The sequence below is a fragment of the Citrobacter sp. RHB35-C21 genome (assembly GCF_013816515.1).
In the GTDB taxonomy this organism is placed as follows: Bacteria; Pseudomonadota; Gammaproteobacteria; order Enterobacterales; family Enterobacteriaceae; genus Citrobacter; species Citrobacter braakii.
In genome coordinates this window covers 4999589-5057259 of record NZ_CP057147.1, presented here as the reverse complement: position 1 = coordinate 5057259, position 57671 = coordinate 4999589, and the positions used below count along the sequence as shown (strand labels likewise).

The window sequence follows — 57671 nt, the reverse complement described above, 5'->3', positions numbered from 1 at the left end:
GGCTGCGCGTCTATGAGCGCGGCGCGGGTGAAACGCAGGCCTGCGGCAGCGGTGCGTGCGCCGCTGTTGCGGTTGGTATCCAGCAGGGCCTGCTGGCAGAAGAAGTGAGGGTGGAATTACCGGGCGGTCGACTTGATATCGCCTGGAAAGGTCCGGGTCATCCGCTGTATATGACTGGCCCGGCGGCACATGTCTACGACGGATTTATTCACTTATGAAGCAACCAGGGGAAGAACTACAGGAAACGCTCATGGAGCTGGACGACCGGGCGGTCGTCGATTACCTGCAACGTAATCCTGAGTTTTTTATCCGTAATGCCCAGGCAGTTGAAGCGATGCGTGTTCCACACCCGGTGCGGGGCACGGTCTCTTTAGTGGAATGGCATATGGCGCGGGCACGTAATCATATTAACGTGCTGGAAGAGAATATGGCGTTGTTGATGGAACAAGCCAACGCCAATGAAAGCCTGTTCTATCGTCTGTTAAATCTGCAAGCACGGCTGGTATCGGCCAGCAGTCTTGACGACATGCTGATGCGATTTCATCGCTGGGCGCGTGAGTTAGGGCTGGCTGGGGCGACGGTTCGTCTGTTCCCGGATCGCTGGCGACTTGGTGCGCCATCAAAATTCACTCATCTGGCATTAAGCCGTCAGGCTTTTGAACCGCTGCGTATTCAGCGTCTGGGCCAGTCACTGCACTATCTTGGACCGCTCAATGGCCCGGAACTTCTGGTCATGATGCCCGAGGCGAAAGCGATAGGCTCGGTGGCGATGTCGATGTTGGGGCAAGATGGATCCCTGGGCGTGATGCTGTTCAGTAGTCGCGACGTTAATCATTACCAGCAGGGGCAAGGTACGCAATTACTGCAGGAAATCTCGCTGATGTTGCCGGAGCTGCTGGAGCGCTGGATTGAACGCGTATGACCGATTCACCCCTTTCTCAGGATGTGGCGCGCTTTTTACGCTATCTGGGCGTTGAGCGCCAGCTTAGCCCGATCACATTGCTGAATTATCAGCGTCAGCTTGATGCCATCATTGCGTTAGCCGGAGAGACCGGTCTGCAAAGCTGGCAACAATGTGACGCTTCGATGGTACGCAGTTTTGCCGTGCGCAGCCGTCGTAAAGGGCTGGGGCCGGCGAGCCTGGCGCTGCGTCTCTCCGCATTGCGCAGTTTCTTTGACTGGCTGGTTAATCAGGGCGAGCTGAAAGCCAATCCCGCAAAAAGTGTTTCCGCGCCGAAAGCACCGCGTCATCTACCTAAAAATATCGATGTCGACGACGTTAATCGTCTGCTGGATATCGACCTCAACGATCCCCTCGCCGTGCGCGACCGGGCAATGTTAGAAGTGATGTACGGCGCAGGGCTGCGTTTGTCTGAACTGGTTGGGCTGGATATTAAACATCTCGATCTCGACACCGGCGAAGTATGGGTGATGGGGAAGGGCAGTAAAGAACGTCGCCTGCCAATTGGCCGCAATGCAGTGGCGTGGATTGAGCACTGGCTGGACCTGCGGGGGCTATTTGGCAGCGATGACGATGCGTTATTCCTGTCAAAACTGGGCAAACGCATTTCTGCGCGTAATGTGCAAAAACGCTTTGCGGAATGGGGGATCAAACAGGGGCTGAACAGCCACGTACATCCCCACAAATTGCGCCACTCTTTTGCGACGCATATGCTGGAGTCGAGCGGCGATCTGCGCGGGGTACAGGAGTTATTGGGGCATGCTAATCTCTCCACTACCCAAATCTATACCCATCTTGATTTTCAACACCTGGCTTCAGTGTACGATGCGGCGCATCCACGCGCCAAACGGGGGAAATAATGCGTTTTTACCGGCCTCTGGGGCGCATTTCTGCGCTCACCTTTGACCTTGATGACACCCTTTACGATAACCGTCCCGTTATCACACGCACCGAGCAGGAAGCGCTCGCGTTTGTACAGAATTACCATCCGGCGTTGAATTCGCTGCAAAATAGCGACCTACAGCGCTTACGTCAGGCCGTTCGCGACGCCGAGCCGGAAATCTACCACGACGTTACCCAATGGCGTCACCGCGCCGTAGAGCGCGCTATGCTGGAGGCGGGATTGTCAGAAGCAGAAGCCAGAATGGGGGCAAATGCGGCGATGATGAATTTCGCCAAATGGCGTAGCCGCATTGACGTCCCGCAGGCGACGCATGACACGCTGAAGGCGCTGGCCCGCAAATGGCCGCTGGTGGCGATCACCAACGGTAACGCACAGCCAGAACTGTTCGGCCTGGGCGATTACTTTGAGTTTGTGCTGCGCGCCGGTCCCGACGGGCGATCAAAACCGTTCAGCGACATGTATGCGCTGGCGGCGGATAAACTGAAAATGCCCGTGGCTGAGATTCTGCATGTGGGCGATGACCTGACGACAGACGTGGCGGGGGCCATCCGTTGCGGTATGCAGGCCTGCTGGATCAAACCGGAAAATGCCGACCTGATGCAAACCGCAGACAGCCGTTTGCTGCCGCATATCGAAATTTCACAGTTGGCATCTCTGACCTCGCTGATATAATCACCAGCAGAACTCTGTATATATACCCAGCTTTTTGGCGGATGGCGCTACGCTTATCCGCCTTACCTACTTTTACGCGGCGGTGCCAATGGACGTTTCTTACCTGCTCGACAGCCTTAATGATAAACAGCGTGAAGCGGTGGCCGCGCCACGCAGCAACATGCTGGTTTTGGCCGGCGCGGGGAGTGGTAAAACTCGCGTGCTGGTGCACCGTATCGCCTGGTTACTGACGGTAGAGAACAACTCGCCATACTCCATTATGGCGGTGACCTTTACCAACAAAGCGGCGGCGGAAATGCGCCACCGTATTGGCCAGATCATGGGAACCAGCCAGGGCGGTATGTGGGTGGGTACATTCCACGGTTTGGCGCACCGTCTGCTGCGCGCGCACCATATGGATGCGAACCTGCCGCAGGATTTCCAGATCCTCGACAGCGAAGACCAATTGCGTTTGCTCAAGCGTTTGATCAAGGCGATGAATCTTGATGAGAAGCAGTGGCCGCCGCGTCAGGCGATGTGGTTTATCAATAGCCAGAAAGACGAAGGGCTGCGCCCGCACCATCTGCAGAGCTATGGCAACCCGGTTGAGCAAACCTGGCAGAAGGTGTATCAGGCCTATCAGGAAGCGTGTGACCGCGCGGGGCTGGTGGATTTCGCCGAGCTGTTGCTGCGCGCCCATGAACTGTGGCTCAACAAGCCGCATATCCTGCAGCACTACCGCGAACGCTTTACCAATATCCTGGTGGACGAATTCCAGGATACCAACAACATTCAGTACGCCTGGATCCGCCTGCTGGCGGGCGATACCGGCAAAGTGATGATCGTTGGCGATGATGACCAGTCGATCTACGGCTGGCGCGGGGCGCAGGTGGAAAACATCCAGCGCTTCCTCACGGATTTCCCGGGCGCAGAAACTATTCGCCTGGAGCAGAACTACCGCTCTACCAACAACATCCTCAGCGCGGCCAACGCCCTGATTGAAAACAACAACGGGCGTTTGGGTAAAAAGCTGTGGACCGATGGCATCGACGGCGAACCAATCTCACTGTACTGCGCGTTCAACGAACTCGATGAAGCGCGTTTTGTGGTCAATCGTATCAAAACCTGGCAGGACAACGGCGGTGCGCTGGAACAGTGCGCCATTCTGTATCGCAGCAACGCCCAGTCGCGCGTGCTGGAAGAGGCGTTGTTACAAGCCAGCATGCCATACCGTATCTATGGTGGGATGCGCTTCTTCGAACGCCAGGAAATCAAAGATGCGCTCTCCTACCTGCGCCTTATCGCTAACCGTAATGACGACGCTGCATTCGAACGCGTGGTGAATACGCCAACCCGCGGGATTGGCGATCGTACATTAGATGTCGTGCGTCAGACCTCCCGTGACCGCCAGCTTACGTTGTGGCAGGCCTGTCGTGAGCTGTTGCAGGAAAAAGCCCTCGCGGGTCGCGCCGCCAGCGCCTTACAGCGTTTTATGGAGCTGATCGATGCGCTGGCGCAGGAGACCGCCGATATGCCGCTGCACGTGCAGACTGACCGGGTGATTAAAGACTCCGGCCTGCGCATGATGTACGAGCAGGAAAAAGGCGAGAAGGGTCAGACGCGTATCGAAAACTTAGACGAACTGGTGACGGCAACGCGCCAGTTCAGCTACAACGAAGAAGACGAAGACTTAATGCCGCTACAGGCGTTCCTGTCTCACGCCGCGCTGGAAGCAGGCGAAGGGCAGGCGGATACCTGGCAGGATGCGGTACAACTGATGACGCTGCACTCGGCGAAAGGTCTGGAGTTCCCCCAGGTATTTATCGTGGGTATGGAAGAAGGCATGTTCCCCAGCCAGATGTCGCTGGACGAAGGTGGGCGCCTCGAAGAAGAGCGCCGCCTGGCTTACGTAGGCGTGACTCGCGCGATGCAAAAGCTGACGCTGACCTACGCCGAAACGCGTCGTCTGTACGGCAAAGAGGTTTACCACCGTCCGTCGCGCTTTATCGGCGAACTGCCGGAAGCGTGCGTTGAAGAGGTTCGCCTGCGCGCCACGGTTAGCCGCCCGGTGAGCCATCAGCGGATGGGCACGCCAATGGCGGAAAATGATACCGGCTACAAGCTCGGCCAGCGCGTGCGCCACGCTAAGTTTGGTGAGGGCACCATCGTCAATCTGGAAGGAAGCGGTGAGCACAGTCGTTTGCAGGTCGCGTTCCAGGGGCAAGGGATCAAATGGCTGGTGGCGGCCTACGCCAGACTGGAAACGGTTTGATCGGTTTGGCTTTGCCGGATGGCGACGCTGGTGCGTCTTATCCGGCCTACAGACCGGGTAACATTTTGATTTCCAGGCCGGACAAGGCGAAGCCGCCATCCCGCTATCTGTCGGTTAATATTCTGAAATCATAGATAAATAATTCCCCTCTGCTAACCTTTTTGTATAAGGGGAAATTATTACTTTTTCGCCATCTGTTGCGTGTTGACGTCAAAATTTTGCTGGCGTAACATGCGCGCACGATTACGCTAAGAGGACATTCGCCTTGGACACACCCAGTAGATACTGGCTCATTATCCTGTCATCCAGGATCAACTCCTAAGGCTATCCCTTTTTGCTGATAGCCTTCGCGGTTGTCAGCGACCTTCTGTTTTTTCCCGTCGCGCTGAGTCAGGCTGTTTAATGGTCTGAAACCCAATTTGTTTCTGTGTGCCCTCCGAACTGTCCGATAATTTTTTGCATTGGGAGTCCCGGTCATGCTGAGCGCATTTCAACTGGAAAACAATCGTTTAACTCGCCTTGAGGCAGACGAGATCGAGCACCTGGCCAGTTCGGTTTGGGTCGATTTAGTCGAGCCGGATGACGAAGAACGAAACCGTGTGCAAAAGGACTTGGGCCAGAATCTGGCTACGCGCCCTGAACTGGAAGACATCGAAGCATCTGCGCGTTTTTTTGAAGACGAAGACGGTCTGCACATTCACTCCTTCTTCTTCTATGAAGATGCCGACGATCACGCGGGTAACTCAACCGTCGCATTTACCATTCGCGAAGGTCGCCTGTTTACTCTGCGCGAGCGCGAGCTGCCGGCATTTCGCCTGTACCGCATGCGTGCGCGTAATCAGGCGATGGTGGATGGCAACGCTTACGAGCTGCTGCTCGACCTGTTCGAAACTAAAATTGAACAGTTGGCGGATGAGATCGAAAATATCTACAGCGACCTGGAAAAACTCAGCCGTGTGATCATGGAAGGGCGTCAGGGTGATGAATATGACGAAGCGCTTTCGACGCTGGCGGAACTGGAAGATATCGGCTGGAAGGTCCGCCTGTGTCTGATGGATACCCAGCGCGCACTGAACTTCCTGGTGCGTAAAGCGCGTTTGCCGGGGAGTCAGCTGGAACAGGCGCGCGAGATTCTGCGCGATATCGAATCCCTGCTGCCGCACAACGAATCACTGTTCCAGAAAGTTAACTTCCTGATGCAGGCGGCGATGGGCTTTATCAATATCGAGCAGAACCGCATCATCAAGATCTTCTCGGTGGTCTCTGTGGTGTTCCTGCCGCCGACGCTGGTGGCTTCCAGCTACGGGATGAACTTTGAGTTCATGCCGGAACTGCACTGGAGCTTCGGTTACCCAGGGGCGATTGTCTTTATGATGCTCGCGGGTCTGGCACCGTATCTGTACTTTAAGCGCAAGAACTGGCTGTAATGGCTGTGCCGGATGGCGGTTACGCCTTATCCGGCACTTCTTCAGCTCCGACGTACCCGTCGTTGCGTATAAATCGCATCCATCACGAAAACTGCCAGCGCCACCCAGATAAACGCAAACGTGACCATTTTATCCGCTCCCGGAACTTCACCGTAGAAAGTGACGGCCAGCAGGAACATTAGCGTGGGTCCGATATACTGGAAGAAACCCAGCGTGGACAGACGCAGGCGGGTCGCCGCGCCGGTAAAGCACAGCAGCGGAATGGTGGTCACGACACCTGCAGCAATCAGCAGCAGATTGAGTGACATGGGGTTTTGACCCATATGGCTGGTTGGGCTGTCCGCGATGCCAAACAGATAGATAGCCGCAACAGGTAAAAGCCACAGGGTTTCGATCAGCATGCCGGTTTGTGCTTCGACGGCAATCTTCTTGCGTACCAGACCATAGAAAGCAAAGCTGAACGCCAGGCCCAACGCGATGATTGGCAGCGATCCGAAGGTCCACAGCTGTACCAGTACGCCGCAGGCGGCTAACAGTACCGCCAGCCACTGCATGCGACGAAAGCGCTCGCCGAGGAAAAGCATTCCCAGCACAATATTCACCAGCGGGTTAATAAAATAGCCCAGGCTGGCTTCCAGCATATGATGATTATTGACCGCCCAAATGAACAGCAGCCAGTTTCCACCGATGAGCACTGCAGAGAGCGCCAGCAGGAAGATCTTCTTTGGCGTTTGTAGCAGCGTTTTGATGCCCGACCACTGGCGGCTGATGCTCATCAGTACCACCATAAAGAAAAATGACCAGATGACGCGGTGCGTCAGGATCTCATCCGCCGGGACATAGTAAATCAGCTTGAAGTAGGCAGGAGCGATACCCCAAATAAAATAAGCAGCAAGAGCGAGTAACACGCCCTGCCGCGTTTGTTTAGCATCCATCGGGAAAACTCATTTCAGAAATGTAACAGCAGTTTACCTTTTTTTGAGCACTTACCCCACCATATAAGTGGCGGTTGCGCTGGCAATATAAAGCTGTTCTTCATTATGCAGTTCCACGCGCGCAACGGCGACTTTATTCCCCGCCCGCAGCAGGCTGCTGGTAGCGGTAAAGCGATTTCCTCTCCCCGGGCGCAGGTAATCAACGCGCAAATCGATTGTTCCCATACGTGACATTCGCTGACGCAGTTCGTCCTCGCTGATCGTCTCATGGCGGGTCAGCGTACTGCCAACGCACACCAGCCCGGCGGCAACGTCCAGCGCCGACGCGATCACGCCGCCATGCAGAATGCTTTGCGCCCAGTTGCCGACCATCATCGGTTGATTATTAAAGGCTAATTGAGCAAATTCTTTCTCATAGCGTTCAAGCTCCAGACCCAGCGCCCGGTTAAACGGCATATGATAGACAAACATTTCACCCACTAACTTCAGCGCTTCCTCAGCAGTAAGTACGGCAGACATACGATCCCTACATCTCAATGGTTAATGAAATGTTGATATTATGCTTATTATTTGTTGTTTTCTACTTTAGGACGGGATAACTAACGAGGAACTCGCTAAGTATGTAGAATACTTGCCAGATAATTATACAATTCATCAATATTTTGGTTCAGGAGAACATTACCGATGCGGGCGATTCTGGGATGGTTACTACCAGCAGTCATGCTGCCGTTGACCGCGTATGCGCAGGAAGCGACAGTGAAAGAGATTCATGATGCACCGGCGGTTCGCGGCAGTATCATCGCCAACATGCTGCAGGAGCATGACAACCCTTTCACGCTTTATCCTTATGAGACCAACTATCTCATCTACACCAATACCAGCGACATGAACAAAGAGGCGATAAGCAGCTATAGCTGGTCCGAAAATGCGCGCAAAGATGAGGTTAAGTTTCAGCTAAGCCTGGCGTTTCCGCTCTGGCGCGGAATATTAGGCCCGAACTCGGTACTCGGCGGTTCCTATACCCAGAAGTCCTGGTGGCAGCTTTCGAACAGTGAAGAGTCTGCGCCGTTTCGCGAAACCAACTATGAACCGCAATTGTTCCTCGGTTTCGCCACCGACTATCGTTTTGCCGGTTGGACGCTCCGCGATGTCGAAATGGGCTATAACCATGACTCCAATGGTCGATCCGACCCCACCTCACGTAGCTGGAACCGCCTTTACACCCGGCTGATGGCTGAAAACGGTAACTGGCTGGTGGAAGTTAAGCCGTGGTACGTTATCGGCAGCACTGACGATAACCCTGATATCACCAAATATATGGGCTACTATCAGTTGAAAATGGGTTATCACCTGGGTGACGCGGTGATCAGTGTGAAAGGTCAGTACAACTGGAATACCGGCTACGGCGGCGCAGAGCTGGGGGCCAGTTATCCCATTACCAAGCATGTGCGTCTTTATACCCAGGTCTACAGCGGCTACGGCGAATCACTGATTGACTACAACTTCAATCAGACCCGTGTTGGCGTGGGTGTAATGCTTAACGATATCTTCTGACAGGTATTGAGAGTATTTTAATCATTGCAGTTTCTCTCTCAGGCGCTGAAAATAGCGCCTGTTTTTATTTCAGGCTAATGGGGTTAATGTGGCGCAGGCGGAAGTGTTGAATCTGGAAATGGGCGCTAAACAGGTTTTGCAGGAAACCTTTGGCTACCAACAGTTTCGCCCTGGTCAGGAAGAAATCATTGATACCGTGATCGCTGGTCGCGACTGCCTGGTCGTTATGCCGACCGGTGGCGGAAAATCCCTGTGCTATCAAATTCCCGCATTATTGCTTAACGGGCTCACCGTTGTTGTTTCTCCGCTGATTTCTCTGATGAAAGATCAGGTCGATCAACTGCTTGCCAACGGCGTGGCGGCCGCGTGTCTGAACTCCACCCAAAGTCGTGAGCAGCAGCTTGAGGTGATGGCAGGCTGTCGTAGCGGGCAGATTCGCTTACTGTACATTGCGCCCGAACGCCTGATGCTGGATAACTTCCTTGAAAATCTGGCGCACTGGAACCCGGTACTGCTGGCAGTTGATGAAGCGCACTGTATTTCGCAGTGGGGGCATGATTTCCGCCCGGAATACGCCGCGCTGGGGCAGTTGCGTCAGCGTTTCCCAACTCTGCCGTTTGTCGCGCTGACCGCGACCGCGGACGAGACAACCCGGCTGGATATTGTGCGTCTGCTGGGGCTCAACGACCCGTTAATTCAGATCAGCAGCTTTGATCGCCCGAATATTCGCTACATGTTGATGGAGAAGTTTAAGCCGCTCGATCAACTGATGCGCTACGTGCAAGAGCAGCGCGGTAAGTCCGGTATTATCTACTGTAACAGTCGCGCTAAAGTAGAAGACACCGCCGCGCGTCTGCAAAGCCGAGGCATTAGCGCCGGGGCTTATCATGCCGGGCTGGAAAACGCTGTACGTGCAGAAGTGCAGGAGAAATTCCAGCGTGATGACCTGCAAATCGTCGTAGCGACCGTGGCGTTTGGCATGGGAATCAACAAACCCAACGTACGCTTCGTGGTGCATTTCGATATTCCGCGCAACATCGAGTCCTATTATCAGGAAACCGGCCGCGCCGGGCGTGACGGCCTGCCTGCGGAAGCAATGCTGTTTTACGATCCGGCTGATATGGCATGGCTGCGCCGTTGCCTCGAAGAGAAACCCGCCGGGCAACTGCTGGATATCGAACGGCATAAGCTCAATGCGATGGGGGCGTTTGCCGAGGCGCAAACCTGTCGTCGTCTGGTGCTGTTGAACTATTTTGGCGAGGGGCGTCAGGAGCCGTGTGGTAACTGCGACATCTGTCTCGACCCGCCAAAACAGTACGACGGGCTCATGGATGCGCGCAAAGCGCTGTCGACTATCTACCGTGTTAATCAACGCTTTGGTATGGGTTATGTCGTGGAGGTTCTGCGCGGAGCGAATAACCAGCGAATTCGCGAGCTGGCCCATGACAAGCTGCCTGTCTATGGCATTGGTCGTGAGCAAAGCCATGAACATTGGGTAAGCGTTATCCGCCAGCTTATTCATCTTGGGCTGGTGACGCAGAATATTGCTCATCACTCCGCGTTACAGCTAACCGAAGCCGCGCGTCCGGTACTGCGTGGTGATGTTGCGCTACAGCTTGCGGTACCGCGTATTGTGGCGCTGAAACCGCGAGCGATGCAGAAATCCTTCGGTGGCAATTACGATCGCAAACTGTTCGCCAAATTGCGGAAGCTGCGTAAAGCCATTGCTGATGAAGAAAATATCCCGCCGTATGTAGTGTTCAACGATGCCACGCTGATTGAAATGGCTGAGCAGATGCCGGTTTCACCGAGCGAAATGCTGAGCGTCAATGGCGTGGGGATGCGTAAACTTGAGCGTTTTGGCAAAGAGTTTATGGCGCTTATTCGCGCGCACGTTGATGGTGACGACGAAGAGTAGTCAGCCAGGCAAAAAAGTGCCAGGATGGTGACTCACTGAACTATTTCCCCCGCGAGTCATTTTTATGTTAACGCTATTTTTCACCGTTGCGTTGGTGCATATCGTTGCGCTGATGAGTCCTGGTCCCGACTTTTTCTTTGTTTCTCAAACAGCGGTTAGCCGTTCGCGCAAAGAAGCTATGATGGGTGTGCTGGGTATTACCTGTGGCGTCATGGTCTGGGCTGGTGTAGCGCTGCTCGGCCTACATCTGATTATCGAAAAAATGGCCTGGCTGCACACCATTATTATGGTGGGCGGGGGGCTGTATCTGTGCTGGATGGGATATCAGATGCTACGCGGCGCGTTTAAAAAACAGGATGTTGCGACTCCCACTCCGCAGGTTGAGCTGGCGCAGAGCGGACGCAGCTTTTTGAAGGGGCTGCTGACCAACCTGGCGAACCCTAAAGCCATTATCTATTTTGGCTCCGTGTTCTCATTGTTCGTTGGCGATAACGTGGGAACGGGCGCACGCTGGGGGATCTTTGCCCTGATCATCGTGGAAACGTTGGCGTGGTTTACCGTAGTCGCCAGCCTGTTTGCACTGCCGAAAATGCGTCGTGGCTATCAGCGTCTGGCGAAGTGGATTGATGGTTTTGCCGGTGCGCTGTTTGCGGGCTTCGGTATCCACCTGATTATTTCGCGTTAAGTTTCTTCCGGGCCGGATAAGCGCAAGCGCCTCCGGCACCTTCATCAGGCATGCCGTGCCGAGGCTAACAAGGCGCCTATCAGCATAAACAGCGAGCCAAACACTTTGTTTAACGCTTTCATTTGCTTTGGCCCTTTAATCCAGCCAGCAATGCGCGTGGCCAGCGTCGCGTAACCGATCATCACAATGATATCGACCACGATGGTCGTGACGCCAAGCACCACGTACTGCATTAACTGCGGTTCCTGTGGCAGGATAAACTGCGGGAACAGGGCTGCAAGGAAAACGATGCTCTTGGGGTTGGTCAGATTAACAAAGACTGCGCGTTTGAACAGGCGGCTGCGCGATTGCGTATTCGCCATGGTGTTTAGATCGATAGCACCTGCCGCCCGCCATTGCTGAATACCCAGCCAAATCAGATAGGCCGCCCCCGCCCATTTCAGCACCTCAAATGCGATAACCGAACGTGAAAATAGCGTTCCCAGTCCTACGCCAACCAGAACGATATGAATGCCAAGTCCGGTCTGCAAACCAGCAATCGACGCGCTGGCGCCGCGATAACCGTGACTGATGGCGGTGGTCATGGTGTTGATTGCGCCAGAGCCTGGAGACAAGCTCAAAATAATAGAGGTCAACAGGTAGGCGAACCACCATTCAAAGGTCATGAGAAACTCCCGGATTGTCTATTTTTATGCCACAATACGCTACTGCCGTTAGGTTGTGTCAGCGACGGCGAAAAAAACGATTTTACTTGGTCAGCGAGGCTGGATACCCGATGTTTCAGCAGCAAAAAGACTGGGAAACAAGAGAAAACGCGTTTGCTGCTTTTTCCATGGGGCCACTGACAGATTTCTGGCGTCAGCGGGAAGAAGCGGAATTTACGGGCGTGGATGATATCCCCGTCCATTTTGTGCGTTTTCACGCAGAAAAAAACGATCGCGTCATCGTCGTCTGTCCTGGACGCATTGAAAGCTACGTGAAATACGCTGAACTGGCGTATGACCTGTTTCATTCTGGTTTTGACGTCCTCATTATCGATCACCGTGGCCAGGGGCGTTCCGGGCGTATGCTTTCGGACCCGCATCGCGGTCATGTCGATAACTTTAATGACTATGTCGACGATTTAACCGCCTTCTGGCAGCAGGAAGTGCTACCCGGTCCGTGGAGAAAGCGCTATATACTGGCGCATTCAATGGGCGGAGCGATAGCCACGTTATTCTTGCAGCGCCACCCGAATCAGTGTGATGCCATCGCGCTTTGCGCGCCGATGTTTGGTATTGTGATGCGCTTTCCCGACTGGATGGTACGCCACATTCTGGACTGGGCTGAAGGGCATCCGCGGATCCGCGAAGGTTATGCGATGGGTACCGGGCGCTGGCGGGCGCTGCCATTCGGTATGAATGCGTTAACCCATAGTCGACAGCGCTATCGGCGCAATCTACGCTTCTATGCGGATGAGCCACGGCTGCGCGTTGGCGGCCCCACCTACCACTGGGTACGTGAAGGTATTCTGGCAGGCGAACAGGTTCTGGCTGGAGCAGGAGACGACGCGACGCCGACGCTGCTGATTCAGGCCGAAGAAGAGCGTGTGGTAGATAACCGCATGCACGATCGTTTTTGTGAACTCCGCGCCGCAGCGGGCCATCCCGTAGAAGGGGGGCAGCCGCTGGTCATCAAAGGCGCGTACCATGAGATCCTTTTTGAAAAGGACGCAATGCGCTCAGTCGCGCTTAACGCTATTGTCGAATTTTTCGACAAGCATAACTCATCCAGCGGAACCCGCTTTGCCTAGAGGTTGAATTTTCTTATGTATCAGGTTGTTGCGTCTGATTTAGACGGTACGCTGCTTTCTCCCGACCATACTCTGTCCCCTTATGCCAAAGAGACGCTGAAGTTATTGACCGCTCGTGGCGTTAACTTCGTGTTTGCGACTGGCCGTCATCATGTTGATGTGGGGCAAATTCGCGATAACCTCGGCATTAAAACCTACATGATTACGTCCAACGGCGCGCGTGTGCATGATTCTGACGGGAATCTGGTGTTTTCGCATAACCTGGATCGCGACATTGCCAGCGACCTGTTTGGCGTAGTGAATGCAAACCCGGACATCGTGACCAACGTTTATCGTGATGATGAGTGGTTTATGAACCGCCATCGCCCGGACGAAATGCGCTTCTTCAAAGAAGCAGTGTTTAACTATTCACTGTTTGAACCTGCGCTACTGGAGCCGGAAGGTGTGAGTAAAGTGTTTTTCACCACCGATTCTCACGAAAGGCTGCTGCCGCTGGAGCAGGCGATTAACGCCCGCTGGGGCGACCGCGTCAACGTCAGTTTCTCTACGCTTACCTGCCTGGAAGTCATGGCTGGCGGCGTATCGAAAGGCCATGCGCTGGAAGCGGTGGCGAAAGCTATGGGCTATAGCCTGAAAGATTGTATCGCTTTTGGCGACGGGATGAACGACGCGGAAATGCTCTCCATGGCGGGCAAAGGCTGCATTATGGGCAACGCTCACCAGCGCCTGAAGGATCTGCATCCGGAACTGGAAGTCATTGGTCTTAATGCCGACGATGCCGTGCCGCATTATCTGCGTGAGCTGTTTTTGCAGTAATGTTTTTGTTCGTTAGTTGACCAGATGTCAACTTAAAACTTCGCTACAATGGGCGTACCTTTTGTTAAGAGACATCCATTGTGGCGTTACTCATCATTACCACAATTCTGTGGGCCTTTTCCTTTAGCCTGTTTGGCGAGTACCTTGCCGGTCATGTCGATAGCTATTTTGCGGTGCTGGTGCGCGTTGGGCTGGCGGCGCTGGTGTTCCTGCCGTTTTTACGTACCCGTGGACATAGCGTAAAAACCATCGCGCTGTATATGCTGGTGGGCGCCATGCAGCTTGGCATTATGTATATGCTGAGTTTTCACGCCTATCTGTACCTGACGGTATCAGAACTGCTGCTCTTTACCGTGCTGACGCCGCTCTACATTACGCTGATTTATGACCTGATGAGCGGACGTCGTCTGCGCTGGAGCTACGCCTTCAGTGCGTTGCTGGCGGTGGTTGGTGCGGGGATCATTCGTTACGATCAGGTGACCAGCCACTTCTGGACCGGCCTGCTGCTGGTGCAGTTGTCCAATATCAGCTTTGCTATTGGCATGGTGGGCTACAAGCGTCTGATGGAAACGCGGCCAATGCCGCAGCACAACGCCTTTGCCTGGTTTTACATGGGGGCCTTTATGGTGGCGGTCGTGGCCTGGTTCATGCTGGGGAATGCGCAGAAAATGCCTGCAACCACGCTACAGTGGGGAATTCTGGTCTTTCTTGGCGTGGCAGCGTCCGGCATTGGTTACTTTATGTGGAACTACGGCGCAACCCAGGTGGATGCGGGGACGCTGGGCATCATGAACAATATGCATGTGCCGGCCGGGCTGCTGGTTAACCTGGCTATCTGGCATCAACAGCCTCACTGGCCAAGCTTCATTATTGGTGCGGCTGTGATAGTGGCTTCACTGTGGGTACATCGAAAGTGGGTCGTTCCGCACTCCGTACAAACGGCAGGTGATCGCAGGCGTGATTCCGCGCTGAGCGAATAAACGCTTCCGTGACTGGCTGTCGCTGCTCGCCATCGCGCACGGCGGCGTACAGCCGACTCCACAATCCATCGCCCAGGGTTTTGGTCACCACCAGGCCCTGGCGTTCAAAACTCTCCACCACCCAGTGCGGTAAAGCTGCAATACCCATTCTGGCTGCAACCATCTGAATCAGCAGCAGGGTGTTATCCACGCTCTTCAGCGACGGACTAACGCCCGCAGGCTGCAAGAAATGCCGCCAGACATCCAGTCGACTTCGTTGCACCGGGTAAATAAGCAGCGTCTCACTGGCTAAATCCTCCGGCGTGATCTGCGTCTTGCTGGCCAGCGGATGGTCCGGCGCCAGTACCAGGCGGACTTCAAAATCGAACATCGGCGAGTAGTGCAGTCCGCTACGCGGCAGAATGTCGGATGTCAGCACCAGATCCAGCTCATCCTGTTGTAGCGCTGGTTGCGGATCGAACGTCACGCCGGATTTAAAGTCCATCTCCACCTGCGGCCAGTTGGCACGAAAATTCTCCAGCGCGGGCGTCAGCCATTGAATACAGCTATGGCATTCAATAGCGATCCGCAGCCGGGTTTGCTGCGGTTCGTTGCAGGCCTGCAGCGCACGACCAATTTGCGGCAACACCTGATTTGCTAACTGCAGCAAAATTTCGCCTTGAGGCGTAAAGCGCAGAGGCTGGCTTTTACGGATAAAAAGTCGAAAGCCAAGGCGCTGTTCCAGATCGCTGAACTGGTGAGAGAGGGCGGATTGGGTCTGATGCAACGTCGCCGCTGCGGCCGCCAGCGAACCACTATTCCGCAACGCCTGGAGCGTTTTCAGGTGTTTAATCTCGATCATGAAAGTCCTTCACTTCGGCATGAACAAATTGCGCTTGAGGAATATACAGTAACTGTCAATTATGGATGTGTAAACATCTGGATGGCTAAAATCCTTCGTCTTTTAAATTTATGGTGCGTTGGCTGTGTTTTTCCACCCCGGTCACTTACTTCAGTAAGCTCCTGGGATGAATAAACTTGCCACCTTCCCTAAATTAAAAATCAATAGGGTTTACATATAATTAGAGGAAGAAAAATGACAATACTTAATCACACCCTCGGTTTCCCTCGCGTTGGCCTGCGTCGCGAGCTGAAAAAAGCGCAAGAAAGCTACTGGGCGGGAAATTCTTCCCGTGAAGATTTGCTAACCGTTGGCCGCGAGCTGCGTGCCCGTCACTGGGATCAGCAGAAGCAGGCGGGCGTTGACCTGCTGCCGGTGGGCGATTTTGCCTGGTACGATCACGTGCTGACCACCAGCCTGCTGCTCGGCAACGTTCCGGCTCGTCATCAAAATAAAGACGGCTCGGTCGATATCGATACCTTATTCCGCATTGGCCGTGGCCGCGCACCAACCGGGGAGCCCGCGGCGGCGGCAGAAATGACCAAATGGTTTAACACCAACTATCACTACATGGTGCCAGAGTTCACCAAAGGTCAGCAGTTCAAACTGACCTGGACCCAACTGCTGGATGAAGTGGATGAAGCGTTGGCGCTCGGTCACAAGGTGAAACCTGTGCTGCTGGGACCGGTAACTTACCTTTGGCTGGGGAAAGTAAAGGGCGAACAGTTTGACCGCCTGAGCCTGTTGAACGATATTCTGCCGGTTTACCAGCAGGTGCTGGCTGAGCTGGCGAAACGCGGTATTGAGTGGGTGCAGATTGATGAACCTGCTCTGGTGCTGGAGCTGCCTCAGGTTTGGCTGAACGCCTTCAAACCAGCGTATGACGCGCTGACGGGTCAGGTAAAGCTGCTGCTGACCACCTACTTCGAAGGCGTAACGCCAAACCTGGATACCATTACCGCGCTGCCGGTGCAGGGGCTGCACGTTGACTTCGTGCACGGTAAAGATGATGTGGCCGAGCTGCACAAGCGTCTTCCTGCCGACTGGTTGCTGTCAGCGGGGCTGGTGAACGGTCGCAACGTCTGGCGTGCCGATCTCAGCGAAAAATACGCGCAAATTAAAGATATCGTCGGGAAACGTGACCTGTGGGTAGCTTCTTCCTGCTCCTTGCTGCACAGCCCAATCGATCTCAGCGTGGAAACCCGCCTTGATGCAGAAGTGAAGAGCTGGTTTGCCTTCGCCCTACAAAAATGCGGCGAGCTGGCGCTGCTGCGTGATGCGTTGAACAGCGGTGATACGGCGGCAATTGTGGCGTGGAGCGCACCGATCCAGGCTCGTCGTCACTCTACCCGCGTACACAACACCGCAGTGGAAAAACGTCTGGCGGCGATCACCGCCCAGGACAGCCAACGTACCAACGCTTACCCGGTACGCGCCGAAGCGCAGCGTGCCCGCTTTAATCTGCCGGCATGGCCGACCACCACTATCGGCTCATTCCCGCAAACCACGGAAATTCGCGGCCTGCGTCTGGACTTCAAAAAGGGCAACCTGGATGCAAGTAACTACCGCACCGGTATCGCGGAACATATCAAACAGGCGATTGTTGAACAGGAACGTCTGGGGCTCGACGTGCTGGTGCACGGTGAAGCCGAACGTAACGACATGGTGGAATATTTTGGCGAGCACCTGGACGGATTCGTCTTTACCCAGAATGGTTGGGTGCAGAGCTACGGCTCTCGCTGCGTGAAACCACCGGTGGTTATTGGCGATGTCAGCCGCCCGGAAGCGATCACCGTGGAGTGGGCGAAGTATGCCCAGTCGCTGACCGACAAACCGGTAAAAGGCATGTTGACCGGTCCGGTGACCATTCTCTGCTGGTCATTCCCGCGTGAAGACGTGACGCGTGAAACCATCGCTAAGCAGATTGCGCTGGCGCTGCGTGATGAGGTAGCGGATCTGGAAGCGGCGGGTATTGGCATCATCCAGATTGACGAACCGGCACTGCGCGAAGGTCTGCCACTGCGCCGCAGCGACTGGGCGGCGTATCTGGAGTGGGGCGTGGAAGCCTTCCGCATTAACGCGGCGGTGGCGAAGGATGAAACCCAGATCCACACCCACATGTGTTACTGCGAGTTCAACGACATCATGGACTCCATTGCGGCGCTGGACGCGGACGTGATCACCATTGAGACTTCACGCTCTGATATGGAGTTGCTGGAGTCGTTTGAAGAGTTCGACTATCCGAACGAAATCGGGCCGGGCGTATACGATATTCACTCGCCGAACGTCCCGAGCGTGGAGTGGATAGAAGCCCTGCTGAAGAAAGCCGAGCAGCGTATTCCGGCCGAGCGTCTGTGGGTCAACCCGGACTGCGGCCTGAAAACGCGCGGCTGGCCGGAAACCCGCGCCGCGCTGGCGAACATGGTCAAAGCCGCGCAGAACCTGCGTCAGGCGTAATTCAGAGCCGGTGGTCGGGAAGCGCAAGCGCTTACCCGGCTTACAGGAAATAGCAAGAGTTGTAGGCCCGGTAAGGTGTAGTCGCCGCCGGGCAATTAACGTTTATTTCTTCCCGCCGTATTGTGTGAACCACTCCAGCATTCTCAGCCAGCCATCTTTTGCGGACTCTTCGTGATAGCTCGGACGATAATCGGCGTTAAACGCATGTCCGGCATCGGGATAGACCACGATTTCCGCTTTTGCATTGGCGGCACGCAGCGCCTGACGCATTGTTTCAACGGTATCTTGCGGAATACTGGTGTCCTGGCCGCCATAAAGTCCCAGAACGGGGGCGTTAAGATCGGTCGCGATATCAACAGGATGTTTCGGTGAGTTGAGGGTTTTATCGCCCACCAGTTTGCCATACCACGCTACCGCCGCTTTTAACTGCGGATTATGAGCTGCATACAGCCAGGTGATGCGTCCACCCCAGCAAAATCCGGTGATCATTAACTGGTGGGCATCTCCTCCGTTACGAGAAGCCCAACTGGCGACGTGATCCAGATCGGCCAATACCTGAGAGTCAGGCACTTTGGCGACAAGGCTGCTGAGCAACGTAGGGATATCGGCAAAGTCATTGGGATCGCCTTCACGAAAATAGAGCTCTGGTGCGATAGCCAGATACCCTTCCAGAGCCAGACGGCGGCAAACGTCACGAATGTGTTCATGAATGCCAAAAATCTCCTGCACGACAATGACCACAGGCAGCGGGCCATCGGACTGTTTTGGTCGTGCGTGATACGCTGGCATATCATCGCCTTGTGAAGGTATGGACGTTACACCGGCGATAATGGCGTTATCCGGAGTGTGAACCGTGGTAGACGTCGGTGGAGATACAGCAGGTGCAAAGCCAGATTGTCGTGTTGTCATGGTATTCTCCGTACCCTTAAATATTCAGCCAAAAAGCGCATTGTTAACTATAGACACATGCAACGAACCACATTGCCTTAAACGGTCTATCTTTTGTGCAGGGCTTCCTTACATCGCATCATTTATGTGATTCAAGTCACTATTTTATGGTAATGGAATGCAATTGATTTACATCATAGTGATGACTGTCACGAAAATATGTTCATGCCTTCGGTAAAGTGTGTTTTTGCTTCTTCTGACAAAACCGATTCACAGAGGAGTTTTTATGTCTAAGTCTGATGTTTTTCATCTCGGCCTCACTAAGAACGATTTACAAGGGGCTCAGCTCGCTATCGTCCCTGGCGACCCGGAGCGTGTGGAAAAGATCGCCGCGCTGATGGATAAGCCGGTTAAGCTGGCATCTCATCGCGAGTTCACTACCTGGCGTGCTGAGCTGGATGGTAAAGCCGTGATCGTGTGCTCTACCGGTATCGGCGGTCCGTCAACCTCTATTGCCGTAGAAGAACTGGCACAGCTGGGCATTCGTACCTTCCTGCGTATCGGTACGACTGGCGCCATCCAGCCACATATCAATGTAGGTGATGTACTGGTCACCACAGCATCTGTCCGTCTGGACGGTGCAAGCCTGCACTTCGCGCCAATGGAATTCCCGGCCGTCGCGGACTTCGAGTGCACCACCGCGCTGGTGGAAGCGGCGAAATCTATCGGCGCCACCACCCACGTAGGCGTTACCGCGTCTTCTGATACCTTCTATCCGGGCCAGGAGCGTTATGACACCTTCTCTGGTCGCGTAGTGAGCCGTTTCAAAGGCTCAATGGAAGAGTGGCAGTCTATGGGCGTCATGAACTACGAAATGGAATCTGCTACGCTGCTCACCATGTGCGCAAGCCAGGGTCTGCGTGCCGGTATGGTCGCGGGTGTTATCGTGAACCGTACTCAGCAAGAGATCCCTAATGCGGAAACGATGAAACAAACAGAAAGCCACGCGGTGAAAATCGTGGTGGAAGCTGCGCGTCGTTTACTGTAATTCTCCCGTCTATTCAAAAAGGCCGGCGTGTTCGGCCTTTTTATTTTGCGTAGTGCCTCGCAGGAAATCCCTTTTAAACTGGACGTTTATACAGCACAATTCTATTTTATGCGGGTAAGTCGTTGCTGTAAGGGGGCGTTGTGGATATTTCAATTATGATGAGTGCCGTGCTGGCGTTAGCCGCAGGGCTGCTGGTGGGGTGGCTGGCAACAAAAGCGCACGCCGATCGGATCCGTGCCGACCTCATCGAAGAACGACGCGAACTGGATATTGCGCTAAGCGCCGCCCGCCAGCAGCTCTCACAGGAAGCCCACTGGCGCGATGAGTGCGAATTACTCAATAACGAATTGCGCAGCCTGCACAGCATCAACACCTCTCTGGAAGCCGATCTTCGAGAAGTCACTACCCGACTGGAAGCGACGCAGCAGCATGCGGAAGATAAAATCCGCCAGATGATCAACAGCGAACAGCGTCTGAGCGAACAGTTTGAAAATCTGGCGAACCGTATTTTCGAGCACAGCAACCGTCGTGTAGACGAGCAAAATCGCCAAAGCCTGAACAGCCTGCTTACACCGCTTCGCGAACAACTGGACGGTTTTCGACGCCAGGTTCAGGATAGCTTTGGTAAAGAGGCGCAAGAACGCCATACTCTGGCGCACGAAATTCGTAATCTGCAGCAACTGAACGCGCAGATGGCGCAGGAAGCGGTAAACCTGACGCGGGCATTAAAAGGCGATAACAAAACGCAGGGCAACTGGGGCGAGGTCGTACTCACGCGGGTGCTTGAGGCTTCCGGTCTGCGCGAAGGCTATGAATACGAAACCCAGGTCAGCATTGAGAACGACGCCCGTTCGCGGATGCAGCCAGATGTCATCGTCCGGTTACCGCAGGGCAAAGATGTGGTGATCGACGCGAAAATGACGCTGGTCGCCTATGAACGCTATTTTAATGCTGAAGATGAATACACCCGCGAGAGCGCGTTGCAGGAGCACATCGCCTCGGTACGAAACCATATCCGTCTGCTGGGGCGCAAAGACTATCAGCAACTTCCTGGGCTACGCACACTTGACTATGTGCTGATGTTTATCCCCGTTGAGCCTGCTTTTTTACTGGCGCTCGATAGACAGCCTGAACTGATTACCGAAGCCCTTAAAAATAACATTATGCTGGTTAGCCCTACCACGTTGTTGGTGGCATTGCGCACGATTGCCAACTTGTGGCGCTACGAGCATCAGAGTCGTAATGCGCAACAGATTGCCGATCGGGCCAGCAAACTTTATGACAAGATGCGGTTGTTTGTGGATGATATGTCGGCAATTGGCCAAAGCCTGGATAAAGCCCAGGATAACTACCGACAGGCGATGAAAAAACTCTCTTCAGGTCGTGGAAACGTCCTGTCACAGGCAGAAGCATTTCGCAGTTTAGGCGTGGAAATTAAGCGCGAGATTAATCCTGAACTGGCTGAACAAGCCACTACGCAGGATGAAGAGTACCGCTTGCGCTCGGTCCCTGAAACGCAGCAGGATGAACCTTACCCTGATGATGAAGCGGTAAACCAGCAATCAAACTAGTCCGTTTGGGGTAGTTGAACCGGGCAGAAGGGTAGGGCAAATTGGCCCAATCTGTTACACTTCTTGAACATTTTTTGGATGAGCAGGCACTGAGATGGTGGATAATTCACAAGAAACGACGCACTTTGGCTTTCAGACCGTCGCTAAAGAGCAGAAAGCTGACATGGTGGCCCACGTTTTTCATTCTGTGGCGTCTAAATATGACGTTATGAATGACTTAATGTCATTTGGCATTCATCGTTTGTGGAAGCGCTTCACCATTGACTGCAGTGGCGTGCGTCGCGGGCAAACCGTTCTCGATTTGGCGGGCGGTACGGGCGATCTGACGGCGAAATTCTCTCGCATGGTAGGCGAAACTGGCAAAGTTGTGCTGGCGGATATCAACGACTCAATGCTCAAAATGGGTCGCGAAAAGCTGCGTAATATCGGCGTCGTGGGTAACGTTGAGTACGTTCAGGCGAATGCGGAAGCATTACCTTTCCCAGACAACACGTTTGACTGCATCACCATCTCTTTCGGTCTGCGCAACGTAACGGATAAAGACAAAGCATTACGATCTATGTATCGCGTGTTGAAGCCGGGCGGACGTCTACTGGTGCTGGAGTTCTCCAAGCCGATTATCGAACCGCTGAGTAAAGCCTACGACGCATACTCTTTCCACGTTTTGCCGCGCATTGGTTCTATGGTGGCAAGCGATGCAGACAGTTATCGCTATTTGGCGGAGTCCATCCGCATGCATCCCGATCAGGACACCTTAAAAGCAATGATGCAAGATGCCGGGTTCGAAAGCGTTGATTACTACAACCTGACGGCAGGTGTCGTTGCGCTGCATCGTGGTTACAAGTTCTGACAGGAGATTGGGGATGCCTTTAAAACCCTTAGTGACCGCCGGCGTTGAAAATTTGCTTAACACCTTTCTGTATCGTTCTCCTGCGCTCAAGTCAGCCAGAACGCGTTTACAGGGCAAAGTGCTGCGTGTTGAGCTCAAAGGATTTTCAACACCGTTAGTGCTGGTGTTTAGTGAGCGCCAGGCCGATGTGCTGGGGGCATGGGAAGGCGAAGCCGATTGCACCGTAATCACACATGCCAGCGTGTTACCGAAATTACGCGACCGACAGCAACTCACCACGCTTATCCGCAGTGGTGAGCTGGAGGTTCAGGGCGATATCCAGGTGGTACAGAATTTTGTCGCGTTGGCCGATCTGGCGGAGTTTGATCCCGCAGAACTGTTAGCACCCTATACCGGCGATATCGTCGCGGAAGGGGTCAGCAAAGTTTTGCGTGGTGGAGCGAAGTTCCTGTGCCACAACATTCAACGCCAGCAGCGCTATGTTGCCGAAGCGATCACCGAAGAGTGGCGTATGGCTCCAGGTCCGCTTGAGGTTGCATGGTTTGCAGAAGAAACGGCAGCCGTTGAGCGTGCGGTCGAATCTCTGGCCAAACGGCTGGAAAAACTGGAGGCCAAATGACGCCAGGTGAAGTACGGCGCCTTTATTTCATCATTCGCACTTTTTTAAGCTACGGTCTTGATGAACTCATCCCCAAAATGCGTATCACGCTGCCACTCCGGCTGTGGCGTTACACGCTGTTCTGGATGCCCAACCGACATAAAGACAAACCGCTGGGAGAACGGCTGAGACTGGCTTTACAGGAGCTCGGCCCGGTGTGGATTAAGTTCGGGCAAATGCTCTCTACCCGCCGCGATCTTTTCCCGCCACACATCGCCGATCAGCTAGCGTTATTGCAGGATCGGGTAGCCCCATTCGATGGGCAAAGAGCGAAAGAACAAATCGAAGAGGCGATGGGTGGGCTGCCCGTCGAGGAATGGTTTGATGATTTTGAGATCACACCGCTGGCATCCGCGTCTATTGCTCAGGTTCACACCGCGCGACTGAAATCGAATGGGAAAGAGGTGGTGATCAAAGTTATCCGCCCGGACATACTGCCGGTAATTAAAGCGGATTTGAAACTGATCTACCGCCTTGCTCGCTGGGTACCTCGCCTGATGCCAGACGGCCGCCGCCTGCGACCAACAGAAGTGGTCCGTGAATATGAAAAAACGTTGATTGATGAGCTGAATCTGCTGCGCGAGTCGGCGAACGCGATTCAGCTGCGACGTAATTTTGAAGACAGCCCAATGCTGTACATCCCGGAAGTGTACTCTGACTATTGCAGTCAGAACATGATGGTGATGGAGCGCATTTACGGTATTCCCGTTTCAGATGTCACCTCGCTTGAGAAGAACGGCACCAATATGAAGCTGCTGGCTGAACGCGGTGTTCAGGTCTTTTTTACTCAGGTATTCCGCGACAGCTTTTTCCATGCGGATATGCACCCTGGGAACATTTTCGTGAGTTATGAGCATCCCGAAAACCCGAAATACATTGGTATTGATTGTGGGATTGTGGGTTCTTTAAACAAAGAAGATAAGCGTTATCTGGCTGAAAACTTCATCGCGTTCTTTAACCGCGACTACCGCAAAGTTGCTGAATTGCATGTGGATTCTGGCTGGGTTCCGCCGGATACCAACGTAGAAGAGTTTGAATTCGCCATTCGTACCGTGTGCGAGCCGATTTTCGAAAAACCGCTGGCGGAGATTTCCTTTGGTCATGTGCTGTTAAATCTGTTCAACACAGCGCGCCGATTCAATATGGAAGTTCAGCCTCAACTGGTATTGCTACAGAAGACGCTGCTGTACGTTGAAGGTGTCGGACGTCAGCTCTACCCGCAGTTAGATTTGTGGAAAACGGCCAAGCCTTTCCTCGAATCCTGGATCAAAGATCAGGTCGGTATTCCGGCGCTTGTTAGGGCATTTAAAGAAAAAGCACCGTTCTGGGTCGAAAAAATGCCAGAAATACCTGAACTGGTGTATGACAGTTTGCGCCAGGGCAAATATTTACAGCACAGTGTTGATAAGATTGCCCGCGAGCTTCACGCGAATCATGTACGTCAGGGACAATCCCGTTATTTATTGGGCATTGGTGCAACATTGTTGCTCAGTGGAACATTCCTGCTGGTAAGCCGTCCTGAGTGGGGGCTTATGCCGGGCTGGTTAATGGCCGGCGGTGTCTTAGCCTGGTTGATCGGCTGGCGCAAAATGCGCTGAATTTTTCATCGCCCTAGGCAGGTCGTGTAACGTATACTACGGCCTTATTAATTCATCATCTATGACAGAGGAACATGTATGGGTGGTATCAGTATTTGGCAGTTGTTGATCATTGCCGTCATCGTTGTACTGCTATTTGGCACCAAGAAACTCGGCTCCATCGGTTCCGATCTTGGCGCGTCGATTAAAGGCTTCAAAAAAGCAATGGGTGATGATGAGCCAAAGCAAGATAAAACCAGCCAGGACGCTGATTTTACTGCTAAATCCATTACCGATAAGCAGGGCGAAGTGAAAAAAGAAGACGCCAAAAGCCAAGATAAAGAGCAGGTATAATCCGTGTTTGATATCGGTTTTAGCGAACTGTTATTGGTGTTCGTGATCGGCCTCATCGTCCTGGGGCCGCAACGTTTACCTGTAGCGGTAAAAACGGTTGCTGGTTGGGTTCGTGCTTTGCGTTCCCTGGCAACTACTGTTCAGAATGAACTGACCCAGGAGCTTAAGCTTCAGGAGTTTCAGGACAGCCTGAAGAAAGTAGAGAAAGCGAGCCTGACAAATCTGACCCCGGAGTTGAAAGCCTCAATGGATGAGCTGCGTGAAGCGGCAGAGTCGATGAAGCGTTCTTACAGTGTGCACGATCCTGAGAAAGAGAGCGATGAAGCGCACACTATCCATAATCCGGTGGTAAAAGAAGCTGAAGCGCAGCGAGAAGGGGTCACCCCTGCTGCCGCTGAAAACCAGGCCAGTTCGCCGGAGCAAAAACCGGAATCCACGGGTGCTAAAACGCCAGAGCCAACGGAAAACACTTCCGCTACGTTAATGGATGCAGAAAAGAAAGCTGTCGCACCTGTTGTCGAATCCTCCCCCTCGTCGAGTGATAAACCGTAAACATGGCTGTAGAAGATACCCAACCGCTCATCACGCATCTTATTGAGCTGCGTAAGCGACTCCTGAACTGCATCATTGCGGTAATCGTGATCTTTCTGGCGTTGGTTTACTTTGCCAACGACATTTACCATATGGTCGCGGCACCGTTGATTAAACAGATGCCGCAGGGTGCAACAATGATCGCCACCGATGTGGCTTCGCCGTTCTTTACCCCAATCAAGTTGACCTTCATGGTATCGCTGATCCTGTCAGCGCCAGTGATCCTCTACCAGGTGTGGGCATTTATAGCGCCAGCGTTGTATAAACATGAACGCCGTCTGGTTGTTCCGCTGCTGGTCTCCAGTTCGTTGTTGTTCTACATCGGCATGGCATTCGCCTATTTTGTTGTCTTCCCGTTAGCGTTTGGTTTTCTGGCCAACACGGCTCCGCAAGGCGTGCAGGTATCAACGGACATTGCCAGCTATCTCAGCTTTGTAATGGCGCTATTTATGGCTTTCGGTGTCTCTTTTGAGGTGCCTGTCGCCATCGTGCTGCTATGCTGGATGGGCATTACGACGCCAGATGATTTACGCAAAAAACGTCCTTATGTTGTGGTGGGTGCTTTTGTCGTCGGGATGCTACTGACTCCGCCAGATGTCTTCTCGCAAACGTTGTTGGCGATACCGATGTACTGCCTGTTCGAGGTGGGTGTTTTCTTCTCTCGTTTCTATGTCGGTAAGCGACGTACGCGGGATGAGGACAACGAGGCTGAAGAAGCAAAAGAAGCCGAAGCCACCGAGAAAACTGAAGAATAAATTCAACCGCCCGCCAGGGCGGTTGTCATATGGGAGGAAGCATGTTTGATATTGGCGTTAATTTAACCAGTTCACAATTTGCGAAAGACCGGGATGAGGTCGTGGCGCGCGCCTTTGCTGCGGGCGTAAACGGTATGCTTCTGACCGGCACAAACCTTCACGAAAGCCAGCAGGCGTTAAAGCTGGCGCAGCATTATCCGCAGTGCTGGTCCACGGCTGGCGTGCACCCGCATGACAGCAGCCAATGGCAATCCTCAACGGAAGACGAGATTATCACGCTGGCAAACCAGTCGAAGGTAGTCGCTATTGGTGAGTGCGGCCTGGATTTCAATCGCAATTTCTCCACGCAGCAGGAGCAGGAACGTGCTTTTGAAGCGCAACTGCGCATTGCTGCTGAACTGCAGATGCCGATTTTCATGCATTGTCGGGATGCGCATGCGCGTTTTCTGACGTTGCTGGAGCCGTGGCTGGACAGCCTCCCAGGCGCGGTGCTGCACTGTTTCACCGGTTCGCGCCAGGAGATGCAGGACTGCGTGGACCGAGGGCTTTATATCGGTATCACCGGGTGGGTCTGTGATGAACGCCGGGGGATGGAACTGCGGGAGCTGCTGCCGTTTATTCCGGTGGAAAGACTGCTGATAGAAACCGATGCACCTTATCTACTCCCTCGCGACTTAACGCCTAAACCGACGTCACGTCGCAATGAACCGGCGCACCTGCCGCATATTCTTGAGCGAATTGCTCACTGGCGTGGGGAAGACCCTCAATGGCTGTCAGCAACCATTGATGCCAACGTCAGAACGCTGTTCGAAGTGACCTTCTAAACGACTTATATTTTTCGAAAACCGGTATTTTTCACGCTCTGCTTAATCTCTTTATTCAAGAGGTTAAGCAGCAGCATGGAACGCGCTTCGCCATCCGGTTCGGTGAAGATCGCTTTCAGTCCCTCAAACGCCCCTTCAGTAATAATCACGCTGTCCCCTGGCTGAGGGGTTTGCGGGTCAACAATACCTTCAGGCTTGTAGATAGAAAGCTGGTGAATTACGGGGGATGGGACGGTCGCAGGCGTCGCTCCAAAACGAACGAAATGGCTGACACCACGCGTGGCGTTGATCGTGGTGGTGTGGATCACTTCCGGGTCGAACTCGACAAACATGTAATTAGGGAATAGTGGTTCACTGACTGTGGTACGTTTACCGCGCACCATTTTTTCCAGGGTGATCATAGGCGTCAGGCAGTTCACCGCCTGTCTTTCCAGGTGTTCCTGGGCTCGCTGAAGTTGCCCACGTTTGCAGTACAGTAAATACCAGGATTGCATAATAACTCTTATTCGCTTGTTCTGAGCGCTAGCATAGCAAAAGCCATGAGTTAAGTTAATTATACCCGCCTCAAAGCAGGCTGAAACCCAACGGGTATATACTCCCAGGGCTTATATGTATCGCCAGAGTTCACGCTAATTTAACAAAAATACAGCATCACAATGATGAACGCCGTATAATGAAGCGCTTACGAAGAGGCCACAATGGACGCCATGAAATATCACGATTTACGCGACTTCCTGACGCTGCTTGAACAGCAGGGCGAGCTCAAACGCATTTCGCTTGAGGTGGATCCCCACCTGGAAATTACTGAAATTGCCGATCGCACCCTGCGTGCTGGTGGGCCTGCGTTACTGTTTGAGAATCCTAAAGGCTATTCAATGCCGGTGCTGTGTAACCTGTTTGGCACACCGAAGCGTGTTGCGATGGGGATGGGGCAGGAAGATGTCTCGGCACTACGGGAAGTCGGTAAACTGTTGGCGTTTTTGAAAGAGCCGGAGCCACCGAAAGGATTCCGCGATCTGTTTGATAAGCTGCCGCAGTTTAAGCAGGTGCTAAACATGCCGACTAAGCGGTTGCGCGGTGCGCCTTGTCAGCAAAAAATCTACTCCGGTGATGACGTCGATTTAAACCGTATTCCGATTATGACCTGTTGGCCGGAAGATGCCGCACCGCTGATTACCTGGGGGCTAACCGTAACGCGTGGTCCGCATAAAGAGCGGCAGAATCTGGGCATTTATCGCCAGCAGCTGATTGGCAAAAACAAGCTTATTATGCGCTGGCTGTCCCACCGCGGCGGCGCGCTCGATTACCAGGAGTGGTGTGCGGCGCATCCTGGCGAACGCTTCCCGGTTTCGGTGGCGTTGGGGGCAGATCCTGCGACCATTCTGGGGGCCGTGACGCCCGTCCCTGATACATTATCCGAGTACGCATTTGCCGGGCTGTTACGTGGCACCAAAACCGAAGTGGTCAAATGTATTTCCAACGATCTGGAAGTGCCCGCCAGTGCTGAAATCGTGCTGGAAGGGTATATCGAACCGGGTGAGCTGGCCCCGGAAGGACCGTATGGCGATCATACCGGCTACTACAACGAAGTAGATAGCTTTCCGGTCTTTACCGTCACGCACATTACCCAGCGTGAAGAGGCGATTTATCACTCTACTTATACCGGACGTCCGCCTGATGAGCCCGCGGTGCTTGGCGTGGCGCTGAACGAAGTTTTCGTTCCTATTCTGCAAAAGCAGTTCCCGGAAATCGTCGATTTTTACCTGCCTCCGGAAGGCTGTTCATATCGTCTGGCCGTGGTGACGATGAAAAAACAGTACGCTGGTCATGCCAAACGCGTCATGATGGGTGTTTGGTCGTTTTTGCGCCAGTTTATGTACACCAAATTTGTTATTGTCTGCGATGATGATGTCAATGCACGCGACTGGAATGATGTGATTTGGGCAATTACTACCCGTATGGACCCGGCTCGGGATACGGTACTGGTAGAGAATACGCCAATTGATTACCTGGACTTTGCCTCGCCGGTTTCCGGCCTGGGTTCAAAAATGGGGCTGGATGCCACAAATAAATGGCCGGGCGAAACCCAACGCGAATGGGGACGCCCGATTAAAAAAGATCCTGAAGTAACTGCGCGTATTGACGCAATTTGGGATGAACTGGCCATCTTTAATGACGGCAAAAGCGCCTGAGGCGCGATCGTTTTGCCTATTGATCCGACAGAGAGAGCGCATGACAACCTTAAGCTGTAAAGTGACCTCGGTAGAAGCTATCACTGATACCGTATATCGCGTTCGTTTAGTGCCAGACGCGGCGTTTTCCTTTCGTGCTGGCCAGTATTTAATGGTCGTGATGGACGAAAGGGATAAGCGTCCGTTCTCCATGGCATCCACGCCGGACGAGCAAGGATTCATTGAGCTGCACGTTGGCGCCTCTGAGCTAAATCTTTATGCCATGGCTGTGATGGACCGCATTCTGAAAGACCGGGAAATCAAGGTCGACATTCCGCATGGCGAAGCCTGGCTGCGTGATGAAGACGAGCGCCCGCTGATCCTGATTGCCGGTGGTACAGGGTTCTCTTACGTGCGTTCCATTCTGCTTACTGCGCTGGCGCGTAATCCAAACCGCGATATCACCATTTACTGGGGTGGGCGTGAAGAGAAGCATCTCTACGATCTCTCCGAACTGGAAGCGTTGTCTGTTAATCACCCGAATCTGCGCGTTGAGCCAGTGGTGGAACAGCCAGAAGACGGCTGGCGTGGTCGTACGGGAACCGTGTTAACGGCGGTATTGCAGGATTACGGTACCCTGGCGGAGCACGATATCTACATTGCCGGTCGTTTTGAAATGGCCAAAATCGCGCGCGATCTGTTCTGTAATGAACGCAGTGCGCGTGAAGATCGCCTGTTTGGCGACGCTTTCGCGTTCATTTAAGCGCTGTGCGCCGGAGCCCTTCCGGCGCATCCATCAATCATCTGTCTTCCAACTAGCAGGGCGCAGGCCCGGCGTCATTGCCTCTCTTTCTCATCATAATTATTTTTTAGTAAACATAATATGTCCGTCACTCAAACATAAATTGAGTTTTTGTGACAGCTCTCCATGTGTTTAGTAAACAAAATAGGCAAGCTAAACCGCATCACATTGTGAGAGGCAAATGAGGAAAAACCATGAGGCTCGGACTGGATATCGGCGGGACTAAAATCGAAGCGGTGGTGATTGATAACGTGGGTGAAATTGTTTACCGCGAACGATGTGCGACACCAAAGCAGCGTTACGGTGATTTTTTCCAGGCCGTGACGGAGATGATAGCCAGGGCTATGCAGGCCATTAATCAGCCTTTATCGGTTGGCGTCGGGGTGCCAGGTGCGGTGGATAGCGAAGGTTTGATTAAGAATTCCAACATTCTGGTGCTGAATCAGCAGGCCTTTGCGCAAGATCTCGAGCGTGCATTAGGAATGCCAGTGCCCGTTACCAATGATGCCAACTGCTTTACCCTGTCAGAAGCGATGGACGGTAGTGGGCGTGGGCATAGCGTGGTATTTGGCGTGATCCTCGGTACCGGATGCGGCGGTGGTCTGTGCATCGAGAACCGGTTGATCTCCGGCCCTAACGCCTGTGCCGGAGAGTGGGGGCATAATGCCTTGCCGCGCTACCACGGATCTCGGGACGGGGCTGAAGTGACATGCTATTGCGGACAGTTGAACTGTATTGAGAGCTTTATTTCCGGTAGTGGCCTGGAGCGCCAGTATATGAATCACACCGCGCAACATATGGGTGTGCCACAAATTATGCAACGGGTAGCATCGGGTGATGCAGACGCCTGTTTGTTGTGGGAACGCTATTGCGATCAACTGGCTCGCGCGCTGGCGAGTGTGGTGAATATGCTCGATCCCGATGTTATCGTGCTGGGGGGCGGGGTATCCAATATCGATTTACTGTACTCAGGCTTACAGGCGCGAGTGGCGCAGTACGTGTTTGGTAAACAGTGCCGCACACCGATCGTTCAGGCCCGCCACGGCGACAGCAGCGGCGTACGCGGCGCAGCCTGGCTGGGGGCACAACAAGCCACAGTAAATCCATGAGACTGAAATGACGAAACCTGTACGTATCAGAGACATTGCCGACGCTTGTGGCGTCTCGGTTGGCGCTGTTTCCCGCGCGCTAAAAGGGCAACCGGGGCTGCGGGAAGAGACCCGACAGCGCATTATTTCAGTGGCGCAGCAGCAGGGTTATGATTTTTCACGCCTGCGCGCAGACAAAATCAAACGTGTCCTGTTTTTACTGCATCGCCAGCACAATATCAGCCGGGCTTTACCGTTTTACTCTCAACTGCTGCTGGGGATAGAAGATCTGTGTCGCGAAAAGGGGGTTGCGCTGAGCTTTCTCTCTATAGGTCCAGGCGATGCAGTGAGTGAGCAGGTGATGCTGCACCAGCCTGATGCGCTGATCTGCGCGGGATTTTTTGAACCTGAGTTGCTTGGGCTGCTACAACAGATGAAATTGCCGCTGGTGCTGGTGGATCTCTGGGCGCCAGGACTGCCTTGCGTGAATCCTGACAATACTCTGGGCGGCTATCTGGCCACGCAACATCTGATTGCGCAAGGCCGCAGCCGCATTGCTTTTCTTGCCAGTACGCTTGCGCACTACAGCATCCGTCAGCGTGAAAAGGGCTACCGTCAGGCATTGTATGAAGCCCGTTTGCTAATGCCGCCAGAGTATGACGTCGTTGCGCCGCCGCTGCTGGATACCGAGCAATCTCTGGTGGATGCGGTTAATGAGCTACTCAGACTGCCAGAGCCGCCCGATGCCATTTTTGCCTATAACGACGCGGCAGCGATGGTTGTTCAGCAGGTGTGTGCGCAGCAGGGTATACGTATCCCGGAAGATCTTGCGCTGGTGGGGTTTGATGATATCGATGCTGCGGCCTGGTCACATCCGCCGCTGACTACCATTGCGGTTGATAAAAAACAGCTGGGGCGTGAAGCGCTGCGTTTACTGCTGGAAGAAAATCAGGAAGAGAATCTGCTGCTGCCGGTGCAGTTAGTGGTGCGTGGTAGTTCAGGGAAATAAAAAACCCGCCCCTGACAGGCGGGAAGAACGGCAACTAAACTTTCTCTCTTCGCCATTGGCACCATAACTGTGTTGGCTTCGCTCATTCACCCGAATCACTTACTATACGTAAGCTCATCGGGATTCATTCGCTTGCCGCCTTGTTCTGGCACCAATGGCTTTGAGATAACATTTCGTAGGCCGGGCAAGCGAAGCGCCCCCGGCATGCTTTGATTAAACTCGCTCAAATACCGTTGCGATACCCTGACCTAACCCGATACACATCGTCGCCAGACCAAACTGCACGTCTTTGCGTTCCATCAGGTTGAGCAGGGTGGTGCTGATACGCGCCCCAGAACAGCCCAGCGGGTGACCCAAGGCGATCGCCCCGCCGTTGAGGTTGATCTTCTCATCGATCTGCTCCATCAGCCCCAGATCTTTAATACACGGCAGGATCTGAGCGGCAAAGGCTTCGTTCATCTCAAACAAGCCGATGTCGCTGGTGGAGAGCCCCGCTTTTTTCAGCGCCAGCTTTGAGGCCGGAACCGGGCCGTAACCCATGATTGACGGATCGCAGCCGACAACAGCCATCGAACGAATACGGGCACGCGGCGTCAGACCCAGTTGACGGGCGCGGCTTTCGCTCATTACTAGCATCGCCGCTGCGCCGTCGGAGAGTGCAGAAGAGGTACCGGCAGTCACCGTTCCGTTAACCGGATCGAACGCCGGGCGCAGGGTGGAGAGCGCTTCAACGGTCGTTTCCGGACGGATAACCTCATCGTAGTTAAACTGCTTCAGCACGCCGTTGGCATCATGACCGCCGGTCGGGATGATTTCGTTTTTAAAAGCGCCAGACTGTGTTGCAGCCCAGGCGCGAGCGTGTGAACGTGCGGCGAAAGCGTCCTGCATTTCACGGCTGATGCCGTGCATGCGGGAGAGCATTTCCGCAGTCAGGCCCATCATCCCTGCGGCTTTCGCCACGTTGCGGCTCATACCCGGGTGGAAATCAACGCCGTGGCTCATTGGCACATGGCCCATATGCTCAACGCCGCCAATCAGGCACGCCTGAGCATCACCAGTCATGATCATGCGTGCCGCATCGTGCAGCGCCTGCATGGACGAACCGCACAGGCGATTGACCGTGACGGCCGGAACGGAGTGCGGAACTTCCGCTAGCAGCGCAGCATTACGGGCGATATTGAAACCCTGCTCCAGCGTTTGTTGCACACAGCCCCAGTAAATGTCATCAAGCGCGGTTGGCTCCAGCGCCGGATTACGCGCCAGCAGGCTACGCATTAAATGTGCAGAGAGATCTTCTGCCCGCACGTTCCGAAACGCGCCCCCTTTCGAACGGCCCATCGGGGTACGGATCGCATCAACAATTACAACCTGTTCCATTGTGACTCCTTAAGCCGTTTTCAGGCTGCCAACCGGGCGGGCTGGCTCAACCTGGGGATAATACGGTTCGTTATGGCGCGCTTTATCACGCAGACCGGCCGGAACTTCATACAGCGGACCAAGGTGCTGATACTGCTGAGCCATATCGAGATACTTCGCGCTGCCGAGCGTATCCAGCCAGCGGAACGCACCGCCGTGGAACGGAGGGAAGCCCAGACCGTATACCAGCGCCATATCGGCTTCTGCCGGGCTGGCGATAATGCCTTCTTCCAGGCAACGCACTACTTCGTTGACCATAGGGATCATCATGCGGGCGATAATCTCTTCATCGCTGAAGTCGCGTTTCGGCTGGCTGACCTCTGCCAGCAGATCGTCAACGGTGGCATCTTCTTCTTTCTTCGGCTTGCCCTTGTTGTCTTCTTTATAACGCCAGAATCCGAGACCGTTTTTCTGCCCGAAACGGTTAGCATCAAACAGGGCGTCTATCGCATCGCGATAATCTTTCTGCATACGCTGAGGGAAGCCTGCGGACATCACCGCCTGCGCGTGGTGCGCGGTATCAATACCTACCACGTCCAGCAGATAAGCCGGGCCCATCGGCCAACCAAACTGTTTTTCCATCACTTTGTCGACTTTGCGGAAATCCGCCCCGTCGCGCAGCAGCTGACTGAAACCGGCAAAATAGGGGAACAGCACGCGGTTAACGAAGAAACCAGGGCAGTCATTAACCACAATCGGCGTTTTGCCCATCTGGCTTGCCCAGGCGACAACCTTAGCGATGGTTTCATCCGAGCTTTTCTCGCCGCGAATGATCTCAACCAGCGGCATACGGTGCACCGGGTTAAAGAAGTGCATCCCACAGAAGTTTTCCGGACGCTTAAGCGCGCTGGCCAGTTCGTTGATTGGGATGGTGGAAGTATTCGAAGCCAGTACGGTGTCCGGGCGAACCTGATCTTCGGTTTCCGCCAGTACCGCTTTTTTCACTTTTGGGTTTTCTACGACCGCTTCAACTACCACGTCCACGCGTTCGAAACCGCTATAGTCGAGGGTGGGGTGAATGGTGGAAATAACGCCCGCCATTTTCAGACCGTCAATTTTGCCGCGCTCAAGCTGTTTGTTCAGTAGCTTGGCCGCTTCGGTCATACCCAGCGTTAATGATTTGTCGTTGATATCTTTCATGACAACCGGCACGCCTTTCCAGGCCGACTGGTAAGCTATGCCGCCGCCCATAATGCCTGCGCCCAGCACAGCAGCTTGCTTTGGCGCTTCAACATTTTTGGTGAGCTTTTTGGCTTTGGCTTTCACGAACTGATCGTTAAGGAAAATTCCAACCAGTGCGCGGGCTTCATTGGTGTGCGCCAGTGGAACAAAGCTTTTATTTTCCAGATTCAGCGCTTCTTCACGACCAAAACGGGCCGCTGCTTCAATGGTTTTTACCGCGGTAATCGGTGCGGGATAATGCTTACCTGCCGTCTGCGCCACCATACCTTTGGCGATGGTAAAGCTCATTGCCGCTTCAATTTTGCTGAGTTTCAACGGCTCCAGCTTCGGCTGACGTTTGGCTTTCCAGTCGAGGTCGCCGTTAATCGCCTGATGTAATACCGCGATCGCGCCATCAAGCAGTTTGTCTTGCTTCACTACGCCATCGACCAGACCGATTTTTAGCGCCTGCTCAGCACCCACATCTTTACCCGCAGCAATAATTTCCAGCGCGCTGTCCGCACCCAGCATACGTGGCATACGCACGGAGCCGCCAAAGCCTGGCATAATGCCCAGCTTGGTTTCTGGCAGGCCGATGCGCAGGTCCGGCGTAGCCAGACGATAATCGGTCGCCAGGACACACTCACAGCCGCCGCCCAGCGCATAGCCGTTAACTGCTGAGAGAGTCGGAACAGGCAGATCTTCCAGGCGATTAAAGACGCTGTTGGCAAAATGCAGCCACTGGCTCAGTTGCTCTTCAGGCACGAGGAACAGTGAAAGGAATTCGGTGATGTCGGCACCAACAATAAAGGCTGCTTTGTTAGAACGCAGCAGCAGCCCTTTTAAATTCGGTTGTTTTTCCAGCACGTCAAGCGCATGGCCCAGGCTGGCAACGGTGGCCGTGTCGAGTTTATTGACTGAGCCTGGGGCATCGAACACCAGTTCGGCGATGCCATCTTCCAGCCAGTCGAGGTACAGGGTGTCGCCTTTGTAAAGCATGTCAGTCTCCTGAATCCGCAAGGTGATCTGGTCATACCAGATGAATCGAAGTGTGTGTTTTATGTTAATAAAATGCAAATGAATGATTAAAGAAATGACGATTTGATCACGCTCGGCAGAAATCACGCACTCGCAAAACGATGTGCTAAGATGCGGACACTTGAGGTCAAAAAAACAGAAGGATAGAAAATGGAATCACTGGCCGCACTCTATAAAAATCATATCGTTACCCTACAAGAACGGACGCGCGACGCGCTGGAGCGCTTCAAGCTGGATGCGTTACTTATTCACTCAGGAGAACTTGTTAACGTCTTTCTCGACGATCATCCCTACCCGTTTAAGGTCAATCCGCAATTCAAAGCCTGGGTGCCTGTAACGCAGGTTCCTAACTGCTGGTTGCTGGTGGATGGCGTGAATAAGCCGAAATTGTGGTTCTACCTGCCGGTCGATTACTGGCACAACGTTGAGCCGCTGCCGACCTCCTTCTGGACGGAAGAAATTGAGATCATCGCGCTGCCAAAAGCTGATGGTATCGGTAGCCAACTGCCTGCTGCTCGCGGCAATATCGGTTACATCGGTCCGGTTCCGGAACGCGCGCTGCAGCTGGACATCGCGGCCAGTAATATCAACCCGAAAGGGGTTATCGACTACCTGCATTATTATCGTGCTTACAAAACAGATTACGAACTGGCCTGTATGCGCGAAGCACAGAAAATGGCGGTGAATGGACACCGTGCCGCGGAAGAAGCGTTCCGTTCCGGGATGAGCGAGTTTGACATCAACCTCGCTTACCTGACTGCTACCGGTCATCGCGACACCGACGTGCCGTACAGCAACATTGTTGCGCTTAACGAGCATGCTTCGGTTCTGCATTACACCAGGCTGGATCATCAGGCTCCGTCTGAAATCCGCAGTTTCCTGCTGGACGCCGGTGCGGAATACAACGGCTATGCAGCAGACCTGACGCGTACGTGGTCGGCGAAAAGCGACAACGACTATGCGCATCTGGTGAAGGATGTGAATGACGAGCAACTGGCGCTGATTGCCACTATGAAAGCGGGCACCAGCTACGTGGATTATCACATTCAGTTCCATCAGCGCATCGCGAAGCTGCTGCGTAAGCATCAAATCATCACCGATATGAGTGAAGAGGCGATGGTGGAAAACGATCTTACCGGGCCGTTTATGCCGCATGGCATTGGTCACCCGCTGGGCCTGCAGGTACACGATGTCGCTGGCTTTATGCAAGATGACAGCGGTACGCATCTGGCCGCACCGTCGAAGTATCCTTACCTGCGTTGCACCCGCGTGCTGCAACCGGGCATGGTCCTGACCATCGAACCGGGCATCTACTTCATTGAATCGCTGTTGGCGCCGTGGCGTGAAGGGCAGTTCAGCAAACACTTCAACTGGCAGAAAATTGAAGCCCTGAAACCGTTCGGCGGTATTCGTATTGAAGACAACGTGGTGGTCCACGAGAACAATATCGAAAACATGACACGGGATTTAAAACTGGCGTAATGGACAGTTGGTTAATCCCTGCGGCGCCGGTAATCGTCGTTGAAGAGATCAAAAAAAGCCGCTTCATTACGCTGCTCGCCCATACGGACGGCGTAGAAGCGGCGAAAGCGTTTGTTGAGTCAGTCAAAATGGAACACCCGGACGCCCGCCACCATTGTGTGGCGTGGGTGGCGGGCGCGCCCAATGACTCGCAACAGCTGGGATTTTCAGACGATGGCGAACCGGCAGGTACGGCAGGCAAACCGATGCTCGCGCAGCTGATGGGGAGTGGCATCGGTGAGATTACCGCGGTGGTGGTGCGCTACTACGGCGGTATCCTTCTGGGTACGGGTGGGCTAGTGAAAGCCTACGGTGGCGGCGTGAATCAGGCGTTGCGTCAGTTAACGACGCAGCGCAAGACGCCATTAACCGAATATACTTTGCAGTGTGAGTACGGTCAGCTGGCAGGCATTGAAGCTTTGCTGGGGCAGTTTGACGGTAAAGTTGTTGCCAGTGATTACCAGGCTTTTGTTCGGCTCAGGGTGGCGCTTCCTTATGCCAAAGTGGATGAATTTTCGGCAAAACTGGCGGATTTTAGTCGTGGTTCATTGCAATTGTTAGCGATTGAAGAATAATCCCCACCTCATTTTAAAGAACTAAGGAAGCGGCAGAGATGCATTTTCGCGCCATCACCCGAATCGTTGGACTACTGGTCATCTTATTCTCGGGGACAATGATTATCCCCGGACTGGTAGCGCTCATCTACCGCGATGGGGCAGGGCGTGCGTTTACTCAAACTTTCTTCGTTGCTCTGGCGATCGGCTCCATGCTGTGGTGGCCAAACCGTAAAGAGAAGGGCGAGCTGAAATCGCGCGAAGGGTTTCTGATTGTCGTTTTGTTCTGGACCGTGCTGGGTAGCGTGGGTGCGCTACCCTTCATCTTTGCGGAAAGCCCTAACCTTACGATAACCGACGCTTTTTTTGAATCCTTCTCCGGATTAACCACCACGGGTGCGACAACGCTGGTGGGGCTGGATTCATTGCCACACGCTATCCTCTTTTATCGACAGATGCTGCAATGGTTCGGTGGGATGGGGATCATCGTACTGGCGGTGGCTATTCTGCCTATTCTTGGCGTCGGCGGGATGCAGCTCTACCGGGCAGAAATGCCGGGCCCGCTGAAAGATAACAAAATGCGTCCGCGTATTGCCGAAACGGCGAAAACGCTGTGGCTTATCTATGTATTACTGACGGTGGCGTGTGCGCTGGCGCTATGGTTTGCCGGGATGCCCGCGTTTGACGCTATTGGGCACAGCTTTGCTACGATAGCCATCGGCGGCTTTTCCACACACGATGCCAGCGTGGGGTATTTCGACAGTCCCACGATTAACACCATTATTGCTATCTTCTTGCTGATCTCCGGTTGTAACTATGGTCTGCACTTCTCTTTACTCAGCGGTCGCAGCCTGAAGGTCTACTGGCGCGATCCAGAATTCCGCATGTTCATTGGGGTGCAGCTGACGCTGGTGGCTGTCTGTACGCTGGTGCTGTGGATACACAATACCTACGGTTCGGCACTCACGACCATCAACCAGGCTTTTTTTCAGGTGGTATCGATGGCGACGACCGCCGGATTTACTACGGACAGTATTGCCCGCTGGCCGCTGTTCCTGCCGGTGCTGTTGCTATGTTCTGCTTTTATTGGTGGCTGTGCCGGGTCGACGGGCGGTGGCTTGAAGGTGATTCGAATCCTGTTGCTGTTTAAGCAGGGTAACCGCGAATTGAAACGACTGGTCCACCCGAATGCGGTTTACAGTATCAAGCTGGGTAACCGTGCTTTGCCGGAGCGAATCCTTGAAGCTGTGTGGGGGTTCTTCTCTGCCTATGCGCTGGTCTTTATTATCAGTATGCTGGCGATTATTGCGACCGGTGTTGATGACTTCTCCGCGTTTGCCTCTGTTGTGGCGACGCTGAATAACCTGGGGCCAGGGCTGGGGGTTGTTGCCGACAACTTTGCCAGTATGAACCCCGTGGCGAAGTGGATCCTGATTGCCAATATGCTGTTTGGTCGTCTGGAGGTCTTTACCCTGCTGGTACTCTTTACCCCTACCTTCTGGCGTGAATAATGGAGTAACACGTGAAAACACTGATTCTTTTTTCTTCCCGGGACGGACAAACGCGTGAAATCGCCGAGTATCTGGCTTCTGAACTCAAAGAGCTGGGCGTTTGGGCGGATGTCGTTAATTTGCATCGTACCGCGGAGCCTGACTGGCAAAATTATGACAGCGTGGTGATTGGCGCCTCGATTCGCTATGGTCATTACCATGCAGCTTTTCAGGAGTTTGTGAAAAAGCATGCCACGCGGCTGAACGCGATGCCGAGTGCCTTCTACTCCGTAAACCTGGTTGCCCGTAAACCGGAGAAACGGACGCCGCAAACTAACAGCTATGCGCGTAAGTTCCTGATGAGTTCGCCGTGGCGGCCTGATCGCAGTGCGGTTATTGCTGGCGCTTTGCTGTATCCACGCTATCGCTGGTATGACCGCGTTATGATCCAACTGATAATGAAGATGTCAGGCGGTGAAACAGATACCAATAAAGAAGTGGTGTATACCGATTGGGAGCAGGTCGCGGATTTCGCGCGGGAAATAGCCCAATTAACCCACAAAACGTTGTCAAAATAAGCACAAAGAATAAAAAATACGCACTCGGAAGATTATTTTAAATTTCCCCTTGTCAGCCTGAAATAACTCCCTATAATGCGCCTCCACTGACACGGAACAACGGATTACAAACCGCCGGGTCAGCGGAGAAAAGCGAAAATAAACGCTTGACTCTCCAGCGGGATGGCGTAATATGCACACCCCGCGCCGCTGAGAAAAAGCGAAGCGGCACTGCTCTTTAACAATTTATCAGACAATCTGTGTGGGCACTCGAAGATACGGATTCTTAACGTCGCAAGACGAAAAATGAATACCAAGTCTCTGAGTGAACACGTAATTCATTACGAAGTTTAATTCACGAGCATCAAACTTAAATTGAAGAGTTTGATCATGGCTCAGATTGAACGCTGGCGGCAGGCCTAACACATGCAAGTCGAACGGTAGCACAGAGGAGCTTGCTCCTTGGGTGACGAGTGGCGGACGGGTGAGTAATGTCTGGGAAACTGCCCGATGGAGGGGGATAACTACTGGAAACGGTAGCTAATACCGCATAACGTCGCAAGACCAAAGAGGGGGACCTTCGGGCCTCTTGCCATCGGATGTGCCCAGATGGGATTAGCTAGTAGGTGGGGTAACGGCTCACCTAGGCGACGATCCCTAGCTGGTCTGAGAGGATGACCAGCCACACTGGAACTGAGACACGGTCCAGACTCCTACGGGAGGCAGCAGTGGGGAATATTGCACAATGGGCGCAAGCCTGATGCAGCCATGCCGCGTGTATGAAGAAGGCCTTCGGGTTGTAAAGTACTTTCAGCGAGGAGGAAGGTGTTGTGGTTAATAACCGCAGCAATTGACGTTACTCGCAGAAGAAGCACCGGCTAACTCCGTGCCAGCAGCCGCGGTAATACGGAGGGTGCAAGCGTTAATCGGAATTACTGGGCGTAAAGCGCACGCAGGCGGTCTGTCAAGTCGGATGTGAAATCCCCGGGCTCAACCTGGGAACTGCATCCGAAACTGGCAGGCTAGAGTCTTGTAGAGGGGGGTAGAATTCCAGGTGTAGCGGTGAAATGCGTAGAGATCTGGAGGAATACCGGTGGCGAAGGCGGCCCCCTGGACAAAGACTGACGCTCAGGTGCGAAAGCGTGGGGAGCAAACAGGATTAGATACCCTGGTAGTCCACGCCGTAAACGATGTCGACTTGGAGGTTGTGCCCTTGAGGCGTGGCTTCCGGAGCTAACGCGTTAAGTCGACCGCCTGGGGAGTACGGCCGCAAGGTTAAAACTCAAATGAATTGACGGGGGCCCGCACAAGCGGTGGAGCATGTGGTTTAATTCGATGCAACGCGAAGAACCTTACCTACTCTTGACATCCAGAGAACTTAGCAGAGATGCTTTGGTGCCTTCGGGAACTCTGAGACAGGTGCTGCATGGCTGTCGTCAGCTCGTGTTGTGAAATGTTGGGTTAAGTCCCGCAACGAGCGCAACCCTTATCCTTTGTTGCCAGCGATTCGGTCGGGAACTCAAAGGAGACTGCCAGTGATAAACTGGAGGAAGGTGGGGATGACGTCAAGTCATCATGGCCCTTACGAGTAGGGCTACACACGTGCTACAATGGCATATACAAAGAGAAGCGACCTCGCGAGAGCAAGCGGACCTCATAAAGTATGTCGTAGTCCGGATTGGAGTCTGCAACTCGACTCCATGAAGTCGGAATCGCTAGTAATCGTGGATCAGAATGCCACGGTGAATACGTTCCCGGGCCTTGTACACACCGCCCGTCACACCATGGGAGTGGGTTGCAAAAGAAGTAGGTAGCTTAACCTTCGGGAGGGCGCTTACCACTTTGTGATTCATGACTGGGGTGAAGTCGTAACAAGGTAACCGTAGGGGAACCTGCGGTTGGATCACCTCCTTACCTTAAAGAAACGTTCTTTGTAGTGCTCACACAGATTGTCTGATGAAAATTAGCAGTAAGAAAATCTCTGCAGGCTTGTAGCTCAGGTGGTTAGAGCGCACCCCTGATAAGGGTGAGGTCGGTGGTTCAAGTCCACTCAGGCCTACCAAATTCGCCTCCGTGCTGTGTTACGGCGATGCTCGCATACTTCAGTATGCTTCGCACCACCGCGCCTTGCCCGGAAACGAATTAGGGTACAGAGATTAGCATTTACGATGGGGTTATAGCTCAGCTGGGAGAGCGCCTGCCTTGCACGCAGGAGGTCTGCGGTTCGATCCCGCATAGCTCCACCATCCTTTACTGCAAAAACACAAGAAAACTTCAGAGTGTACCTGAAAAGGTTCACTGCGAAGTTTTGCTCTTTAAAAATCTGGATCAAGCTGAAAATTGAAACGACACACTGTTTCATTTCTCCGTAAACAAGAAATGAAAAGCGGTGTGTTCGAGTCTCTCAAATTTTCGCAACACTGAAGTGTTTTACGAAACATCTTCGGGTTGTGAGGTTAAGCGACTAAGCGTACACGGTGGATGCCCTGGCAGTCAGAGGCGATGAAGGACGTGCTAATCTGCGATAAGCGTCGGTAAGGTGATATGAACCGTTATAACCGGCGATTTCCGAATGGGGAAACCCAGTGTGATTCGTCACACTATCATTGCGTGAATACATAGCGTAATGAAGCGAACCGGGGGAACTGAAACATCTAAGTACCCCGAGGAAAAGAAATCAACCGAGATTCCCCCAGTAGCGGCGAGCGAACGGGGAGCAGCCCAGAGTCTGAATCAGCATGTGTGGTAGTGGAACGGTCTGGAAAGTCCGACGGTACAGGGTGATAGTCCCGTACACAAAAGTGCATGTGTTGTGAACTCGAAGAGTAGGGCGGGACACGTGGTATCCTGTCTGAATATGGGGGGACCATCCTCCAAGGCTAAATACTCCTGACTGACCGATAGTGAACCAGTACCGTGAGGGAAAGGCGAAAAGAACCCCGGCGAGGGGAGTGAAAAAGAACCTGAAACCGTGTACGTACAAGCAGTGGGAGCCTCTTTATGGGGTGACTGCGTACCTTTTGTATAATGGGTCAGCGACTTATATTCTGTAGCAAGGTTAACCGAATAGGGGAGCCGAAGGGAAACCGAGTCTTAACTGGGCGTTAAGTTGCAGGGTATAGACCCGAAACCCGGTGATCTAGCCATGGGCAGGTTGAAGGTTGGGTAACACTAACTGGAGGACCGAACCGACTAATGTTGAAAAATTAGCGGATGACTTGTGGCTGGGGGTGAAAGGCCAATCAAACCGGGAGATAGCTGGTTCTCCCCGAAAGCTATTTAGGTAGCGCCTCGTGAACTCATCTTCGGGGGTAGAGCACTGTTTCGGCTAGGGGGTCATCCCGACTTACCAACCCGATGCAAACTGCGAATACCGAAGAATGTTATCACGGGAGACACACGGCGGGTGCTAACGTCCGTCGTGAAGAGGGAAACAACCCAGACCGCCAGCTAAGGTCCCAAAGTCATGGTTAAGTGGGAAACGATGTGGGAAGGCACAGACAGCCAGGATGTTGGCTTAGAAGCAGCCATCATTTAAAGAAAGCGTAATAGCTCACTGGTCGAGTCGGCCTGCGCGGAAGATGTAACGGGGCTAAACCATGCACCGAAGCTGCGGCAGCGACACTATGTGTTGTTGGGTAGGGGAGCGTTCTGTAAGCCGTTGAAGGTGTGCTGTGAGGCATGCTGGAGGTATCAGAAGTGCGAATGCTGACATAAGTAACGATAATGCGGGTGAAAAACCCGCACGCCGGAAGACCAAGGGTTCCTGTCCAACGTTAATCGGGGCAGGGTGAGTCGACCCCTAAGGCGAGGCCGAAAGGCGTAGTCGATGGGAAACAGGTTAATATTCCTGTACTTGGTGTTACTGCGAAGGGGGGACGGAGAAGGCTATGTTAGCCGGGCGACGGTTGTCCCGGTTTAAGCATGTAGGCGGAGATTCCAGGTAAATCCGGAGTCTTGTTAACGCTGAGGTGTGATGACGAGGCACTACGGTGCTGAAGTAACAAATGCCCTGCTTCCAGGAAAAGCCTCTAAGCATCAGGTAACACAAAATCGTACCCCAAACCGACACAGGTGGTCAGGTAGAGAATACCAAGGCGCTTGAGAGAACTCGGGTGAAGGAACTAGGCAAAATGGTGCCGTAACTTCGGGAGAAGGCACGCTGATATGTAGGTGAAGTGATTTACTCATGGAGCTGAAATCAGTCGAAGATACCAGCTGGCTGCAACTGTTTATTAAAAACACAGCACTGTGCAAACACGAAAGTGGACGTATACGGTGTGACGCCTGCCCGGTGCCGGAAGGTTAATTGATGGGGTTATCCGTAAGGAGAAGCTCTTGATCGAAGCCCCGGTAAACGGCGGCCGTAACTATAACGGTCCTAAGGTAGCGAAATTCCTTGTCGGGTAAGTTCCGACCTGCACGAATGGCGTAATGATGGCCAGGCTGTCTCCACCCGAGACTCAGTGAAATTGAACTCGCTGTGAAGATGCAGTGTACCCGCGGCAAGACGGAAAGACCCCGTGAACCTTTACTATAGCTTGACACTGAACACTGGTCCTTGATGTGTAGGATAGGTGGGAGGCTTTGAAGTGTGGACGCCAGTCTGCATGGAGCCAACCTTGAAATACCACCCTTTAATGGCTGGTGTTCTAACGTAGACCCGTGATCCGGGTTGCGGACAGTGTCTGGTGGGTAGTTTGACTGGGGCGGTCTCCTCCTAAAGAGTAACGGAGGAGCACGAAGGTTAGCTAATCCTGGTCGGACATCAGGAGGTTAGTGCAAAGGCATAAGCTAGCTTGACTGCGAGAGTGACGGCTCGAGCAGGTGCGAAAGCAGGTCTTAGTGATCCGGTGGTTCTGAATGGAAGGGCCATCGCTCAACGGATAAAAGGTACTCCGGGGATAACAGGCTGATACCGCCCAAGAGTTCATATCGACGGCGGTGTTTGGCACCTCGATGTCGGCTCATCACATCCTGGGGCTGAAGTAGGTCCCAAGGGTATGGCTGTTCGCCATTTAAAGTGGTACGCGAGCTGGGTTTAGAACGTCGTGAGACAGTTCGGTCCCTATCTGCCGTGGGCGCTGGAGAATTGAGGGGGGCTGCTCCTAGTACGAGAGGACCGGAGTGGACGCATCACTGGTGTTCGGGTTGTCATGCCAATGGCATTGCCCGGTAGCTAAATGCGGAAGAGATAAGTGCTGAAAGCATCTAAGCACGAAACTTGCCCCGAGATGAGTTCTCCCTGACCCTTTAAGGGTCCTGAAGGAACGTTGAAGACGACGACGTTGATAGGTCGGGTGTGTAAGCGTAGCGATACGTTGAGCTAACCGATACTAATGAACCGTGAGGCTTAACCTTACAACGCCGAAGGTGTTTTGGCGAAAGAGACATCATTTTCAGTTTGATACAGATTGCATCGACATGCGAAAAGCGTGTTGATAAACAGAATTTGCCTGGCGGCTGTAGCGCGGTGGTCCCACCTGACCCCATGCCGAACTCAGAAGTGAAACGCCGTAGCGCCGATGGTAGTGTGGGGTCTCCCCATGCGAGAGTAGGGAACTGCCAGGCATCAAATAAGTGAAGAAGCCCATCCTGCCGGATGGGCTTTTTTGCGTCTGAAGGGAGTGAAAACTGCCGGATGTGGCCTTCCGCCTTATCCGGCCTACAAAGGCGTATCACGACACAGCAGCTATCTTCTTATCCATTGCGTAACAAAATCGGCAACTTGCTGTATATTGTTGATATCTAACAATGGAACATCCACCGCAAGCGGAATATCACTGGCAACCGCGATAACATAGTTGTCTATCGCCAGGTCCTCTGGACTGTGCCCGCAACCGTCGCGAAAAAGAACGATCTTAGCAACAGGTTCATGCTTAAAGCCCTCAACCAACACCATATCCAGTGTAGAAGCATCCATCCTGCTTACCAGGTACGCTAAATCCAGTTCAGGCTCTTCCGGGGTTTCTACCATTAATGCCCAACGCTGCTGGCTGGCGACCAGGGTTTGCGCTGCACCGGCTTTGCGTAGCTCAAAGCTATCTTTGCCGGGCTTATCAACATCCATATTGTGATGAGTATGCTTAATCAATCCGGGACGAATGCCTCTGGCACGTAGCTCCGGGATCAATTTTTTAAGCAGCGTAGTTTTTCCCGTTCCGCTCCATGCTGCTATAGCGAGTAATGGGATCATGATTTGTCCTGCCATTTTGCAAGTTCTTCAGGGGTGTTCACGTTCACGAACGCATCTTTATGATCGCTGAAATCGACAGCATGACCGCCAGCCTGGCGCATAAAGACCATGACGCGTCTTTCACCGGACTGAAGATAATCCTGTAGCAAGGGTTGCATGGTGCGGTGCATTAGCGCAATGGTCGGATGATCTCTTTCGCCATCATGCACCCAGACAACTGGTGCAGCTTTGCGCTGCTCCTTCAAACGTTTGACCAGATCGTGAGGAATATAGGGCATATCGCACGGGCAGAACAGAAACCACTCCCCCGCTTGCTGCAGGAATACCGATAGCATCCCGGCCAGTGGGCCAGGGAAATCGGCCAATGAATCAGGGATAACTTTCAGGCCGCTTTGTTGGTAAATATCCCGGTGGCGATTGGCATTAACCACCACGGTTTCGACCTGTAAAGCGAGGGTATCGGCTACGTGCCGCCAAAGAGGTTTACCGTCCAGCTCAAGCAGACCTTTATCGGTTCCGCCCATCCGTCTGGCCTTACCGCCTGCCAGCACAACCCCTGTTATTGCACTATCCAGAATCACTGATATCGCCTCTTTTAATGTGGGATTGACCCTGCTAACGTATCTGTATTGAGCCTAAGGAGCACAACCATGAAATGTAAACGTCTGAATGAAGTTATTGAACTCCTCCAGCCGGCCTGGCAGAAGGAACCCGATCTTAACCTGATGCAATTTTTACAGAAACTGGCGCAAGAGTCAGGTTTTGACGGCGAACTGGCGGATTTAACTGATGACATTCTGATCTATCACCTGAAAATGCGTGACTCGGCGAAAGACGCCGTCATCCCAGGTATTCAGAAAGATTATGAGGAAGATTTTAAAACCGCACTACTCCGCGCACGTGGCGTAATTAAAGAGTAAAAGCTTGTAATCGCCACCACCGAAAGCACTGCGAAATGATATCCTGAATCATTCGTAGTATTTTCCGGATGATGGGATGAACGACAACGCTTTTAATTTCCAGACGCTACACCCGGATACCATCATGGATGCACTGTTTGAGCAGGGGATCCGGGTGGACTCCGGGCTTACCCCGCTTAACAGCTATGAAAACCGTGTCTATCAATTCCAGGACGAAGACCGTCGACGCTTTGTCGTTAAGTTTTATCGCCCTGAACGTTGGTCTGTCGAGCAGATCCAGGAAGAGCACCAGTTTGCTCTGGAACTGGTAAGCGATGAAGTCCCGGTAGCTGCACCGCTGGTACTAAGCGGCCAAACGCTGTTAAGCCATCAGGGTTTCCATTATGCGATCTTCCCCAGCGTCGGCGGGCGGCAGTTTGAGGCCGACAATATCGATCAGATGGAGGCGGTGGGGCGCTATCTGGGGCGTATGCATCAGACCGGATGCAAGCGTACTTTTGCCTTTCGCCCGACGATTGGCCTTGAAGAATACCTGACTGAGCCGCGTAAGCTTTTTGAACACGCACAGTTGATCCCATCAGGGCAAAAAGCGGCTTTCCTGAAGGCAACGGATGCGCTTATCGCGGTCGTTACCGAACGCTGGCATGCACGTTTTACCACGTTACGTCTGCACGGTGATTGTCATGCCGGTAATATTCTGTGGCGCGATGGTCCGATGTTTGTCGATTTAGATGATGCCCGCAATGGCCCGGCTGTTCAGGATTTATGGATGCTCCTCAATGGCGATAAAGCTGAACAACGCATGCAGCTTGAAACCATTATCGAGGCTTATGAAGAGTTTAGTGAGTTCGACACCTCTGAAATCGGACTGATAGAACCTTTACGCGCTATGCGTTTAGTTTATTATCTTGCCTGGCTAATTCGACGTTGGGCTGACCCTGCGTTTCCAAAAAACTTCCCGTGGTTAACCGGGGAAGATTACTGGCATCGTCAGACCGCGACCTTTATTGAGCAGGCGAAAATTCTGCAAGAGCCCCCCTTACAATTAACGCCAATGTATTAATCGGAGAAATTTGAACATGAAAAAATTATGGCTGGTGCTGGCTGGTATGGTTTTAGCTTTTAGCGCATCTGCAGCGCAGTTCCAGGATGGCAAACAATACATCACTCTGGAAAAGCCTGTTGCGGGTGAACCTCAAGTGTTGGAGTTCTTCTCCTTCTACTGCCCGCACTGCTATCAGTTTGAAGAAGTTCTTCACGTCTCTGATAACGTGAAGAAAAAACTGCCTGAAGGCACCAAGATGACCAAGTACCACGTCGAGTTTCTGGGGCCTTTGGGCAAAGATCTGACGCAAGCTTGGGCCGTTGCTATGGCGCTGGGCGTTGAAGATCAAGTAACCGTTCCGTTGTTTGAAGGTGTTCAGAAAACCCAGACCGTTCAGTCTGTAGCTGATATCCGTAAAGTGTTTGTCGACGCGGGTATTAAGGGTGAAGACTATGATGCGGCATGGAACAGCTTCGTGGTGAAATCACTCGTGGCGCAGCAGGAAAAAGCGGCGGCTGATTTACAGCTGCAGGGCGTTCCGGCAATGTTCGTGAATGGCAAATATCAGGTAAATCCGCAGGGCATGGATACCAGCAGCATGGATATCTTTGTACAACAGTATGCGGATACTGTGAAGTATCTGGTTGGTCAGAAGTAAAAGCAAAAGCCGGTCATTTGTGCTGACCGGCTTTTTCATTTGAAGCTTTAATCGCGTCGAGCTGCGCGTCTTTCTCACTCCACAGCGTATTAAGCCATAGCTGAAACCGACGCTTGAATCCCTTATCGTTCACGTAATCACCGTGCAACCCTTCATGAATTGGCTCCAGATTTACCCGCACGACAATACGCGTTAGCTTACCGCTCAGCATATCGTAGAACGGTCGGCTGCTATTTTCCGGATAGCACAACGTGACGTTCAACATTTTATCGAACTGTGACCCCAGTACGTTCAATGCCATCGCAATACCGGCCGCCTTTGGAGGGAGCAAGTTTTGATAAGGAGAGCGGGTTTGCTCACATTTCTCTTTGGTAAAACGTGAACCTTCGACAAAATTCACAATAGTTGTCGGGTGTACGCGAAACTTCTCGCAGGAACGACGCGTTGTTTCGACATCTTTACCGCGCCGTTCTGGATGACGGAGCAGGTAGCCTCGCGAATAGCGTTTCATAAACGGCATATCCAGCGCCCAGCAGGCCAGGCCAATAAAGGGCACCCAGGCCAGTTGTTGCTTGAGGAAATATTTATTCATGGGGATGTGCTTACGGAACAGAACGCAAAGCACAACGATGTCAGCCCAGCTGTAATGGTTACAAATGAGCAGATACCAGTTTTTCTTGCTAAGACCTTCCAGTCCCTCGACATCCCACTTCAGTCGCGGATTGAGGTGTAGCAGTAGCGCCAGACCTTCACACCAGCAGTACATCATGAAATTACAGAAGACAGAAACCTTGCGCCAGACAACGGGAACGGGCAAAAGGAGTTTTACAACTCCGGCAAGGATGATCGGCACAGAACAAAAAATCGTGACCAATATGGTCAATACGATACTCAGCAACAGCGTTATCGCAGCGAGTATTCTCGTCATAATTAAATTATTCAAAAGGTTAGCCATAGATAGTGCGCTAAAGAGGCGCAAGGGGCTGATTTTATCAGAAAACGAACCAAATGATGGATCTTCCCTGAATAGAAAAAAAGGGAATATCTATCCACATCAGGATATAAGCTGTATAAATGGAATAAAATGCTACGCATTTATTTAAGCGTCTGAAATATATGTATAAATAAAATGATGTGTTAATTTTATTGCTATATTTAAAGAGCTGAAAATTATTTATTCACAAAGTTATCCACAGTCTTCTTTGCGAGCAAAGCAGAAGATCTACAAAAGTTTTTCGACAAATGCGGCGAAAAACTCATGTTTTCATCCTGTCTGTGGCATCCTTTACCCATAATCTGATAAACAGGCACGGACATTATGGTTCAGATCCCAGAAAACCCACTTATCCTTGTAGATGGCTCCTCTTACCTGTATCGCGCATACCATGCGTTCCCGCCGCTGACTAACAGTGCAGGAGAACCTACTGGCGCGATGTATGGTGTCCTCAACATGCTGCGTAGCTTGATTCTGCAATATCAGCCGACCCATGCTGCGGTGGTATTCGACGCTAAGGGTAAAACCTTCCGTGATGAGTTATTCGAACACTACAAGTCACACCGCCCACCCATGCCGGACGATCTGCGTGCGCAGATTGAGCCTCTGCATGCGATGGTAAAAGCGATGGGGTTGCCACTGCTGGCCGTTTCGGGCGTGGAAGCAGACGATGTGATCGGTACGCTGGCGCGGGAAGCAGAGAAGGCGGGTCGTCCGGTGTTGATTAGTACCGGTGATAAAGATATGGCTCAGTTGGTGACACCGAATATCACCCTGATCAACACCATGACCAATACGATCCTCGGCCCGGATGAAGTGGCGAATAAATATGGTGTTCCACCAGAACTGATCATCGATTTCCTGGCGCTGATGGGGGATTCCTCAGATAACATCCCAGGCGTTCCTGGCGTAGGTGAAAAAACCGCGCAGGCTCTGCTGCAGGGGTTGGGGGGGCTGGATACCCTCTATGCTGAATCAGACAAAATCGCGGGGCTGACTTTCCGTGGTGCGAAAACTATGGCGGGCAAACTTGAGCAGAATAAAGAGGTAGCGTACCTCTCTTATCAATTAGCTACCATCAAAACGGATGTTGAACTGGAGTTGACCTGCGAGCAGTTGGAAGTACGTCAGCCGGCAGCGGATGAACTACTTGGCCTGTTTAAACAGTACGAATTCAAGCGTTGGGTTACTGACGTTGAAGCGGGTAAATGGCTACAGGCGAAAGGAACGAAGCCGGCGGCAAAACCACAGGAAACTATCGCCGTCGATGAAACGCCTGAGGGGCCGGCCACGGTTCTCTCGTATGATAACTATGTGACAATTCTGGATGAAGCGACGCTGGAAGAGTGGATTGCGAAGCTGAAAAAAGCGCCTGTCTTTGCCTTCGATACAGAAACTGACAGCCTGGACAACATCTCCGCGAATCTGGTTGGCCTGTCTTTTGCCATTGAACCGGGTGTGGCTGCATATGTTCCTGTTGCCCACGATTACCTGGACGCCCCCGATCAGATCGCTCGCGACCGCGCGCTGGCATTGCTGAAGCCGCTGCTGGAAGATGAGAACGCGCATAAAGTCGGGCAAAACCTGAAGTACGATCGCGGTATCCTGGCGAACTATGGCATTGAACTGCGTGGCATCACCTATGACACCATGCTCGAATCCTACATTCTTAACAGCGTCGCTGGCCGACACGATATGGACAGCCTGTCGGACCGCTGGCTGAAACATAAAACCATCACCTTTGAAGAGATCGCCGGAAAGGGCAAAAACCAGCTGACCTTTAACCAGATAGCGCTGGAAGAAGCTGGACGTTATGCTGCGGAAGATGCCGACGTTACGCTACAGCTCCATCTCAAAATGTGGCCAGAATTGCAGCAGCATAAAGGACCGCTGAACGTCTTTGAAAATATCGATATGCCGCTGGTTCCTGTTTTGTCTCGCGTTGAGCGCAATGGTGTGAAAATCGATCCGGCTGTTCTGCACAAACATTCAGAAGAGCTGACGCTGCGTTTGAACGAGCTGGAGCAAAAAGCGCACGAGATCGCCGGAGAAGCGTTTAACCTCTCTTCCACCAAGCAACTGCAAACTATCCTGTTTGAAAAGCAGGGTATTAAGCCGCTGAAGAAAACCCCTGGCGGCGCGCCATCAACGTCGGAAGAGGTACTGGAAGAGCTCGCGCTTGATTACCCATTGCCGAAAGTGATCCTGGAATATCGCGGCTTAGCAAAACTGAAGTCGACCTATACGGATAAGCTTCCGTTGATGATTAACAAGAAAACCGGGCGCGTTCACACCTCCTATCACCAGGCGGTGACCGCTACCGGGCGCTTATCATCTACGGATCCAAACCTGCAGAACATCCCGGTACGTAATGACGAAGGTCGTCGTATTCGTCAGGCGTTTATTGCGCCAGAAGACTACGTGATTGTCTCCGCAGACTACTCACAGATTGAGCTGCGTATCATGGCGCATCTCTCGCGTGATAAAGGTCTGCTTACCGCATTTGCCGAAGGGAAAGATATTCACCGCGCAACGGCTGCGGAAGTCTTTGGCTTACCGCTGGATTCCGTGACTGGTGAACAACGCCGCAGCGCGAAAGCCATCAACTTCGGTTTGATCTACGGGATGAGTGCCTTTGGTTTGGCGCGCCAGTTGAATATTCCGCGTAAAGAAGCACAGAAGTACATGGACCTCTACTTCGAACGCTACCCTGGCGTGCTGGAATATATGGAACGCACCCGTGCACAGGCAAAAGAGCAAGGTTATGTCGAAACGCTGGAAGGGCGTCGTCTCTATTTACCGGATATTAAATCCAGTAATGGCGCTCGTCGCGCTGGTGCAGAGCGCGCGGCAATTAACGCCCCGATGCAGGGTACTGCCGCAGACATTATCAAACGAGCCATGATTGCGGTGGACGGGTGGCTGCAAACCGAGCAACCACGTGTGCGCATGATCATGCAGGTACACGATGAACTGGTGTTTGAAGTGCATAAAGATGACCTCGAAAGCGTCTCTAAAAAGATCCATCAACTGATGGAAAACGAGACCCAGATTGATGTGCCGTTGCTGGTGGAAGTCGGTAGTGGCGAAAACTGGGATCAGGCGCACTAAGGGTTTACTGAATAACGCCCCTTTTTCGTAACTAAGCAACATAAGATAGAACTTTTTGTGATGTCCATTAGAATTCCCTATGTAAGGAATGAAAAAAAATTACAAAAAGTGCTTTCTGAGCTGCTCAAAAAAGAGTAAAGTTATTCACGTAGGGTACAGAGGTAAGATGTTCTATCTTTCAGACCTTTTACTTCACGTAATCGGATTTGGCTGAATATTTTAGCCGCCCCAGTCAGTAATGACTGGGGCGTTTTTTATTGTGCGAAAGAAAAGTTTCGCACAGGCTGTAGGCCGGATAAGACGCGCAGCGGCGCTATCCGGCATATCGGTGGATTACTCCCCGTCCTGCATCTCTTCAATCGGCGCCAGTTCACTAAACCAGCTATCCAGCTTCTGCCGAAGTTTATCCACGCCCAGTTTTTTCAGTGATGAAAATGCTTCTACCTGTACATCACCGTTAAATGCCAGTACGGCTTCACGTACCATATTCAACTGGGCTTTGCGCGCACCGCTGGCCAGCTTGTCTGCTTTAGTCAGCAGTACCAGAACCTGAACGTTGCTCTCAACCGCCCACAGGATCATCTGCTGGTCGAGGTCTTTTAGCGGGTGACGAATATCCATCAATACCACCAGACCTTGCAGGCTCTGACGTTTTTCCAGATATTCAGCCAGCGCGCGCTGCCATTTGCGCTTCATCTCTTCCGGAACTTCGGCATAACCGTATCCTGGCAAATCGACCAGGCGTTTGCCGTCAACGACTTCAAACAAGTTGATGAGCTGAGTACGACCCGGCGTTTTAGATGTACGCGCCAGACTCTTTTGATTCGTCAGGGTATTTAGCGCACTGGATTTGCCTGCGTTGGAACGGCCAGCAAAAGCCACTTCGATACCGGTATCGGAAGGTAAGTGGCGAATATCAGGCGCACTCATCACAAAGTGCGTCTGTTGATAATTCAAGTTAGTCAAAGCAGTCCTCTCCATCAATCAGGGCTTTGCAGCGATTATACCTGAACCCCAGCAAAAGGCTGGTTTTTCGACGCGTAGGCTATGTAAGTAAAAACCTCGCACTTTGTGAGACATTGCCGATAGTTTCTATACGAGATGACAGAGTAAAAAATGACGTAACTAAAATAAATCATATAGTTAAGATAAGGCACTATTCTTAAAGTCCGAAATTGTTACCCAGGTTACTTGTACGTTTAAACCAAAGCGGTAAAGTAGCGCCCATAGCGAGGAAGCTGACAGGATAGTCGACTCAGGATGAGGGTCAGGAGCGCCAGGAGGCGAAGACACAGGATTGTCAGGGAGACAAACGTCTGGAGACGTTAGTAAAAGGAAATGGAAACAACACGGAATGTTTCAGGCTAAGGGAAAAACAGGGTGTGTTGATAGCCAACAAGGATTGTAGAGCCCGTAAGGGTTGAGAGTCAGGAAAAAAGGCGACAGATTACTCTGTCGCCTTTTTTCTTTATTTCTGCTAGATTCCGGCGCAATTATATACTGAATAAAACAGCCAAAGACGAATCATGATGAAACCAACTTCTACACCACGCGGTAAAGGTCCTGCAAAAGCGCGTCGTAAAACACGCGAAGAAATTAATCAGGAAGCTCGCGACCGTAAGCGCCAGAAAAAACACCGTGGTCATGCGGCGGGTAGCCGTGCGTCCGGTAGCGAAGGCGCATCTGGTGGCGGAAACCAAAATAAGCAAAAAGATCCTCGTATTGGCAGCAAAAACCCCATTCCATTGGGCGTGACCGAAAAAGTCACCAAACAGCACAAACCGAAGAGTGAGAAACCTATGCTTTCACCACAGGCTGAGTTGGATTTACTGGAAACGGATGAGCGCCTGGATGCGCTGCTGGAGCGTCTTGAAGCAGGAGAAACCCTGAGCGCGGAAGATCAGACCTGGGTTGATGCCAAGCTGGACCGCATCGATGAGCTGATGCAAAAGCTGGGTCTTTCTTACGATGACGAGGAAGAAGAGGAAGAGGAAGAAAAGCAGGAAGACATGATGCGTCTGCTGAAAGGCGGCAACTAACGGTTTTACACCGTGGGTCTTCCCGTCCTGCTTATAACCCTTCCGGTTATATGTTATCTGGTGTGGTTATTCGTTAAACTACAGCGGTTGTCGCGGCGACAGAAGTGGCTGCGCAACCGGCTTATCACCCGCACTGGGGTTAAGCCGGTACGCCGTACCCGCCAGAGACGCCATCGGAAGGAGTGAGCATGTCAGAGCAGTTAATAGACTGGGACCTGGCCCTGATCCAGAAATATAACTATTCCGGGCCACGATATACCTCGTACCCGACCGCGCTGGAGTTTTCTGAAGACTACGGCACAGAAGCATTTCTAAAGGCCGTGGCGCGTTATCCTGAGCGTCCGCTCTCGCTGTACGTTCACATCCCGTTCTGCCACAAACTGTGCTACTTCTGTGGCTGCAACAAGATTGTGACTCGCCAGCAGCATAAAGCAGATCAATATCTCGATGCCCTGGAACAAGAAATTATCCATCGCGCACCGCTGTTCGCCGGACGCCATGTCAGCCAGCTGCACTGGGGCGGCGGCACGCCAACGTATCTGAATAAAGCGCAAATCAGCCGTTTGATGTCACTGCTGCGTGGTAATTTCAACTTTAACGACGACGCCGAAATCTCGATCGAAGTGGATCCGCGTGAAATCGAGCTGGATGTCCTTGATCATTTACGCGCTGAAGGTTTTAACCGTTTGAGCATGGGAGTGCAGGACTTCAACAAAGAAGTTCAGCGCCTGGTGAACCGTGAGCAGGATGAAGAGTTTATCTTTGCGCTGCTGAATCATGCGCGGGAGATTGGCTTTACCTCAACGAATATCGATCTGATTTATGGCCTGCCAAAACAGACGCCAGAGAGCTTCGCCTTTACCCTGAAACGCGTGGCTGAGCTGAATCCAGACCGTCTGAGCGTCTTTAACTACGCGCACCTTCCGACGCTGTTTGCTGCCCAGCGCAAGATTAAAGATGCCGACCTGCCCAGCGCGCAGCAGAAGCTGGATATCCTGCAGGAGACCATCTCTTCACTGACCGAAACTGGCTATCAGTTCATTGGCATGGATCACTTTGCCCGTCCGGATGACGAACTGGCCATTGCTCAACGCGAGGGCGTTTTGCATCGCAATTTCCAGGGCTATACCACCCAGGGGGATACCGATCTGCTGGGGATGGGCGTATCGGCCATCAGTATGATTGGCGACAACTACGCGCAGAATCAGAAAGAGTTGAAGCACTATTACCAGCAGGTAGACGAGCAGGGGAATGCGCTGTGGCGCGGAATTGCCCTGACCCGCGACGACTGCATTCGTCGGGATGTTATTAAGCTCCTGATCTGCAATTTCCGCCTCGACTATGCCGCCGTGGAACAACAATGGGATCTGAACTTCGCTGACTATTTTGCCGAAGACCTGAAACTGCTGGCACCGCTGGCGAAAGATGGGCTGGTGGATGTGGATGAGAAGGGGATTCAGGTTACGTCGAAGGGGCGTCTGCTGATTCGTAATATTTGCATGTGCTTCGATGCATATCTGCGCCAGAAAGCGCGTTTGCAGCAGTTCTCGCGCGTTATTTAGCCGGGTTGCCCGGTGGCGCTTCGCTTACCGGGCCTACGAAATCTCAATACGTAGGTCGGGTAAGCGAAGCGCCACCCGACAAACCCGCTAGCTGAACAGCCCAACCAGCGCCGCACACAGCACGGCGGCAACCGCAGTTTGTGGCGTATGGCTTTCAACCGCACCGCTCGATAGCAGATTTATCATTGATTCCAGCATGATGACTTCCCCCCGTTTGCCGGGCACGATCATACTTAACTCATCGGAACAGTAAAGCGCAAAATAGCAGCAATTTGCGCTCAATTATCAATCTTTACACAATGACCGATCGTCACTCCATTCCGAGTTCTTTTAACTTTCGCGTCAAGGTATTACGGCCCCAACCGAGCAGCCGTGCCGCTTCCTGTTTATGCCCCTGGGTATGGCGTAGCGCGGTGGTCAACAGCGTGCGCTCCATCTCCGGTTGAGCCTCTGAAAGCAGGTTTTGATGACCGGAACGTAATGCCCGATCCGCCCACTGTGCCAACAGGGTTGCCCAGCTGTCTGGCTGCATATGGGACGGTGCGTCAGGCACGGTGGTTTCAAACAGTTCGGTCGGTAAGTCCTGAATGAGTACTTCCTGTCCGGCGGCCATTACGGTTAACCAGCGACAGGTATTCTCAAGCTGACGCACGTTTCCCGGCCATGACAGACGGGTGAGCGCCGCCTCGGTTTCAGTGTGTAATTGCTTGGCTTCTACTCCCAGTTCGCGGGCGGCCTCCTGCAGGAAATGACGCGCCAGGCGTGGGATATCTTCCCGACGTTCGCGCAGTGGCGGCAGATGCACCCGGATGACGTTCAGGCGATGGAATAAGTCCTCACGGAATTTGCCTTCCTGCACCCGCAGTTCCAGGTTCTGGTGCGTGGCGGCGATAATACGTACGTCCACCTTCACAGGCGCATAACCGCCAACGCGGTAAAACTGTCCATCGGCTAATACGCGCAATAAACGTGTCTGCACGTCCAGCGGCAT

General features: G+C 52.9%; 52 protein-coding genes, 2 tRNA genes, 3 rRNA genes and 1 pseudogene (2 of these 58 running past the window's edge). 44 read left to right on the top strand and 14 right to left on the bottom strand.

Features of this window, described 5'->3' with window-relative positions; genetic code table 11:
• The 7 genes from dapF to corA form a co-directional block, all read left to right on the top strand.
• On the top strand, positions 1–218 hold the 3' portion of the coding sequence (gene dapF, locus HVZ39_RS24425) for a diaminopimelate epimerase (RefSeq protein WP_016155126.1). Its footprint begins 607 nt before the window's first position; the window shows 218 of its 825 coding nt (coding positions 608–825); its start codon lies beyond the left edge, outside the window; the stop codon is at positions 216–218.
• A complete protein-coding gene (locus HVZ39_RS24420) occupies positions 215–922 on the top strand; it encodes a DUF484 domain-containing protein (RefSeq protein WP_047358746.1) in 708 nt (235 codons plus the stop codon). Before dapF ends, HVZ39_RS24420 begins: the two co-directional genes overlap by 4 nt.
• Positions 919–1821: a tyrosine recombinase XerC gene (xerC, locus tag HVZ39_RS24415; RefSeq protein ID WP_046274891.1), complete on the top strand. Its 903-nt coding sequence runs from the start codon at positions 919–921 to the stop codon at positions 1819–1821. Before HVZ39_RS24420 ends, xerC begins: the two co-directional genes overlap by 4 nt.
• On the top strand, positions 1821–2537 hold the full coding sequence (gene yigB / locus HVZ39_RS24410) for a 5-amino-6-(5-phospho-D-ribitylamino)uracil phosphatase YigB (RefSeq protein WP_016155129.1): 717 nt from the start codon (positions 1821–1823) through the stop codon (positions 2535–2537). The genes xerC and yigB overlap by 1 nt, the downstream gene beginning before the upstream one ends.
• 88 nt (positions 2538–2625) lie before the next feature.
• A complete protein-coding gene (gene uvrD, locus HVZ39_RS24405) occupies positions 2626–4788 on the top strand; it encodes a DNA helicase II (RefSeq protein ID WP_016155130.1) in 2163 nt (720 codons plus the stop codon).
• A 265-nt stretch (positions 4789–5053) separates the two neighbouring features.
• The gene (ysgD, locus tag HVZ39_RS26495; protein WP_212723238.1) at positions 5054–5110 is read left to right on the top strand and encodes a YsgD/CorL family protein; all 57 of its coding nucleotides are present in this window, start codon (positions 5054–5056) and stop codon (positions 5108–5110) included.
• Positions 5111–5264: 154 nt separating this feature from the next.
• Entirely contained in the window at positions 5265–6215 is a 951-nt protein-coding gene (corA, locus tag HVZ39_RS24400) for a magnesium/cobalt transporter CorA (protein ID WP_003017920.1), read from the top strand.
• A 41-nt stretch (positions 6216–6256) separates the two neighbouring features.
• On the opposite strand, the gene rarD is transcribed toward corA, so the two are convergent.
• Entirely contained in the window at positions 6257–7150 is an 894-nt protein-coding gene (gene rarD / locus HVZ39_RS24395; RefSeq protein WP_016155131.1) for an EamA family transporter RarD, read from the bottom strand.
• Between the two features lie 51 nt (positions 7151–7201).
• Complete coding sequence (gene yigI, locus HVZ39_RS24390) at positions 7202–7669, bottom strand: acyl-CoA thioesterase YigI (protein WP_003017917.1); 468 nt, start codon at positions 7667–7669, stop codon at positions 7202–7204.
• 165 nt (positions 7670–7834) lie between these two features.
• On the opposite strand from yigI, the gene pldA reads away from it, so the two are divergent.
• The 3 genes from pldA (at position 7835) to rhtC (ending at position 11307) form a co-directional block, all read left to right on the top strand.
• Positions 7835–8704, top strand: a complete 870-nt coding sequence (gene pldA / locus HVZ39_RS24385) for a phospholipase A (protein ID WP_016157849.1) — start codon at positions 7835–7837, stop codon at positions 8702–8704.
• 88 nt (positions 8705–8792) lie between these two features.
• Complete coding sequence (gene recQ / locus HVZ39_RS24380) at positions 8793–10622, top strand: ATP-dependent DNA helicase RecQ (protein ID WP_019078429.1); 1830 nt, start codon at positions 8793–8795, stop codon at positions 10620–10622.
• A gap of 64 nt (positions 10623–10686) precedes the next feature.
• Positions 10687–11307: a threonine export protein RhtC gene (rhtC, locus tag HVZ39_RS24375; protein ID WP_016155134.1), complete on the top strand. Its 621-nt coding sequence runs from the start codon at positions 10687–10689 to the stop codon at positions 11305–11307.
• Positions 11308–11351: 44 nt separating this feature from the next.
• On the opposite strand, the gene rhtB is transcribed toward rhtC, so the two are convergent.
• Complete coding sequence (gene rhtB / locus HVZ39_RS24370) at positions 11352–11972, bottom strand: homoserine/homoserine lactone efflux protein (RefSeq protein WP_003828938.1); 621 nt, start codon at positions 11970–11972, stop codon at positions 11352–11354.
• Positions 11973–12082: 110 nt separating this feature from the next.
• Here rhtB and pldB point away from each other — a divergent pair, with 110 nt between their 5' ends.
• The 3 genes from pldB (at position 12083) to HVZ39_RS24355 (ending at position 14895) form a co-directional block, all read left to right on the top strand.
• Entirely contained in the window at positions 12083–13099 is a 1017-nt protein-coding gene (pldB, locus tag HVZ39_RS24365) for a lysophospholipase L2 (RefSeq protein ID WP_003017911.1), read from the top strand.
• 15 nt (positions 13100–13114) lie between these two features.
• A complete protein-coding gene (gene yigL / locus HVZ39_RS24360) occupies positions 13115–13915 on the top strand; it encodes a sugar/pyridoxal phosphate phosphatase YigL (RefSeq protein ID WP_008787091.1) in 801 nt (266 codons plus the stop codon).
• An 80-nt stretch (positions 13916–13995) separates the two neighbouring features.
• A complete protein-coding gene (locus tag HVZ39_RS24355; RefSeq protein ID WP_047358745.1) occupies positions 13996–14895 on the top strand; it encodes a carboxylate/amino acid/amine transporter in 900 nt (299 codons plus the stop codon).
• Here HVZ39_RS24355 and metR read toward each other — a convergent pair.
• Positions 14783–15736: an HTH-type transcriptional regulator MetR gene (metR, locus tag HVZ39_RS24350; RefSeq protein WP_003017908.1), complete on the bottom strand. Its 954-nt coding sequence runs from the start codon at positions 15734–15736 to the stop codon at positions 14783–14785. The two genes, HVZ39_RS24355 and metR, sit on opposite strands and share 113 nt — an antisense overlap.
• Positions 15737–15970: 234 nt before the next feature.
• Between metR and metE the strand changes: the two genes are divergently transcribed.
• Positions 15971–18232 carry a 5-methyltetrahydropteroyltriglutamate--homocysteine S-methyltransferase gene (gene metE / locus HVZ39_RS24345; protein WP_181633064.1) on the top strand — a complete coding sequence of 754 codons (2262 nt, stop codon included), beginning with the start codon at positions 15971–15973 and terminating at the stop codon, positions 18230–18232.
• 102 nt (positions 18233–18334) lie between these two features.
• On the opposite strand, the gene HVZ39_RS24340 is transcribed toward metE, so the two are convergent.
• Entirely contained in the window at positions 18335–19141 is an 807-nt protein-coding gene (locus HVZ39_RS24340) for a dienelactone hydrolase family protein (RefSeq protein ID WP_016155137.1), read from the bottom strand.
• 265 nt (positions 19142–19406) lie between these two features.
• Between HVZ39_RS24340 and udp the strand changes: the two genes are divergently transcribed.
• The 9 genes from udp (at position 19407) to tatD (ending at position 27348) form a co-directional block, all read left to right on the top strand.
• Entirely contained in the window at positions 19407–20168 is a 762-nt protein-coding gene (gene udp, locus HVZ39_RS24335) for a uridine phosphorylase (RefSeq protein WP_006686084.1), read from the top strand.
• A gap of 140 nt (positions 20169–20308) precedes the next feature.
• Positions 20309–21739 (top strand): DNA recombination protein RmuC, encoded by a 1431-nt coding sequence (gene rmuC, locus HVZ39_RS24330; RefSeq protein WP_019078423.1) that lies wholly within the window; start codon positions 20309–20311, stop codon positions 21737–21739.
• A 94-nt stretch (positions 21740–21833) separates the two neighbouring features.
• Positions 21834–22589, top strand: coding sequence for a bifunctional demethylmenaquinone methyltransferase/2-methoxy-6-polyprenyl-1,4-benzoquinol methylase UbiE (gene ubiE, locus HVZ39_RS24325; protein ID WP_003017897.1), 756 nt, complete (start codon positions 21834–21836; stop codon positions 22587–22589).
• Positions 22590–22602: 13 nt separating this feature from the next.
• Positions 22603–23208, top strand: coding sequence for a ubiquinone biosynthesis protein UbiJ (gene ubiJ / locus HVZ39_RS24320; protein WP_181633063.1), 606 nt, complete (start codon positions 22603–22605; stop codon positions 23206–23208).
• Positions 23205–24845 (top strand): ubiquinone biosynthesis regulatory protein kinase UbiB, encoded by a 1641-nt coding sequence (gene ubiB, locus HVZ39_RS24315; RefSeq protein WP_016155140.1) that lies wholly within the window; start codon positions 23205–23207, stop codon positions 24843–24845. Before ubiJ ends, ubiB begins: the two co-directional genes overlap by 4 nt.
• A 78-nt stretch (positions 24846–24923) precedes the next feature.
• The gene (gene tatA, locus HVZ39_RS24310; protein WP_003017888.1) at positions 24924–25178 is read left to right on the top strand and encodes a Sec-independent protein translocase subunit TatA; all 255 of its coding nucleotides are present in this window, start codon (positions 24924–24926) and stop codon (positions 25176–25178) included.
• 3 nt (positions 25179–25181) lie between these two features.
• Complete coding sequence (gene tatB / locus HVZ39_RS24305; RefSeq protein WP_047358742.1) at positions 25182–25730, top strand: Sec-independent protein translocase protein TatB; 549 nt, start codon at positions 25182–25184, stop codon at positions 25728–25730.
• Between the two features lie 2 nt (positions 25731–25732).
• Positions 25733–26524 carry a Sec-independent protein translocase subunit TatC gene (gene tatC / locus HVZ39_RS24300; protein ID WP_016155142.1) on the top strand — a complete coding sequence of 264 codons (792 nt, stop codon included), beginning with the start codon at positions 25733–25735 and terminating at the stop codon, positions 26522–26524.
• Between the two features lie 41 nt (positions 26525–26565).
• Positions 26566–27348, top strand: a complete 783-nt coding sequence (tatD, locus tag HVZ39_RS24295; RefSeq protein ID WP_181633062.1) for a 3'-5' ssDNA/RNA exonuclease TatD — start codon at positions 26566–26568, stop codon at positions 27346–27348.
• A gap of 5 nt (positions 27349–27353) precedes the next feature.
• Here the strand turns inward: tatD and rfaH are convergent, their stop codons facing one another.
• Entirely contained in the window at positions 27354–27842 is a 489-nt protein-coding gene (gene rfaH, locus HVZ39_RS24290) for a transcription/translation regulatory transformer protein RfaH (RefSeq protein ID WP_047358740.1), read from the bottom strand.
• Positions 27843–28046: 204 nt separating this feature from the next.
• Here rfaH and ubiD point away from each other — a divergent pair, with 204 nt between their 5' ends.
• The 4 genes from ubiD to HVZ39_RS24270 all read left to right on the top strand — a co-directional run bounded on the left by ubiD (position 28047) and on the right by HVZ39_RS24270 (position 32418).
• Positions 28047–29540: a 4-hydroxy-3-polyprenylbenzoate decarboxylase gene (ubiD, locus tag HVZ39_RS24285; protein WP_016155145.1), complete on the top strand. Its 1494-nt coding sequence runs from the start codon at positions 28047–28049 to the stop codon at positions 29538–29540.
• 40 nt (positions 29541–29580) lie between these two features.
• Positions 29581–30282 (top strand): NAD(P)H-flavin reductase, encoded by a 702-nt coding sequence (fre, locus tag HVZ39_RS24280; protein ID WP_003828903.1) that lies wholly within the window; start codon positions 29581–29583, stop codon positions 30280–30282.
• A 233-nt stretch (positions 30283–30515) separates the two neighbouring features.
• The gene (locus tag HVZ39_RS24275; RefSeq protein ID WP_181633061.1) at positions 30516–31430 is read left to right on the top strand and encodes an ROK family protein; all 915 of its coding nucleotides are present in this window, start codon (positions 30516–30518) and stop codon (positions 31428–31430) included.
• Positions 31431–31437: 7 nt separating this feature from the next.
• On the top strand, positions 31438–32418 hold the full coding sequence (locus tag HVZ39_RS24270; protein ID WP_016155147.1) for a LacI family DNA-binding transcriptional regulator: 981 nt from the start codon (positions 31438–31440) through the stop codon (positions 32416–32418).
• Positions 32419–32631: 213 nt separating this feature from the next.
• Here the strand turns inward: HVZ39_RS24270 and fadA are convergent, their stop codons facing one another.
• Both fadA and fadB read right to left on the bottom strand, forming a co-directional pair.
• Positions 32632–33795, bottom strand: a complete 1164-nt coding sequence (gene fadA / locus HVZ39_RS24265; protein ID WP_181633060.1) for an acetyl-CoA C-acyltransferase FadA — start codon at positions 33793–33795, stop codon at positions 32632–32634.
• Between the two features lie 9 nt (positions 33796–33804).
• Positions 33805–35994, bottom strand: coding sequence for a fatty acid oxidation complex subunit alpha FadB (gene fadB / locus HVZ39_RS24260; RefSeq protein ID WP_181633059.1), 2190 nt, complete (start codon positions 35992–35994; stop codon positions 33805–33807).
• A gap of 189 nt (positions 35995–36183) precedes the next feature.
• On the opposite strand from fadB, the gene pepQ reads away from it, so the two are divergent.
• The 9 genes from pepQ to rrf all read left to right on the top strand — a co-directional run bounded on the left by pepQ (position 36184) and on the right by rrf (position 45726).
• Positions 36184–37515, top strand: coding sequence for a Xaa-Pro dipeptidase (gene pepQ, locus HVZ39_RS24255; RefSeq protein WP_016155150.1), 1332 nt, complete (start codon positions 36184–36186; stop codon positions 37513–37515).
• Positions 37515–38129, top strand: a complete 615-nt coding sequence (locus HVZ39_RS24250) for an IMPACT family protein (RefSeq protein WP_181633058.1) — start codon at positions 37515–37517, stop codon at positions 38127–38129. The genes pepQ and HVZ39_RS24250 overlap by 1 nt, the downstream gene beginning before the upstream one ends.
• Positions 38130–38167: 38 nt before the next feature.
• Positions 38168–39619 (top strand): Trk system potassium transporter TrkH, encoded by a 1452-nt coding sequence (trkH, locus tag HVZ39_RS24245; RefSeq protein ID WP_003017848.1) that lies wholly within the window; start codon positions 38168–38170, stop codon positions 39617–39619.
• 11 nt (positions 39620–39630) lie between these two features.
• On the top strand, positions 39631–40176 hold the full coding sequence (hemG, locus tag HVZ39_RS24240) for a menaquinone-dependent protoporphyrinogen IX dehydrogenase (protein ID WP_016155152.1): 546 nt from the start codon (positions 39631–39633) through the stop codon (positions 40174–40176).
• A 351-nt stretch (positions 40177–40527) separates the two neighbouring features.
• Positions 40528–42069: ribosomal RNA gene (locus HVZ39_RS24235) — 16S ribosomal RNA — on the top strand.
• A gap of 71 nt (positions 42070–42140) precedes the next feature.
• Positions 42141–42217 (top strand) — tRNA-Ile (locus HVZ39_RS24230).
• A gap of 108 nt (positions 42218–42325) precedes the next feature.
• Positions 42326–42401 (top strand) — tRNA-Ala (locus HVZ39_RS24225).
• A gap of 208 nt (positions 42402–42609) precedes the next feature.
• Positions 42610–45516: ribosomal RNA gene (locus HVZ39_RS24220) — 23S ribosomal RNA — on the top strand.
• 94 nt (positions 45517–45610) lie between these two features.
• Positions 45611–45726 (top strand): 5S ribosomal RNA (gene rrf, locus HVZ39_RS24215).
• Together the 16S, 23S and 5S rRNA genes with 2 tRNA genes alongside form the textbook arrangement of a ribosomal RNA operon.
• Positions 45727–45847: 121 nt before the next feature.
• On the opposite strand, the gene mobB is transcribed toward rrf, so the two are convergent.
• Together mobB and mobA are read right to left on the bottom strand one after the other, a co-directional pair.
• Positions 45848–46366, bottom strand: coding sequence for a molybdopterin-guanine dinucleotide biosynthesis protein MobB (gene mobB / locus HVZ39_RS24210; protein WP_181633057.1), 519 nt, complete (start codon positions 46364–46366; stop codon positions 45848–45850).
• Positions 46348–46932, bottom strand: coding sequence for a molybdenum cofactor guanylyltransferase MobA (gene mobA, locus HVZ39_RS24205; protein WP_016157861.1), 585 nt, complete (start codon positions 46930–46932; stop codon positions 46348–46350). Before mobA ends, mobB begins: the two co-directional genes overlap by 19 nt.
• 69 nt (positions 46933–47001) lie before the next feature.
• On the opposite strand from mobA, the gene HVZ39_RS24200 reads away from it, so the two are divergent.
• The 3 genes from HVZ39_RS24200 to dsbA all read left to right on the top strand — a co-directional run bounded on the left by HVZ39_RS24200 (position 47002) and on the right by dsbA (position 48974).
• Positions 47002–47271, top strand: a complete 270-nt coding sequence (locus tag HVZ39_RS24200) for a YihD family protein (protein WP_003028616.1) — start codon at positions 47002–47004, stop codon at positions 47269–47271.
• Positions 47272–47347: 76 nt separating this feature from the next.
• Positions 47348–48334: a serine/threonine protein kinase gene (locus HVZ39_RS24195; RefSeq protein ID WP_016155155.1), complete on the top strand. Its 987-nt coding sequence runs from the start codon at positions 47348–47350 to the stop codon at positions 48332–48334.
• Between the two features lie 16 nt (positions 48335–48350).
• Complete coding sequence (gene dsbA / locus HVZ39_RS24190; protein WP_181633056.1) at positions 48351–48974, top strand: thiol:disulfide interchange protein DsbA; 624 nt, start codon at positions 48351–48353, stop codon at positions 48972–48974.
• A gap of 13 nt (positions 48975–48987) precedes the next feature.
• Here dsbA and HVZ39_RS24185 read toward each other — a convergent pair whose 3' ends face one another.
• On the bottom strand, positions 48988–49848 hold the full coding sequence (locus HVZ39_RS24185; RefSeq protein ID WP_243428990.1) for an acyltransferase: 861 nt from the start codon (positions 49846–49848) through the stop codon (positions 48988–48990).
• Here HVZ39_RS24185 and HVZ39_RS26745 point away from each other — a divergent pair.
• On the top strand, positions 49742–50077 hold the full coding sequence (locus HVZ39_RS26745) for a hypothetical protein (protein WP_019077950.1): 336 nt from the start codon (positions 49742–49744) through the stop codon (positions 50075–50077). The genes HVZ39_RS24185 and HVZ39_RS26745 overlap by 107 nt on opposite strands.
• A 215-nt stretch (positions 50078–50292) precedes the next feature.
• A complete protein-coding gene (gene polA, locus HVZ39_RS24180) occupies positions 50293–53079 on the top strand; it encodes a DNA polymerase I (RefSeq protein WP_181629498.1) in 2787 nt (928 codons plus the stop codon).
• A gap of 333 nt (positions 53080–53412) precedes the next feature.
• Here the strand turns inward: polA and yihA are convergent, their stop codons facing one another.
• A complete protein-coding gene (gene yihA, locus HVZ39_RS24175) occupies positions 53413–54045 on the bottom strand; it encodes a ribosome biogenesis GTP-binding protein YihA/YsxC (RefSeq protein ID WP_005121851.1) in 633 nt (210 codons plus the stop codon).
• A gap of 209 nt (positions 54046–54254) precedes the next feature.
• Between yihA and HVZ39_RS24170 the strand changes: the two are divergent.
• The 3 genes and pseudogenes from HVZ39_RS24170 to hemN all read left to right on the top strand — a co-directional run bounded on the left by HVZ39_RS24170 (position 54255) and on the right by hemN (position 56680).
• Positions 54255–54503, top strand: a pseudogene (locus HVZ39_RS24170) (hypothetical protein).
• 105 nt (positions 54504–54608) lie between these two features.
• Positions 54609–55118: a Der GTPase-activating protein YihI gene (yihI, locus tag HVZ39_RS24165; RefSeq protein ID WP_019077947.1), complete on the top strand. Its 510-nt coding sequence runs from the start codon at positions 54609–54611 to the stop codon at positions 55116–55118.
• A 188-nt stretch (positions 55119–55306) separates the two neighbouring features.
• Positions 55307–56680 (top strand): oxygen-independent coproporphyrinogen III oxidase, encoded by a 1374-nt coding sequence (gene hemN / locus HVZ39_RS24160; protein ID WP_016155160.1) that lies wholly within the window; start codon positions 55307–55309, stop codon positions 56678–56680.
• An 87-nt stretch (positions 56681–56767) separates the two neighbouring features.
• On the opposite strand, the gene HVZ39_RS24155 is transcribed toward hemN, so the two are convergent.
• Entirely contained in the window at positions 56768–56878 is a 111-nt protein-coding gene (locus tag HVZ39_RS24155; RefSeq protein WP_003028631.1) for a YshB family small membrane protein, read from the bottom strand.
• A 112-nt stretch (positions 56879–56990) separates the two neighbouring features.
• On the bottom strand, positions 56991–57671 hold the final stretch of the coding sequence (glnG, locus tag HVZ39_RS24150; protein ID WP_047357802.1) for a nitrogen regulation protein NR(I). The gene runs 729 nt beyond the window's last position; 681 of the gene's 1410 nt are visible here — the last part of the coding sequence; its start codon lies off the right edge, out of view; it ends in the stop codon at positions 56991–56993.

Coding starts and splice junctions, on each gene's coding strand:
- HVZ39_RS24420 (WP_047358746.1), top strand. CDS start 215: ATGAAGCAACCAGGGGAAGAACTACAGGAAACGCTCATGGAGCTGGAC.
- xerC (WP_046274891.1), top strand. CDS start 919: ATGACCGATTCACCCCTTTCTCAGGATGTGGCGCGCTTTTTACGCTAT.
- yigB (WP_016155129.1), top strand. CDS start 1,821: ATGCGTTTTTACCGGCCTCTGGGGCGCATTTCTGCGCTCACCTTTGAC.
- uvrD (WP_016155130.1), top strand. CDS start 2,626: ATGGACGTTTCTTACCTGCTCGACAGCCTTAATGATAAACAGCGTGAA.
- corA (WP_003017920.1), top strand. CDS start 5,265: ATGCTGAGCGCATTTCAACTGGAAAACAATCGTTTAACTCGCCTTGAG.
- rarD (WP_016155131.1), bottom strand. CDS start 7,150: ATGGATGCTAAACAAACGCGGCAGGGCGTGTTACTCGCTCTTGCTGCT.
- yigI (WP_003017917.1), bottom strand. CDS start 7,669: ATGTCTGCCGTACTTACTGCTGAGGAAGCGCTGAAGTTAGTGGGTGAA.
- pldA (WP_016157849.1), top strand. CDS start 7,835: ATGCGGGCGATTCTGGGATGGTTACTACCAGCAGTCATGCTGCCGTTG.
- rhtC (WP_016155134.1), top strand. CDS start 10,687: ATGTTAACGCTATTTTTCACCGTTGCGTTGGTGCATATCGTTGCGCTG.
- rhtB (WP_003828938.1), bottom strand. CDS start 11,972: ATGACCTTTGAATGGTGGTTCGCCTACCTGTTGACCTCTATTATTTTG.
- pldB (WP_003017911.1), top strand. CDS start 12,083: ATGTTTCAGCAGCAAAAAGACTGGGAAACAAGAGAAAACGCGTTTGCT.
- yigL (WP_008787091.1), top strand. CDS start 13,115: ATGTATCAGGTTGTTGCGTCTGATTTAGACGGTACGCTGCTTTCTCCC.
- metR (WP_003017908.1), bottom strand. CDS start 15,736: ATGATCGAGATTAAACACCTGAAAACGCTCCAGGCGTTGCGGAATAGT.
- metE (WP_181633064.1), top strand. CDS start 15,971: ATGACAATACTTAATCACACCCTCGGTTTCCCTCGCGTTGGCCTGCGT.
- HVZ39_RS24340 (WP_016155137.1), bottom strand. CDS start 19,141: ATGACAACACGACAATCTGGCTTTGCACCTGCTGTATCTCCACCGACG.
- udp (WP_006686084.1), top strand. CDS start 19,407: ATGTCTAAGTCTGATGTTTTTCATCTCGGCCTCACTAAGAACGATTTA.
- ubiE (WP_003017897.1), top strand. CDS start 21,834: ATGGTGGATAATTCACAAGAAACGACGCACTTTGGCTTTCAGACCGTC.
- ubiJ (WP_181633063.1), top strand. CDS start 22,603: ATGCCTTTAAAACCCTTAGTGACCGCCGGCGTTGAAAATTTGCTTAAC.
- ubiB (WP_016155140.1), top strand. CDS start 23,205: ATGACGCCAGGTGAAGTACGGCGCCTTTATTTCATCATTCGCACTTTT.
- tatA (WP_003017888.1), top strand. CDS start 24,924: ATGGGTGGTATCAGTATTTGGCAGTTGTTGATCATTGCCGTCATCGTT.
- tatC (WP_016155142.1), top strand. CDS start 25,733: ATGGCTGTAGAAGATACCCAACCGCTCATCACGCATCTTATTGAGCTG.
- tatD (WP_181633062.1), top strand. CDS start 26,566: ATGTTTGATATTGGCGTTAATTTAACCAGTTCACAATTTGCGAAAGAC.
- rfaH (WP_047358740.1), bottom strand. CDS start 27,842: ATGCAATCCTGGTATTTACTGTACTGCAAACGTGGGCAACTTCAGCGA.
- ubiD (WP_016155145.1), top strand. CDS start 28,047: ATGGACGCCATGAAATATCACGATTTACGCGACTTCCTGACGCTGCTT.
- fre (WP_003828903.1), top strand. CDS start 29,581: ATGACAACCTTAAGCTGTAAAGTGACCTCGGTAGAAGCTATCACTGAT.
- HVZ39_RS24275 (WP_181633061.1), top strand. CDS start 30,516: ATGAGGCTCGGACTGGATATCGGCGGGACTAAAATCGAAGCGGTGGTG.
- HVZ39_RS24270 (WP_016155147.1), top strand. CDS start 31,438: ATGACGAAACCTGTACGTATCAGAGACATTGCCGACGCTTGTGGCGTC.
- fadA (WP_181633060.1), bottom strand. CDS start 33,795: ATGGAACAGGTTGTAATTGTTGATGCGATCCGTACCCCGATGGGCCGT.
- fadB (WP_181633059.1), bottom strand. CDS start 35,994: ATGCTTTACAAAGGCGACACCCTGTACCTCGACTGGCTGGAAGATGGC.
- pepQ (WP_016155150.1), top strand. CDS start 36,184: ATGGAATCACTGGCCGCACTCTATAAAAATCATATCGTTACCCTACAA.
- HVZ39_RS24250 (WP_181633058.1), top strand. CDS start 37,515: ATGGACAGTTGGTTAATCCCTGCGGCGCCGGTAATCGTCGTTGAAGAG.
- trkH (WP_003017848.1), top strand. CDS start 38,168: ATGCATTTTCGCGCCATCACCCGAATCGTTGGACTACTGGTCATCTTA.
- mobB (WP_181633057.1), bottom strand. CDS start 46,366: ATGGCAGGACAAATCATGATCCCATTACTCGCTATAGCAGCATGGAGC.
- HVZ39_RS24200 (WP_003028616.1), top strand. CDS start 47,002: ATGAAATGTAAACGTCTGAATGAAGTTATTGAACTCCTCCAGCCGGCC.
- HVZ39_RS24195 (WP_016155155.1), top strand. CDS start 47,348: ATGAACGACAACGCTTTTAATTTCCAGACGCTACACCCGGATACCATC.
- dsbA (WP_181633056.1), top strand. CDS start 48,351: ATGAAAAAATTATGGCTGGTGCTGGCTGGTATGGTTTTAGCTTTTAGC.
- HVZ39_RS26745 (WP_019077950.1), top strand. CDS start 49,742: ATGAAATTACAGAAGACAGAAACCTTGCGCCAGACAACGGGAACGGGC.
- polA (WP_181629498.1), top strand. CDS start 50,293: ATGGTTCAGATCCCAGAAAACCCACTTATCCTTGTAGATGGCTCCTCT.
- yihI (WP_019077947.1), top strand. CDS start 54,609: ATGAAACCAACTTCTACACCACGCGGTAAAGGTCCTGCAAAAGCGCGT.
- hemN (WP_016155160.1), top strand. CDS start 55,307: ATGTCAGAGCAGTTAATAGACTGGGACCTGGCCCTGATCCAGAAATAT.
- HVZ39_RS24155 (WP_003028631.1), bottom strand. CDS start 56,878: ATGCTGGAATCAATGATAAATCTGCTATCGAGCGGTGCGGTTGAAAGC.